Consider the following 57671-nt stretch of genomic DNA (forward strand, 5'->3'; position numbering starts at 1 on the left):
AAGTTTCTTATAAAAGGCTTTTCCTTTCTCGTATGAGCGAAGACAAAGGTGAACAAGTGCTTCGTGACTACAAGTTAGAGTGGGTAAGAAAGCACAATCAGATAGCGAAGAAGTACAACCAGATTAAGAAAAAGCAGTACATGAACTTTTCCCGAGAAGAAGAAGAGACCCTCTACCCTTCTATCCCTAAAGGTGAGTTTGATAAAGCACTGTGGAACAAACTGGTGGTTTCTGCATTTGGTCCAGCAAAGAAATACAAAAACCCGCACTACGTACGCAAAGCGGATTTCTAAGCGCATCCAGTTAATGCAAAAGCAATTGCGCTGCGGCGTTTATTATGTGTAAGCCGCAGCAGCGATGAAAAGGATTAATGACGAGAATCCGCGCTAAACTCTACTTCTTTGTATATATCAGCCAGCGATTTTTTACCTTGTCTGTCTTTGGCTGAACGCGCGTTTTTTGGTTGGTAATGATACTCTTGCTCATGCAAAGCCTGTTCATGCTCTTTGGCCGACTGAACAAACTCAGAATTCGCAAGTGCTTGTTGGCGTAAGCGGTTTACTCTTTCTAGGGTTTCCCACAACATACTTCACCTCCAAACTTAATCTAAACCACAATACTGTACATACATACAGTATTGTTTATAAAATCCTCCTAGTCAAATTTTCATCTCCTTCATTGTTTACCACTATTCGACAGAGCAGTGTTCTGGATATTTATGGATAATTTGTTTTAGATAAACTTGGTTATCCCGCAAGACGTTGACACACTCACCAGACAATAAACCGTCACTTACCCATTTTTCTAACTCAATTAACGCATACGGAATAGACCATGCCTGACGATTTGGGTGGTGCGTGGTCAGTACGTCAAAGGAGTTCGCAACTGCAACAATTTGAGCGGCGATTGGAATATCCTTTTCTTCCAATCCATGCGGGTAGCCTGACCCGTTTAAATTTTCATACTGATAAGTCACCATCTGCATGAATAGCACAACACTCGGATGAACGGGGTTACCAATGCGGGCAACGGTGTCATCTGCCGACTCGATACATTGCTCAATATGCTGGATGATGATGGACTCTTGGTCTTTGCTAAAATGACTACGATGACAAGCAATATCAATCGGCAACTGGATACCACTCACAGCATGGAACTGTGCGAAAATTCCAATCTGTTCAACCATTTCATCCGTCAACTTATGTCGTTCCGCAAGGTGAACACCAAGCAAGTGAGCGTAAAGGCGCATTCTCTTGGTGTGGGCGTAGCACTCTGGACAATAACCAGGCATCGAACATAGCTTACGCTCAGACAGCCTTTCGATCTCATTCACAACATGATCTTCCGACTCCACGGCAAATTCGACCATATCAAAATAAGGTTTGAGCACATCCAGCGTTTCTAACTTAAATGAATTGGGTTTAACGGAATTCAAAAAGACAAAGCCAGTAAATACTTTGTTTTCGTAGCAAGGAATTGCGGCAGAAGATCGATACCCGTAGTTAAGCAGGACTTTAACGCGATCGCTGTGGTTAATGTCGTTGAGATCATCAACGATACGAGGTGTTCCGTTTTGAGCCGCGGCATACAAATTGGGAAGTTTACGAAGTGGCGCTTCATAATGCGCTAAATCCCAGTTATCAAACTCAGTGTCAGCGAAAGATATGAGCATATCTTGTCTGGGGTGATATTTTGCGAACGACACCCTGTCAATGCATGGCATATGTGCCTGCATCCTATTTTTCAACGCTTGCAATTGCTCATTAAGCGGTTTTGCAAACGGATAAAAACTACGGTGTGTCATACTTCCACTCTCCCAGTCAAACTAGGTATTGAGCGAAAAAGCCCTTTTTATCAGTTTATTGCGTAAATTATCAGAGCAATTTTTTTCAACTCAAATTTTTGATATACCACAATATAAGTGTACAAAACAAAACCGAACATCCGCCAACTTTTTTAGCGGATATATCCAACTCACCTGATCCAGATTAAAAAAGCCAATGAGTCATACCCATTGGCTTTAAAAATGTTTAGTTTTAGACAGAATAATCAACCTAAAGCTGGCAACACTCCAAGCGTAATCAATATCTGTGCAGCGACGATTCCCGTACCTGCGATACCTGTGATCACTAACGCCCCCTGCCCGCCAGCTACGCGGTATTCTCCGGCAAAATCGTCAGAGCGACGGACTTTAATAACCATAACCAGCGGTAAAAATATCGCTAGAATAGCCAGAGCGATAGCCGCATAGCCTAATGCCATAATGAAACCTTGCGGATAAAACAGCGCAAAGCCTAATGGTGGAGTGAACGTGATTAACGCAGCAATCAAACGGTTTGGCTTCTCACTGCTTCCTTTGATCGTATCGCCCAAGAACTCGAACAAGCCAAGGCTCACGCCAAGGAAAGAGGTTAATAGAGCCAAATCTGCAAACACGCCAACAATGTTACCCAGATTTGATTGGTGAACCGTCAGTGATAACTGCCCAATAAGAGCACTTAATCCGCCATTTTCAATCAATGTATCCTGACTGACCACGCCTAGCGTCACGACTTGCCAGAAGATGTAAATCACCAGTGGAATAGTAGAGCCTACGATCACGGCTTTACGCAATGAAGCAGTGTCTCCGTCTAAATAGTTCACAATAGCCGGAATACTGCCGTGGAAACCAAAAGACGTAAAAATCACAGGAATTGCCGCCACAATAAGACCTTGTCCTATTGGCATGCTTAGCAGGTAAGATTGCGTCACATTTGGCGCTAAAAATGACAGTACCGCAACCATAGTAAGAAGTTTGAGGGCAAACAAAACACGGTTCACTTTATCTACGGTACCGGTGCCAACAGTCACAACCAACGTCACTATCAATGTGAAAATGATGGTTGAAGTCGAGCCTGAAATATCAAGATCAAACCATTGGGTTAGGCGTTCGCCAAACTGTGCACCGCCACCAGCGATGTATGCCGCACACAAAGAGTAAAACAAAAATAGCATTGCAAAGCTGGCAACCCATTTACCCTTCTGGCCCAGTATTTGTTTCGCCAGAGTATGGAGTGTTGCACTGCTTTCAGCATACTGATGAAGCTCGAGCATCAATAAGGCGGTAAATGCCATTAAAGCCCAAAGACCCAACATAATAACGAGGGAAGTAGAAAAACCGATACCAGCAGAGGCCAGAGGAAGCGCCAGCATACCGGCACCAATTGTAGTCCCTGCAATAATTAGGGTGCTACCAAACACTTTAGAACGACTCATTGTATATTATTCTTTACATTACATTGAATATTAGCAGCACCAGATCGGGTAAGAATGACCCTACATGACACCATATTTTGTTATAAGCCCGATATTGTAGGATATTCACGATAAGATCAAGCAAAGTGTAAGAATAAAAAACCATTAATGTATACTTTTATTTACACATAGAAATCAGCCAAAAAAATTCATGACGATCGGGTGAGACTCATCACGACTATCAGGGCAAAACTTAATTATATGATTTCTGGTAGGTTTGTTATGGATGGTTGGGAGTGAAAACAGAGGATTCAGAACATGGTTGAAAATGTTCTGTTATAGGATGATGGCGAGACGTAAAGATTACGCCTCACCTGATTTTAATAAAAAGGTATTAAATCGTGTCAGTTAGCTTGCGATATCTAACAAATTATCTCTGACGCCATTGATACGGAACCAACCTGCGATACTAAATCGCTCTGCATTAGTCGGTAACACTTCATGTGGAAATTGTTCTGACAAGAAAACAAGAAGACGCCCTCCACGCGGTGGTATCTTGGCGATTACGTTGTCTTTAAGGTCATAAACGACCAGCTCGCCAGCGTCTTCTTCACTCCAGGCTTCATTCATGTAAAACACGGTGGTCAAACGACGATTTTCATTTCCTTTGAAACTATCGAGATGTTTTTTATAAAAATCGCCTTGCTCGTATTTCGCAAAGTGAGATTCATATTCAAACAGACCGAGATATAGATGACGATTAACCGCTTCGCGAATGTCTTCCATCTTATTTAGGTAAGATGCTATCGGCTCGCCCATATCAGGTTTTAGCCATTGAATTTTGTCACTGCGAATGGATTCTATGCGTGTAACATCTTCATTACGACCAATGCGCGCCTTTTTCCAATTGTCAGGGATACACGCTCTTAAGTGAGCAACCTCTTCTTCTGAAAGAAAATCGTCCCAAATATAATATCCATGAGTCGCAATAGCATCGATCAGTTCGTTCATTTAATCTATTCAATCGTGTGGTTGGATGCGTCTTATATGTAATTCAACCAACAACGACAAATGTGATATTTTGTCGATACGACAACTATTTAGTTTTATAGGTCGTCCTTCTCATTTCCGCTCTGTGTTCCCTATTAAACCTTACGAAAACAGAAACCCTCTGCTTTAATAATAAGATTGTCCGCAAACCGCCCACATTTTATCGGTAACAACGCTCAAACTGGACGAGATGGGACGAACAATCCTCATCACAATCGAATTACTATAGTGATAAATACCAGAAAAGTTTATTTTCATAACATGATAAATTACAAAATTACTGTTATTCTCGAATAAAACAAAGACCGAAACTCACTTATGGACTATATCACTCTTTCTAGAATCAGTTTGAAACACCTCACCGTGTTACACATGTTGCTGACAACACACAGTGTCACTCAAGCTGCAGAGCGACTTTGTGTTACACCTTCGAGTGTCAGTAAAACACTAAGCCAGCTTCGTGAAACTCTAAAAGATGAACTTTTCTATCGTGATGGTACCCGTTTAGTTCCAACCCCATTTGCAATAAATATCGGTCCTTCTATTCACGGCATCTTGTCTAGCATGAACGGCTTATTGCACCAGGGCTCATTCAGTCCGGCGTACTATCAGGGCGATTTTTCCATTGCGATGCGTGAAAGCTCAATGGAGCTGTTTGCTCCAGTGTTGGTTCACTTGTCACAACAGCTTGGCAACCATGCTTATTTAAACGTCCATTCTAAAGACGAGATGAGTTTTGATGCGTTGATCAGAGGTCAGATTGATTTCTTGTTGCTGCCCCATGATCTTAGTCAGCCACCGACTCATAACAAAGATCTCGTTTGGCAAACCATATTAAAAGATGAACTGATCTGTTTGATGGGCAAATCGAATCCGCTGGCCAAGCAACCACTGACGATTGAAGGGTATCTGTCCGCTCGGCATATAGGTATTCATGATAAAGACCTTTCTCGGCCATACTTTGAGCAAAATTTGCAACAAAGGCACCAAAAACGAAACCTTGCCATGCGCGTCGCTGATTTCGGCTCTGCAGCGGTAATGTGCCATCATACAGATTACTTATTCACCTGCTCTAAACGTTGGGCAAGAATCGCACTGCAAACAAAAGGTTTGGTTGAGCAGCCTCTGCCGTTTGATTTTGGGCAAGTGTCGTATAGTTTGGTCTGGAACAAAGCGAGCTTAAATGATCCCGCCTTACGCTGGTTACAACAGCAACTACTTGATGCATGTAAAGTGCTTAGCGCTTGTGAATATTGACTATTAACATTTTGAACAAGCTGAAGATGTAAAGATGGGATTTTTGCCTTGAGAGTCGAGGAAGATTCCCCACCGGATGTCGTCACTACGCAGGTAAACGTCTTAACATCATCAAATCGCCCACCGCTTTTATAGAGTAGCCAGCCATTTTTAATTTAGATTGTACTGGTCTATCTCTACTACGGTAAACGCAGTGGGTTCACTCCTTTTTAAGCCAAACAACGTTGTTGTTTTGTTATTCTGTCGAACCACACACAGAGTTTACTCTAGCCAACGATTGGCAACTAATGAAAAAACCCGCACGCACTATTTCCAAAAAGGAAATAAGACATGCCTAAATTAGCACTTAATTATGCAATTCAATTTGCCAATCTTGATTAGTTTCTTCTAAACAACGATCTTTTAATAAACAGCAGTTATTTCATAAAGTTAATTAAGTTGCACCCAGAAAGAGTGATAAGTTGTTAAAGAATAGAAAAACGTGCCCCTTTCACGCCATAAGCGACTAAGAAACTTTGTATGATATCGTCAAGCCGGAAGGCAAATAATTAAAATTTCTGATTATATCTGAGTGTTTTATTCGCTACGGTTTTAGCGTAGGAATAGTATGACATATTTCCATAACAGAAATTAAAAGACTTAAAGATGATAGATTTCTATTTCGAGGCGTGGGAAATAAAACGGCTACGATTTTGAACTCGTAGCCGTAAAAAATGACAGAGATATTCGTTATCTAAGTCTTTCAAAGACAACGCTTTGATCAAGGTGTTCATGGTATTGAGTATAATCCAGCCCCCTATCAAAGATGTATGTGGTCACCAGATTCCTCACACACTCTACCAACTGGCTGGCCTGCCACGGCTTCTCGAAGTAACGGTCAATGCCTGCCGTATTAATCGCATTAATGGTATCTGTGTGCGTTGCCTGCCCGGTTAAAAGGACTTTTCTAGTATGAGTAAAACGACTGTCTTTTGAAATTTCAGCCAAAAGCTCAACGCCAGTTTTTCCTGGCATGACGTGATCAGAGATGATCAAAGCAATCATTTCACCCTCTGCATCAAGTTCATCCATCAGTTCCAGAACTTCATCTGCGGACTCACAATCTTCTATGTTTATCCACTGAGATAATGGTTCTAGATCAAGTAAAACTGCGCTTAACACCTCTCGTTGGTCATCAACGCAAATTAAATTAAGCTTCTCCATGTTCACCCTCTACCGGTAATTTGATTCTAAAAATAGTTTTGTCACTGTTACTCTTTACAACAATCGAACCGCCATAGCCTGCTACGATGCGTTTAACTATCGACAAGCCCAAGCCCAGTCCAAATGACAGTCCACCTTTCTTGGTAGTGAAGTTCGGCCGAAATATCTTTCTACGCGTCGCTTCATCTATCTCAGGGCCATTATTAGTGATAGTGACAAGGATTTTTCCTTTGCTGGCTCGAGTTTGAATCTCGATGACTGGCGAATCTACGCTAATGAGCGCGTCACAAGCATTCTTTAAGATATTCACCCAAATCTGGACGAGTTCGGTCTGTGAGCCAACAAACAAAGGGAGTTCCGCAGGACTAAAACGAACCTGTACTCGCCTTAAATCACTTTGTAACAATGCAACCGCTCGGTTAATCGAATCATTGATATTCAAAGCCTCATCCAGATCGATATCGGTTCGACCCAATTGCTTAACAGAGCGAACAATGCCCACCGTATGCTTGGAAGCCAGACGCAAGTCATGAAGATCTCTCCCCATCTGCCAGTACCTGATGGCTTCCTCAGGACGCTTCAACCAATGCTCTGAGAGGTAACCTTCTGGTACCGCACGAGCCAAATCCCTCGCTAAGTCCCTCGGGAGGCCATAATACTTTTCAAAATGCTTGCCTCGTTTGCGTGCCTCACTAGACGAGACTTTTTGCCCCTGAAGCAAGCCAAAATCAAAAAACTGACTCGCCTCCGGATGCACTTCCTCTAACAGCTCCATAATCACAGTTTGTAAACGTTCGGACTTACTGCTCACTACCCCAATGGCGTTGTTAAGCTCATGCGCAATACCCGCAGCCAATTGCCCCAGTGTTGTCATCTGCTCTGCAGTATGAAGCTTTTGCAGGGCCTTTTCTTTTGCAAGTGCCTCTTCCATTGCACGGTGCTGACGGCGAGATAACTCGTTGACCATTACCGGCATAAATTGCGTTGTCAGAGGACCGAATTGTGATTCTTGCACCGCTGGCGTGCTGCGTTCTATCCAAGCTAGCTCTGCGGCTGTTTGAGCAACCACGGTTGACGACGCCGTCCACGTACCTGAAAAAAAGCTATGCACCCCTATAAATGTCCCCTCGGAGGCGGAAAAAACTTTAATGGGCTTTTTGTCATCTTCTGAGTAGTAGCCCGCCAATTCACCCGAAATCACGAAATATAGACGATCGTTATAGCCAGCTTGTTCAATCAATACCGACCCTGCCGACACATTAATTCGTCGGTCGTTATTATCGAAGTAGCGTTCTACCAACGCATCTAATTTGCTTTCATACATGACTTAACCGATATGCCCTACAGAATGCAGTATCCAAACCATAACAAAGCTTAGCAGTACACCCACAACACCAAGTACCACGCCAATCCGAGCCATTTGGTTACTTTGTACATGCCCGGTAGCATGAGCGAGCGCATTTGGCGGCGTACTGATTGGCAGTGACATACCCAGAGAAGCTGCAAACGTCACTACCAGAATCAACGTTACTTCACCACCTAATGGTGTTAGTGATGCCATCGATGTACCTAGAGCGGCCATAATTGGCATCAACAAGTTAGCGGTTGCCGTATGCGACATAAAGTTGGCCATGGCTAAACAAAGGAAAGCGGCACCAAACAACACCACATAAGGTGAATATTGGTCGAATGGAATGCTGTTCACGACTAATTTAGCCAAGCCGGTTTTATCAAGGGCTAACCCTAGGGCAATACCACCGGAAACCAACCAAAGCACGTCCCAAGAGATTTTCTTTAAATCTTCTTTGTTGATGATGCCAGTTAAGGAAAAGACCGCGACAGGAATCAAAGCGACTGTGTATGAGTTCATGCCGTGTGCTGAACCCATTAACCAAAGAATAATCGTACCCGCAAATGTAATGTACACAATCATCGCTTTCGGCGTCTTCAGGAATTTGCTCTTAATATTCAAGTCGATTGTGGTTTGTTCGGCTTTATACATTGCCCCGATAAGTACCCAAGCTAGAGCCATCATAATCACGACAAACGGCACACCAAATACCATCCATTCACCAAAAGTAATCAGGTTCTCCCCGACTAAATATTTAAGTGCAATCGCGTTAGGTGGCGTCCCGATAGGTGTCCCGATGCCGCCGATGTTTGCCGCAACTGGAATACACAAAGCAAATGCGATTCTGCCCGGGTCTTTCGGCCCGAACACAGCAATGACAGGAGTCAGGATAGATAACATCATCGCGGTAGTTGCCGTGTTAGACATAAACATGGAGAAAATTGCGGTAATCAGCATCAATCCCAACATAACGTACTTGGGATTTTGTCCAAACGGCTTCAAAAGTACACGCGCTAAGTTCACGTCCAAACGGTACTTGGTCGCCGCCATCGCCAAAAAGAAACCGCCCAAGAACAGCATAATAATTGGGCTGGCAAAGGTCGCCATGATCTCATTGTATTGCAACAACTCGCCAAAATGCGCCTGCCCTTCTTGTGCCCTAAACAACACGATTCCCTTATTGGAAATCAGCAGTAGTTCCAGAACAATAATCACCACCGAAGTTGCGTAAATTGGGATAGGCTCGAAAACCCAACACAACGCCGCCAGTAAGAAAATCGCGATGACGCGCTGTTGAATAATGGTGATGCCATCAAATGGAAACGCAGACAAAGGCATCAGCCAGATGATTAACGGAATTATCGTTGGGATGATGTATTTAAGATAAGGACGCATAGTGCTACTTCTCTTCCTGAGATGGTGTAAAGATGTAGGAGTTTCACTAATAAACGGACGTTTTGCTGTTTCGAATACTGGCTTTGTTGATGATGCTTATCCGAAACAAACGCAGCTAATCACGACTCCGATTTGGAATTATGCGCACTGTTAAGGGAAAAAGATTTGGTGTTAGATCAATGAACTTGTATTCACATTCGAAAACATCTTTGAGATGTGTTCGACCTCACTAAATACGTGTCATAAATAATAATTTTCGTTATAAGTCACTACAACCTCATCCCCTTGGTCTCTGAAAATAAACATGCCGACATTCGCCGGCATGTTTTCGCTTTGGTTTGGAAAGGCGATGTGACAACCGCTACAACAAAATCTTTTATTGACGGGCAAAACGCGCCTTTATCGCCACGACTTGTCTAGAAACAGTATAAGTAGCACCAATTACCAGTGCGCTCGCCAGCATTACACCCAAACCAAATTGAGTAAATGATCCCTGAGCCTCAGCGCCTTGAACCAATCCATGAGATAAGCTGAAAAGAAGTATCGCAGCGGCAGCTATCACACTCTTCGCACCACCCTTTTTAAGAGCGATAAGCGCAAGCGGTAAACCGATTAATGAGCTAGAGACCAAAGCTTCTACGGAATTAGCCGCAGCCCACTCAAGACCAATCGCATACCCGCCAATAATTGCTGCCATTATCAATGCTGAAATTTGGCTCGCTCTGCGAAGTGCAAAACTGGAAAGAAACAATCCGATCAATGCCAGTGCAGATAAATGATCCCAGCCAGTCAATGGGTGTAAAAAGCCCTCAGAGAAACTGGCCTGCATTGCGTGGCCCGTATGGGCAAAACTGCTTGCACTGACTAAAGCCAAACTTGCTGCAAATCCTTTTGTTAGTCCTTTCATATCACTGTTCCTTATGCTTCCATAACTTCAACTTTTACGTCACGCTTCTCCAGCATGCCGCGCTCAACAATAAAATTGATCACTTCCTGTAAACCATCACCACGAATCAGGTTGGTAAATACAAATGGCTTTTCGCCACGCATCTTTTTCGCGTCACGGTCCATCACGTCTAACGATGCATTAACCATTGGTGCGAGGTCGGTCTTATTGATGATCAATAAGTCAGACTTAGTGATACCCGGTCCGCCTTTACGAGGGATTTTATCTCCCGCGCACACGTCAATAACATAAAGGGTCAAATCAGATAACTCCGGGCTGAAGGTCGCACTCAGGTTGTCTCCACCACTTTCGACTAACACGAACTCTAAGCCGGGATGACGATCTTGTAGCTCATCGATCGCTGCCAAATTCATAGACGCGTCTTCGCGAATAGCCGTATGTGGACAACCGCCTGTCTCCACGCCCAGAATACGGTCAGATTCTAACGCTTCATTACGCAGTAAAAATTCCGCGTCTTCTTTGGTGTAAATGTCGTTAGTGACAACGGCTAAATCGTAATGTTGGCGCATTGCTAAACATAACTGACGCAGCAGCGCCGTTTTTCCTGAGCCAACCGGGCCTCCCACGCCAACTCGTAAACATTGTGTACTCATCCTTAACTCCTAAATAATCTTGAATATTGGGTTTCATGCCATGCACAGGCCATCGCAAAGTTCGGTAAAGTCAGCCCTATTGCTTCGTCCTCTACCGCAAACCCTGTGGTAATTGCTTCTTCAATTTGTGGCATTAATGCGATGAGAACGCGTTGGGCTGACGTCTGCCCCAACGGCACCGTTTTACATGCCACGGTAATTTGATTCTCCAGCCACGACCAAAGCCACCCCGTCGCAGCTTGCTCCAGTGATACACCAAAGTGCTGACAAGCTTTGGCAAATAACGGCAGATAAGTCATTGTTTTTGCCTGTGGCGGTAATTCCACTTCTAAGCTCGTTAATAAACGATAAAAGGTTTGCCCAAGTTTTTGCTCTTCCATTACCAGCTCCGCCGTTTCCCGGTTTGCCAGTAACACCGCCTGCCAGTGTTCCAGAGCTGCCATGTCGTTTGCTTGCCACGCTTGATAACAGCGAACTAAAAGTGGTACTTCCAAATTGGCCTGAGCATGATTAAGAATCGGTTCAAGCCAGGTTTGTAGCGTCGCCTCATCGCTCACCCACTCCAGGTCTACCGCCGTTTCCAAACCTTGGCTGTAAGCGAATGCACCAATAGGCAGACTCGGACTGCTAAGGTGCAACAGAGAGAGTAATGACTGAACGTTCATTAGTGGCTATGCTCCCCATGGCTGTGATTATGTTCACCATGTGAATGACCGTGACTATGCCCACTGCCGTGATACGCACCTGACTCAGGGTTAAACATCGCTTGATGATGGTTACACTCCAGCCCAAATAGTTCGACCATCTCCTCCAATACGTGGTCAGGTTGAAACCGCAGCCAAAGTTCACCAATTTCCATTGGTACATGGCGATTACCCATGTGGTAGCAGGCTTTTGAAAAGGTTAGCCAGTCTTTTGCTGAAGCCGTGACGATCTCTTCCTCCTGAGCTTCAACCAGAAATACCTTTCCGCATTCAGTGAAAAGACAGTCACCATCTTGAAGAACATCACCTCGAGGTAGAAATACGCCTACATCCATGCCCGTTTTGCTAGATGCTCGAAAACGTCCGCGTTGACGCACTTCATAAGCCAATACAATCGAATCATCAATTTCACCATGGTGATGGTCGGAGCGACTAATTACTCGGTACATAATAAAATTCCTTCTTTAAACTGAGCGATTAGAACAGGGTGTAACGCTGCGCAAGAGGCAACTCTGTCGCTGGGTCGCACGTTAATAGCTCGCCATCTGCTCGAACTTCATAAGTTTGTGGGTCTACCGTAACCGTTGGCATATAGTCGTTTAGAATCATGTCGTTCTTGGTGACAGTTCGGCAATTCTTGCAGGCTATCAACTCTCGCTGTAAGCCCAGTTTGTCTTTCAACCCATTCTCACTGGCGACTTTGCTGGTGAAGGTGACGGACGTTGCAGAAGCTGCGCTACCAAAACCACCAAACATACGGCGATAGTGAACAGGTTGAGGCGTCGGGATTGACGCATTCGCATCGCCCATTGGTGCTGCAGCAATAAAGCCACCTTTAATGATTAACGCTGGCTTAATACCAAAGAACGCTGGTTTCCAAAGAACGATATCCGCTAGCTTACCGACTTCAAGAGAGCCGACCGTATGATCAACACCATGCGCGATTGCAGGGTTAATGGTGTATTTCGCGATGTAACGTTTAGCGCGAAAATTATCTGCCTGAATCTCTTTGTCTGGTTCAAGGTAGCCGCGTTGCACTTTCATCTTGTGCGCGGTTTGCCAGGTACGGGTAATCACTTCACCCACTCGCCCCATCGCCTGTGAATCGGAGGCAATCATGGAGAACGCCCCTAAATCATGGAGAATATCTTCCGCAGCAATGGTTTCTTTGCGAATACGAGAATCGGCAAACGCGACATCTTCCGGAATGTTTGGATCAAGGTGATGGCACACCATCAACATATCCAAATGTTCATCGACGGTATTCACCGTGTAAGGACGTGTTGGGTTGGTTGATGATGGCAGTACGTTTGGCTGACCACAGGCAACAATAATGTCAGGAGCGTGACCACCACCTGCACCTTCGGTGTGGTAAGTATGAATCGTACGTCCTTTAAACGCTGCGAGTGTGTCTTCCACAAAACCGGATTCATTCAGCGTGTCTGTATGAATGGCGACTTGCACATCGTATTTTTCAGCAACGGTCAAACAGTTGTCGATCGATGCAGGTGTTGTCCCCCAGTCTTCGTGCAGTTTTAATCCGCAAGCGCCAGCTTCAATTTGCTCTGCCAACGGCTCCGGCAAACTTGCGTTCCCCTTGCCTAAAAAGCCAAAGTTCATCGGCATTTGGTCCGTACTGCGCAGCATTTGCGCCATGTTCCAGGCTCCGGGTGTACACGTCGTAGCGTTCGTGCCCGTTGCTGGGCCAGTACCGCCACCAATCATGGTCGTGGTACCTGCCATTAACGCTTCTTCGATTTGCTGAGGGCAAATAAAATGGATGTGAGCGTCGATAGCACCTGCCGTGACGATATGACCTTCGCCGGCAATCACCTCCGTACTTGCGCCAATGTTAATCGTGATATCTGGCTGAATATCTTTGTTACCTGCTTTTCCGATCGCGGCAATGTTGCCATCTTTAATGCCAATATCCGCTTTAACAATGCCCCAGTGATCAAGGATTAACGCATTGGTGATCACGCAGTCCATTACTTGATCACGGCATAACTGGCCTTGTCCCATGCCATCACGAATGACTTTACCGCCACCAAATTTCACTTCGTCACCGTATACGGTGTAATCCTGCTCAACTTGAATAAATAGCTCAGTGTCGGCTAGACGGACTTTGTCGCCTACTGTCGGGCCATACATATCGGCGTAGGCGCGACGAGAAATTTCTGCCATTATTTAGTTCTCCTTAACCTTCAATGCTTAGCATCTCACTAAAGCTGGCTAAATCTGTATTAGACCTTTCCCATGACTTCGCCCCGGAAGCCATAGATGGTTTTCGTTCCGTCAATCTCGACCAACTCAATGCTGCGAGTCTGCCCCGGCTCGAATCGCACTGCGGTACCAGCCGCAATGTTGAGTCGCATCCCTCTGGCTTTCTCGCGGTCAAAATCTAATGCCGGATTGGTCTCAAAAAAGTGGTAATGACTGCCAACTTGGATCGGGCGATCACCATGATTAATTACTGCCAGTTGCTCAGTTCGACGTCCTTTGTTCAGCTCAATTGGCACGTCACTTAAAATGTATTCACCAGGCTTCATGGTTGCTCCTATTGAATCGGGTTATGAACAGTGACCAGCTTTGTGCCATCCGGAAACGTCGCTTCTACCTGCACTTCCTCTAACAGCTCTGGAATACCTTCCATCACGTCATCTTTGGTGAGCAGTGTGCGTCCATCACTCATAAGCTGGGCGACCGTTTTGCCGTCACGAGCTCCCTCCATGATTGCTGCGGAAATATAAGCAGACGCTTCTGGATAATTGAGTTTTACGCCGCGAGCGAGTCGACGCTCTGCCACTAACGCCGCGGTAAACAGCAATAACTTGTCCTTGTCTCTTGGAGATAATTCCATTTGTAAACCCTCTAACCTTTGCGTTACGTCCCTAAACGTTACATTGTGACTTTTAATGCCGCTGCACTTAGCGGGCTTCGTTTAGTTACTGGACTTAAATTAACCTACGTATTCCAAATTCTCGGTGGGCATGCCGGGCGCCTAAGCAGCTCTGGACGAATAAGTTGCCAGCACGCTCGCAGTTGCTGCTGAGCCTCTTCACTGCAATCACCAAGATAACGAACTAATAAAACATTGAGTCGATAAGTGATGCTCAACGTGCCATGTGTATCTGCGGAAAAGTGTTCGCGCAGCGTTTCAACCGTAGTTTGAGCGTCAGTCAATCCAACAACCGTTAAAGTGCCAGAGACTAAATTGCTGTTGAAACCACTTATCGCGGTCAAAAGCGGATCATCTGCGGCCAGATATTGGCGTTCAAGTAACAGAGGCGTACCGTCTTGATAGATGGATAAACGCTGCTCTACGCTTCCCTGTATGAACGGAAAGTGGCTTTTCGGGCGACCTAAACAAAAAACATCGATACCGATAAACTTCGCGTCACCGTAGAGATTGACGTTGGTGGTCAACTTACCGTGTGCCCCGTTGAAGACGATGGTTTCCATGGGTAGCCATTCACACGCGGCATTATCCACTTCGATATCGACATGCTGCTTTTGCTCAATATTTTTACTGTCAGCCTTATAAATTTTGCCAGCAGACGGTGTGGTGATCAGCGCATGACTATCGTTTTGGCAATGAATCTGAATACTCAAATCGTCACCAGACACCAACCCACCCGGCGGATGAAGCAGGTAAACGTGGCAGACATCAATTTCCGGGTAAAACGGTCGCTGCACGCGCAAAGGGCCTTGAAACTCCATACGCTTCATCTGCGTTTTGTCATCGGACTTACTAAAGCCGAGGGACAGATAAGCTGGCCAATGGCGCTGCGTTTGGGTCGACATGTTAAATACACTGTTCATCCGCTTACACCGTCAGGTATTTCTTAACTAACGTATCATCGAGCGCTTCCATTTCTCCCATCGCCACCTGACGACCACGATCAATAATGCAGAAGTTGTCAGCGACTTTACGCGCAAACGGCAGTTTCTGTTCGACGAGTAACACCGTCAGGCCAATCTCTTTATTCAGACGGCGGATAATGTCGCCAATTTCAGCGACGACATTGGGTTGAATGCCTTCAGTCGGCTCATCCAAAATCAGAAGCTTGGGGTCAATTACCAAGGCTCGACCAATCGCAAGCTGTTGCTGTTGTCCGCCAGATAAATCGCCACCCCGGCGATGCAACATCTCTTTTAAAACTGGGAACAGCTCGTAGATGAATTCCGGAACCTGTCTGGCGCCATCTTTGCGCATTGGTAGACCGATACGTAAATTCTCTTCTACCGTCAGCAACGGAAATATCTGGCGTCCCTGAGGAACATAACCTATCCCGATTGGCGCACGTTTCTCTGCGGCCATTTTGGTGATGTTTTGTCCCAAGAAGTTAATCTCGCCACTCTTGGTTGGTAGCAACCCCATGATGCATTGCAGCAACGTCGTTTTACCTACGCCATTGCGCCCCATCAGAACGGTACATTTGCCCTCTGGTATCTGCATGTCGAGATCCCACAACGTGTGGCTCTGTCCATAAAACTGGTTTAATCCTTTAATCTCAATCATGCTTCTTCTCCAAGGTAGACTTCCACGACCTTACGGTTGCTTTGAACTTGGTCCATCGTGCCTTCAGCCAATACGCTGCCTTGGTGTAAAACCGTTACATCACGCGCTATCGAGCGGACAAAATCCATATCGTGCTCAACCAGCACAATCGTACGCTCACCCGCTAATGACGTTAGCAGCTCACCCGTTCTGTCCATCTCTTGGTGGGTCATCCCCGCAACAGGCTCATCAACCAGCAACAGTTTCGGGTTTTGCATCAGTAGCATGCCGATTTCCAGCCACTGTTTCTGACCATGAGATAATGCACCAGCCAATAAAGCACGCTGCTCGTACAAACCTATTTGCTTGAGTACGTGATCGATATGATCCACCTGGCTTGGCGTTAGTGTGGCAAACAACGTTGAAAAGACGGTTTTTGCCCCTGCCATCGCCAATTCTAAGTTGTGAAATACCGATTGAGATTCAAACACCGTCGGCTTCTGGAATTTACGGCCGATGCCCGCTTGTGCAATTTCAGGCTCACTCATTTGCAATAAGTTAATGTTTTGACCAAACCACGCGGTACCGGTATCTGGACGGGTTTTACCCGTAATGATGTCCATCATGGTGGTCTTGCCTGCGCCATTAGGTCCAATGATGCAGCGCAATTCCCCTTCTTTAATGTAGAGATTGAGGTCGTTGATTGCTTTAAAACCATCAAACGACACGCTGATACCTTCGAGATACAACAAACAACCATGACCGACTTTAAGCATCGGGTTAACTTGCGGCTTCATAAACTCATAAACGTGTTCGCGGTCCGTCAGCTCTTTCGCAAGGCTTAGAATACTCATGAATGCACCTCTTTACGTTTGATTAAGCCTGTTACTCCCTTAGGCAGGAATAGCGTGACCAGCACGAACATTGCCCCCAGGCTAAACAGCCACACTTCCGGAAGCGCCGCGGTTAAGTAGGTTTTGGCGTAATTGACAGCTAAGGCACCAACCACCGCACCGTACAATGTTGCACGTCCACCCAGTGCCACCCACACGACAAGTTCAATTGAGTTAAGCGGAGAAAATTCTGAAGGGTTGATGATGCCCACCTGAGGGACATACAACGCACCTGCAATGCCAGCGAGTACCGCAGAAAAAGTGAAGATAGCTAACTTGACGTATTCCACTTTGTAGCCGGTGAAACGAGTCCGAGCTTCAGCATCACGAACGGCCATGGCAACTCGACCTAAGCGGCTAACCACAATGAATCGACAAGCCATGTACCCTAATCCAAGAGCGATGCCTGATAACGCAAATAGTGTCAGACGTGTCGAATCCGATTGCAGGTCAAAGCCAAGGATATCTTTAAAGTCAGTTAAGCCATTGTTACCGCCAAAACCCATCTCATTGCGGAAGAACGCCAGCAGTAATGCATACGTCAGAGCCTGAGTGATAATGGATAGGTAAACACCCGTTACACGCGAGCGAAAAGCAAACCAGCCAAACACGAAGGCGAGTATTCCAGGCGCTAACACCACCATCAACATTGCAAACCAGAACTGGTCAAAACCATGCCAGAACCAAGGCAGCTCCTGCCAGTTAAGGAAAACCATAAAGTCCGGTAGTTCTGGGTTACCGTACACGCCGCGATCACCAATCTGACGCATCAGATACATACCCATCGCATAGCCACCCAGTGCAAAAAAGGCGGCGTGACCTAAGCTCAGAATACCCAAATAACCCCAAACCAAATCCACTGCGACTGCCAGTAGCGCATATGTCAGATACTTACCCATTAGCGTGACGGTGTAAGTCGAAATATGAAGTGCAGATCCTTCTGCAAAGAACAGGTTCAGCGCTGGAATTAAGCAAAGCGCCGCACCCAATACAATCAAAAACATCAGTGTAGAACGATCGAACAATTTTGATTGATGATCCATGATTAACCCTCCGCCGAGCGACCCTTCTGAGGGAACAAGCCTCGGGGTTTCTTCTGAATAAATAGAATGATAAATACCAGCACCAGGATTTTAGCCAGAACGGCACCAGCCCATGGCTCCATCACTTTGTTTGCGATACCAAGCGACATACCAGCGACGAGAGTTCCCCACAAGTTACCGACACCACCAAACACCACGACCATAAATGAGTCGATAATGTACGCCTGACCTAAATTTGGTCCCACGTTAGTAAGTTGGCTGAGCGCGACACCAGCAATACCTGCGATGCCGGAACCAAGCCCAAAGGTCATTGCGTCAACCCACTCTGACTTCACGCCCATTGCTCTCGCCATACTACGGTTTTGCGAAACAGCGCGAACTTCAATCCCTAAACGGGTGTAACGTAATACTGCAAACAACAGAGCAAAGACGATCAGACAAAAGATGATGATGTAAAAGCGGTTCAGGGTCAGACTTAGCAGCGGGTTAATTTCAATCACACCTTGCATCCAGTCCGGTGTTGATACCGAACGGTTCAGTGGGGAGAAAATCGTGCGTACGGTCTGTTGCAAAACCAGACTGATACCAAACGTCGCCAACAAAGTTTCTAACGGTCGTCCGTATAAGAAGCGAATCACACCTCGCTCGATCAATATGCCCACTGCACCGGAAACCAAAAATGCCACAGGTATCGAAACTATGATTGACCAACCAACATGATTCGGCATCAACGTTTGAATCACGTATGTGGTGTAAGCGCCAAGCATGATCAGTTCACCATGTGCCATGTTAATCACGCCCATTACACCAAACGTAATCGCCAGACCAATTGCAGCAAGCACCAGAACGGAACCTAAGCTCAGACCAAAAAATAGAGTTTCACCAAAATGTGCCAAACTGACGCGCTGCTCAATCAAACCGAGCGCTTTGTTTGTCGCATTGGTCAGTTCCTCATTTGGTTCTGTCGCTAAAAATTGGGTAAGTGCATTGCGTGCGGTTGGCTGATAGCTATCGCCTAACGTCGCTATCGCTTTTTCTTGTACCGCTTGATCGCTTGAGTGTTCTAACTGATAAATGGCTAATGCTGTATCCAACACTTGTTGAACATCTGTATCCGCTTCACTAACACGCGCTTTCTCTAACAAGGTATAAGTTTGTTCATTCAGGTCACCCATTAACTGTGTGACCGCATTGATACGCGTACCGGGATCGGAATGTCGAATATTCAGCGCTGCCAACTGGGCTTTAATTTCGCCGCGAATCTGGTTGTTAATCCCGATTTTTTTAACGGAACGGCGTTTGACGAGCAGTGGCTCTGCCGACGCTTCGGCAAAAAGAGGGGTGACTAAATACTGACTGCCCTTTTTCTCGACAATTTTGACCAATTGCTTGGACTCTTTATCAAGATAGATATCACCGCTGAATAGGAGTTCGAGAACTTGAATTGAACGCTCGTCGCCACGCTCTCCAATGTTGATAACAGCCTGGCTGATTTGATCATAGTCACGTGTCGCAAGACGTTGTAGCTCGCTCTCTAACCCTGTCGTTGAGGCTAAAGTTTGAGCAGATAAAAAAAGGCTAAAAAGAACAACGATAACGCTCGACGCTGAAGAAAATGTCGAATATAAAAATCGTGTAAGTCGCTGAAAGATGGATGCGTAAAACATCGTAGGCAAACCTCTGGTTAAACGAATATTCTTCTCGAGTGAACGGAAAAATAAACAAAAGACTCGAATAAGTGACAGTGCCACATATGAGTTAAAGGCACTGTCACTAACGTTTAACGATTGAACTCTGCTATGAGAGCGTGATGGTCAACTTAGAAGTTTTGACCAGAACATTTGCCAGTTTTGGTGTTGTAGTTACCGCAAGATAACGGTTGACGCCAATCCGAGATGAGATCTTTTGAACCCGGTAGGAAATCTGACCATGCATCACCAGCCACTAATCCCGACGTTTTCCATACGGTTTCAAACTGGCCATCGTCTTGGATTTCGCCGATAAGAACGGGTTTGGTGATGTGATGGTTAGGCATCATTGCGGAGTAACCACCAGTCAAGTTAGGAACGGTCACGCCGACAAGCGCATCACCAACAACAGCTGGATCGGTTGTGCCTGCTTTCTTAACAGCCTCAACCCACATGTTGAAACCAATGTAATGCGCTTCCATTGGGTCGTTGGTTACGCGCTCATCGTTCTTGATGAACTTGTGCCATTTTTCGATGAACTCGTCATTCACGTCGGATTCAACGCTCATGAAGTAGTTCCATGCCGCCAAATGGCCAACCAAAGCAGAGGTATCCATACCGGACAACTCTTCTTCACCCACAGAGAATGCCACTACAGGAATGTCATCTGCTGAGATACCTTGGTTACCTAGCTCTTTATAGAACGGTACGTTAGCGTCACCGTTGATGGTAGAAACCACTGCTGTTTTCTTACCTGTAGAACCGAATTTCTTGATATCCGAAACGATTGACTGCCAATCAGAATGACCAAACGGCGTGTAATTGATCATAATATCGACTTCAGCCACGCCTTTTTCTTTTAAGTATGCTTCAAGAATTTTGTTGGTAGTGCGCGGGTAAACGTAATCTGTTCCGGCTAAAACCCAACGCTCTACGCCTTGATCAAGTAAATAGTCAACCGCTGGAATGGCTTGCTGGTTTGGCGCGGCACCCGTGTAGAATACGTTTTTCGAGGACTCTTCACCTTCATACTGAACTGGGTAGAACAATAGACTATCGAGCTCTTCAAAAACAGGAAGGACAGACTTACGAGACACCGACGTCCAGCAGCCAAATACTGCGTCGACTTTGTCTTTTGAAATGAGCTCACGTGCTTTTTCAGCGAACAGAGGCCAGTCAGAAGCTGGGTCCACAACCACCGCTTCAAGTTTTTTACCTAGTAAGCCACCTTTTTTATTTTGTTCATCAATCAGCATCAACATCGTATCTTTGAGTGTTGTTTCACTGATTGCCATGGTGCCCGATAGAGAGTGAAGTACACCGACCTTGATGGTGTCTTCTGCCATTGCGTATCCACTCAGTAATGATGCCGCTAATACCGAAGTCGCCAAGAAATTCCGTTTCATTTGTCTTCTTCCTTTCACTAATTTGTTGATAACAAATACTAATTCACGTCGCGATGTTACTTATCCAATGGATAAATCCTGCTGACTAAATGAACGAGTTTGAGTATTGATCAGAATGGAAAGTTTGAATATGCGCGGTTCGTGCATAAAAACTACGTATAATTACGCATAGGTGGAAAAATAAATGCGAGCTATAATTGCGCGCGTACAAGGTGCACAGGATGTGCATTTGATAGTTTGAGCCACCAAATTGAAAAGTACTTGTACTCAAACGACACTGTTAATTCTCAAGGATGAAGAGTTATCTCTATACAAAAAATCACCGTAACCCGACGCAAATACAATAAATTAGTCGGTAACGAGCTGCTCGAAGATTTCGCGTTGCGCTTTACTGCTAAGCGTGCACGAAAATGGTCGGCCAGTTGGATCGCGAACACCGCACTCGGTATCGTTTCGTTTTTGGTGCTCGAAGCACTTGGTGGAACGATCACACTCAATTACGGTGTCACCAATTCACTTTGGGCGATTCTCGCTGTTGCTTTGGTCGTCATTTTTTCTGGTATACCCATCTGTTATTACGCCGCGAAGCACGGTGTCGATATTGATCTACTTAGCCGAGGGGCGGGTTTCGGCTATATCGGCTCTACCATCGCCTCGCTCATTTACGCCTCATTCACGTTCATCTTCTTTGCTTTGGAAGCGGCGATCATGTCGATGGCTATCGAACTGTTGTTTGATATACCTTTGGCTATCGCTTACGTGATCAGCTCCGTCCTCGTTATTCCCCTTGTCGTACTTGGGATTACCAATATCGGGCGCTTTCAAATGTGGTCTCAACCTATTTGGCTGATGCTACAAATCATACCGTTGATCTACGTTTTTACTCATGAAGACGCCAAGATTGATGAATGGCTGAGTTACACAGGCGTAAACGATGTTGGTCCTGACTTCAACTGGCTACTTTTTGGCTCTGCTTCAGCAGTATTGCTTGCGGTTGTGGCTCAAATCGGCGAGCAAGTCGATTTTCTACGTTTCCTTCCTGCCAAAGAGCGTTGCGGAAAACTGAAATGGTGGAGCGCCATGCTGTTAGGTGGCCCCGGTTGGATGATCTTCGGTTCGATGAAGCTTGTGTTAGGCAGCTTTTTAGCCTGGTTAGCCATCAGTCACGGCGTGCTGCCGAATCTTGCCGGCGATCCTGCACACATGTATTTTACTGTGTTCAGTTATACCTCGGACAACACGCAACTGGCTTTACTGGCTGCGGGCCTGTTTGTGATCATTTCCCAGTTAAAAATCAATGTGGCAAATGCCTACGCTGGCTCACTAGCTTGGTCAAACTTCTTTTCACGCCTAACTCACCACCATCCCGGTCGGGTGGTTTGGATGGTATTCAACGTATTAATTGCCCTACTTCTGATGGAGCTTGGCGTGTATCAGCTTATCGAACAGACCTTACAAGTCTACTCCGTGCTGGTACTGGCCTGGATAGGGTCCATTGTCGCAGATTTGGTGATCAATAAACCTTTGGGGTTGAGTCCAAAAACCATCGAATTCAAGCGTTCTAAACTCTACGACATTAATCCAGTCGGTGTGGGGTCCATGCTAATAGCCTCCGTTATCGGCATTACAGCACATCTGGATTTTTACGGAGAAGTAGCCAGAGCCTTTGCCTCATACATCGCTTTTGCGTTGCCGTTTCTGACCGTACCGATCATCGCATTGCTCACCAAAAGCCGTTATTACTTGGTCCGCAATGATGTCATCGTATCCAGTAACGATGAGGAGCACCAATGCTCAGTCTGTGAACACACCTTTGAGCATGAAGATATGGCACTCTGCCCAGCGTATGGGGGTCACATCTGTTCACTATGTTGCTCGTTGGATGTCCGCTGTCATGATAACTGCCGTCCTGATGCAACCTTTAGCGCACAATTAAAACAGATACTGTCGCCCTACTTTTCCTCAACCTGGGTTAATCGGCTTTCATCCACAATTGCGCACTTCGTCATTGTGATGCTGACAGTAAGCTTAGCGATGGGAAGTATTCTGGCACTGGCATATTCTCAAATCCCCCAACTAGAACAAGTGCATATGGATTCCATTTCAAATGGATTAATTAATGCGTTTGCTCTTCTGCTTATCCCAATTGGCATCATCAGTTGGTTGTTCGTTCTAGCTCGCACGAGTAACCGAACGGCAGTCAAAGAGTTAAAATCGCATACCGCGCTGCTGACTAAAGAAGTGAACGCGCACCACAAAACTTCTCAGGCATTACAGCAAGCAAAGCGTTCAGCAGAAACGGCGAATAACGCCAAAAGCCGATACCTCGCGAGCCTGAGTCACGAGCTGCGAACTCCGTTAAACATTCTGCTTGGCTATGCGCAATTATTGAGTTCAGACAACAAGTTGGACAAACAAACGAGACAGTATGCTGAGGTTTTAAAGCGTAATGGCAAACACCTGTCGGACATGATCGAAGGCTTGTTAGAGATTTCAAAAATTGAAGCGGGACGCTTAGAACTTCACCGAGATGAATTTAGCCTCACCGCACTGCTAGAACAGCTCGTCGATATGTTTTCCATGCAAGCAAAACGTAAAGGGCTGGAGTTTGAATTTGAAACCTCCGGTTACTTACCGACGTTTGTTGCAACAGACAAACAACGCTTACGCCAGATACTCATCAATCTTCTGGGCAACGCGATCAAATATACCGAAACAGGTACCATCATTTTTAAAGTGAGCTATCGCAATCAGGTGGTGCATTTTACGGTGCAAGACACAGGCATTGGTTTATCCGAACAAGATTTGGGGCTGATATTTAAACCATTCGAACGGATTAAAAACCAAAAGACCGAAGCGATTCATGGCTCCGGTCTGGGGTTAACCATTTCGAATGCTTTAGCAGAGATCATGGGCGGCGAAATTTCCTGCACCAGTAAAGTCGACTACGGCAGTGCATTCGTATTAAAGCTGATGCTTCCAGAAGTAAAAGATGGACGTCCTGAACCGGAGCTATTAAGCGATGCCGTGATTGGATACAACGGGGACCGAAAAACGATCATGATCGTTGACGATATCGAAGATCAACGTCAATTGATGTCTCGAATTCTGACGCCTCTGGGCTTTAATGTTTTGTTGGCAGAGAATGCGCCACAAGCTCTCAAGCTAGTAAAACAGCATCATGTCGATCTGTTTATGCTGGATATTTTTATGCCACAAGTAAATGGCTGGCAACTGGCGATCCAATTGCGCAAGGAAGACTTCCGCCAACCCATCCTGATGTTATCCGCTAACATTCAAGAACTAGAAACCAATAACCAACTCCAACGCTACCATAATGACTATTTAACCAAGCCCGTTTCTGTGCCTATGTTGCTTGCCAAGCTTAATCGCTTACTCGACATTGATTGGCTTTATGATGAAACCAGTAATCAAGCATCAGACCTCAAAACCGAGACCGTTCACGTTCCGCACCAAACGATCCCGACTTATGAGCAATTGGTTAAGCTACGTGAATACGCAGAAATTGGTTTTTTGTCTGGAGTGAGCGGCGAACTAGAGAAAATCGAACAGGGTTTAGCTGGAAGTGGCGATTGGGTTGAGAAGCTGAAACAACACCTGCAGGAATGTAACTTCAACAATATTATCTTGCAAATAAATGGAATGATTAATGAGCATTATAACAAGCAATAACATCACAGTGTTGGTCGTGGATGACTCACCTGAATCTCTCAGCATGTTAAACGCCACGTTGAATCAGGCTGGGCTTACGGTACTCGTCGCGCTCAATGGCGTTCAGGCTCTCACTATTGTTGAGAAAGTGCAGCCCGACGTGATCTTGCTTGATGCCATCATGCCTGAGATGGACGGGTTTGATACCTGTATTCGGCTGAAAGAGCTTTTGCCTTCAACACCCATTATCTTTATGACTGGCTTAAATGACTCGAAACATGTCATGCGTGGTTTTGAATCCGGCGGCACCGATTACATCACCAAACCCGTCGTTCCTGATGAAGTGCTCGCCCGAATCAAAGTCCATAGCCAATCTGCCCGTCTGGCAAAATCGGCACAAGCGGCTTTAGATTACGCGGGGCAATATATTTTTTGTGTCTCTAGTAACGGTAATCTGGAATGGGCGACGCCTCATGCTCAAGAGTTACTTTCTTCACTGGGTGACGACTTTTCTGAAACATGGCAAAAAATCCAACAAGATATCGCCATTTGGTTGATGCAGTCCCCGGCAGATACCCCACTCACCTTAAAACAGTTTTCTCCTCCGCTAGAAGCCAGTTACGCGGGCGATTACAACCGTATTCACTCGCTAGTGCGTATTTCGACGCCCAAGCAAAACGGTTCAGAGAAAGATCTTCAAACCCATCTGGGTTTAACCAGAAGAGAATCACAAGTGCTCTACTGGCTTTCATTTGGAAAGACAAACTGGGAGATTGCCCAAATTTTAGAAATGAGCCCTCGAACAGTTAACAAGCACCTCGAACAGGTTTATAAGAAGCTCGACGTCGATAACCGTACCTCAGCAGCAAGCGTATCAATCAGAATATTAGAGCGGGCTTAAGTCAGTCTGACTATCCTACCCTTAAGCACTTTTACTAAAGCAGTAAAAGTGCTTATGTTATCTGGGAATTGACGGGTTATTCGCTAAAACACTTCTTAATAAATTCCGCTGCAGCCATCGCCCCCTCTGGGGAAATCGTATGTTGTGTGTGATCTTCATAACGAGCTTCCACGGTAAAACCTAAGTCCGTCAATTGCTCTTTCGCTTTTTCACTTTCTGACCATGGAATAACAGGATCACTTTTTCCGTGCACAAGAAACACGGGTGTCTCGCAATTTTTTTCATAAGGTTGAGGAGAAGATAGACGCCCTGAGAACGCGACAACTCCCACCAGCGGATAGCGACTACGCACTAACGCATCTAAAGACATAATCGAACCCTGCGAAAAGCCAACAAACACAATCTTGTCTCTGTCCGGATCAATGCCTTGCTCTGAAAAAATCTGGTTAATCGTCTCATCAAAACTTTCTCTGGCTTGATAAATTCGTTGCGGGCGATTTTCAGCCGTCACTCCAATCAGGCTAAACCATTGAAACCCTTCACCACCCTGATCAAAATGAAACGGCGCGTCAGGAGACAAAAATACCGTATCCGGCAGTACAGGCTTCCAGAAATCACCCAGCGCACTTAAATCTTTACCATTGCTTCCGACACCATGAAGCAAAATCACCACTTGTTTAGACATAACGATTAATCCTTTATACAGTTTTAGAACCCATACTAACCTGAGCCAATGCAATAATTAAATTGTGTTTAACACCATGGTTAACAACACAATTCGTATTTCTTAAACTTGATATCCGCCAATGACTTCCTGATTTATTACTTTACGCTGGTATCAGGTATCGTTGAGTGACTCTTTCAGGGAATCCTGCATGACAACCGTACTCACAAGTCACACCCATCCTTTACAGATAGCTGAAGTCAAAACCCATTCAAGTTATGGTCGAATTGGTATTACATTCGGCACAGGTAAACACGATCGAATAGCCATCGCAAGTATATGGGAAAGAAACCTCGATGTTGATTTAGATACCATTAAACTCTGGGAAGCCCATACCGTTGTTACCTTGCTGGAGTCTTCCGAAATGTTTGAGCTTAAAGGGCTCAAGTTTGGAGAATAAGTAACGCGTAGAGGAATTAACACCACGTAGCGCAACGTATTATCCAGTGAAATCGTTTATTCTATACCGCAACGTCAAACAAGCTGCGTTCTTCCATGAGCCAAGATCAATCATCGAATTACAAAACTGTACAGGGTTTAACCCGCGGGCTGTATTTACTCAATATACTTAATCGCCTTGATGGTGGTGCGAGTGTGCGTCAGTTATCAGAGTTAAGTGGTATTCACCGGACAACGGTCAAACGTATACTTGAAACCCTCAGAAGTGAGGGTTATGTACGTTACAGTGATTCTGACAATAGCTTTCGCTTGACCATGAAAGTACGAGAGTTAAGTGAAGGGTTTCGAGATGAACAGTGGATCTCTGCAGTAGCCGCTCCTTTACTTGGAGGTTTGTTAGAAAAAGTGGTCTGGCCTACCGACATCACAACTTTAGATGTCGATGCGATGGTAGTCCGCGAAACGACCCACCGTTACAGCCGTTTATCATTTCACCGCGCGATGGTAGGACGCCGCTTACCTATCTTACAAACTGCATGTGGACTGACCTATCTCGCCTTTTGTCCGCAAAACGAACGGAGCAATATCCTGACCATTCTCGCTGAGCGAGATGAACCCGAGTATCAGCTGGCCAGAGAACCACAAGAATTAGACAAGATACTGCAACACATCAGAGAAAAAGGCTATGGCGAGAATAACCAGAGCTGGCAGCAAGAGAATAAAATTGCGGCTATCGCCGTTCCAATCCATGACGAGGACCGCTTACTTGGCTGTCTGAACCTGGTTTACATTGCTAAAGCCATGTCTTTGGATAAAGCCGCAGAAAACTATTTGGCTGATTTACAAGATGTTGCTAACCAAATTGAATCAGGTGTTTCAGAAAATACTATCCGCTTTGGGTATCCTGTACAGTAATAAAAAACCAGTCGCAAGACTGGTTTTTAAGTACTCAAATGACTGAGAGATGGTTTATATCGCTTGTTTCGCCTTTGCGTGAAGCGATACTGTCTCTTGTTTAACGGCAGCGGTTTCTTTGGACAAGTAAACACCAATACCCGTTACTGCACACAACACACAAAACAACATCGCAATGTAGTGTGTATTTGTTCCACCACCGGCCTGCTCAAGTAATGCCTGAGCGATAATTGGCGTAAATCCAGCACCGATCAGTGAAGTTAATTGATAAGTTAACGACAACCCGGTGTAACGAGTACGAGTAGTAAACTTCTCGCTGATAAAAGCGCCCATAGGTCCGTACATGACGGCTTGGATGATCGGGTTACCGATGATAAAGCCCAATAACATCATCCACGGATTTTCGTGACTGATTAATTCGAACATTGGCCAAATCAAAATCATACCCAGTACGACACCAGTCAGCATAACTGGACGACGGCCATATCGATCGGAAATAGCGGCCATCAGAGGAATGGTGAATATATGTAGCGTATTAGCAATTGTCAGCATTAATAATGCATCGCTGCGACTGTGACCAATGGACACCGCGTAAGTAAGAGCGAAGGTCGCTAAAAGGGATTGAATAAAAAGTGGCGCAATACCAGATAAGGTGCCTAAGCCAATCTCTTTAGATGAACTACGAAACAGCTCAACAATTGGCACGCTGGCGGATTCAGATTGTTGTGCTTCTTTGGCTTTCGCCTGTTCAAAGTCAGGCGATTCTGTGACCCTGTGACGTAGATACAAGCCAATCACAACCAGTAACGCAGACAACAGAAACGGTATACGCCAGCCCCAGCTCATAAACTGCTCTTCTGGCATTAACGAAAATCCGCCCAAAACCAGAGTCGCAAGTACAGCGCCAGAAGGCCCGCCTGAAACGGCAATACTTGCGCCCAAGCCTTTGGACTTTTTACCCGAGTGCTCCATTGCCATCAGGGTTGCACCAGCCCATTCCCCACCAACGGCAAGACCCTGCAAAATTCTCAATAAAAGAAGCGCGATTGGCGCTGCGATACCAATGGTTTGGTAAGTCGGTAACAAACCGATCAATATCGACACGATTCCCATTACCATCAGGGTAATAAATAAGATCTGTTTTCGGCCATATTTGTCGCCGAAGTGGCCAAAAAGCAGGCCGCCTATTGGCCTCGCAATATAGCCGGTTGCTAAGGTAAGAAACGACAGAATGATTCCCAGACCTGGGTCTAAGTCACTAAAGAATAATGCAGGAAACACCAGACTTGCTGCACTTCCGTATAACAGAAAGTCATAGTATTCGACGGTTGAACCAAGATAACTTGAAATGACCGCTCGGCGGCTTTCACGCTTTTTCTGTTTCAACTCTGCTTCACGTATTGGATTAGACATATTCCTCACTCCATGTAGGGATGGCCAGTATCGGCTTGGGATACCGGCTCTTAATATTTATTATTTAATGAGTGTTTTTACAGAGAGAACGACTATCGGTTTTTCAGCAAATCAAGCGCGACATCGACGATCATATCCTCTTGACCACCGACCATGCGTCGCTTACCAAGCTCAACCAGAATATCTACGGTATTTAAACCGTAACGTTCTGCTGCACGCTCAGCATGACGTAAGAAACTCGAGTAAACACCGGCATAGCCAAGTGCAAGCGTTTCACGGTCTACACGAACCGGGCGCTCTTGCAGTGGTCGCACAATGTCATCTGCAGCGTCCATCAATGCGTATAAATCGGTGCCATGATTCCAGCCAAGTTTGTCTGCCGCAGCAATAAAGGCTTCTAGTGGCGCATTACCTGCCCCGGCTCCCATACCTGATAAACTCGCATCGATACGGTTACAGCCTTCTTCAACCGCCACCAAACTGTTGGCGACACCCAAGCTCAAATTGTGATGAGCGTGAATACCCGTTTCAGTTTGCGGGTCCAACACTTCTTTCAGAGCGCGGAAACGATCACGAATGTCCTGCATGGTCATCGCACCACCTGAGTCCACCACGTAAATACAGGTAGCACCGTAGCTTTCCATTTTTTTCGCTTCCAGTGCTAAGTTCTGTGGCGTTGTCATGTGGCTCATCATTAAAAAGCCAACGGTATCCATACCTAGCTTACGTGCATGCTCAATGTGCTGACGGGAAACATCGGCTTCGGTACAGTGTGTTGCAACACGTACGATTCGCGCACCTGCGTTATAAGCGTTATCGAGGTCGTGAACACTACCAATTCCCGGCAATAACAAGGTCGCGACTTTAGCGTGGCTCAGTTCTTCCGCTACCGCCTCAATCCACTCGAGATCGGTATGAGCGCCAAAGCCATAGTTGAAACTAGAGCCTTGCAAGCCGTCACCGTGAGCAACTTCGATTGAGTCAACTTTGGCATTATCAAGCGCACGCGCTATCGACTTAACTTGCTCAATGGAGTACTGGTGACGAACCGCATGGCAACCATCACGCAATGTCACATCTGAGATATACAGTTTTTGTTCATTCATGAGGGTCTTCCTTATTGGTTCAGACAAGATTGAGCGATACGTTCTGCGGTCGCCATAGCTGCACAAGTCATAATATCGAGGTTGCCAGCATAAGCAGGGAGGTAATGGGCAGCCCCTTCGACTTCAATAAAGGCAGACACTTTGAGCCCACTGAACTCACCGTAGCCCGGAAGCGTAACTGGTTTGTCTTCGCCAATCGATTCAAACTGCACCGCTTGTTTTAAACGGTAACCCGGCACGTAGCTTTGAACCGCGCTGACCATTTCTTCGATTGATGCGCGGACTTTGTCTTCATCTTTGCTGTCGCATAGTACGTGGACAGTGTCACGCATCATCAGAGGTGGCTCTGCCGGATTCAGAATGATGATCGCCTTACCTTTCTTCGCGCCGCCTACCGTTTCAATGGCTTTAGAAGTGGTTTCGGTAAACTCGTCGATATTCGCGCGAGTACCTGGTCCTGCCGATTTACTGCTGATCGACGCAATAATCTCTGCATAATGCACGGTGGCTACTTGCGCTACAGCCGCAACAACAGGAATCGTTGCCTGACCGCCACAAGTGACCATATTGACGTTATTCTTCGCAAGGTTTTGCTCCAGATTCACGACTGGAACGCAATAAGGACCAATCGCTGCCGGAGTTAAGTCAATCAGCTTAATGCCTGGTTTTGCCTCACGCAGAAGGGCATCATTACTGATGTGCGCGTTAGCCGACGTCGCATCAAAAACGATATCGATGTCATTAAACTCTGGCAATTTAATCAAACCTTCCACACCTTCATGCGTAGTGGTAACCCCCATTCGACGTGCTCTGGCCAGGCCATCCGATTCTGGGTCAATCCCAACCATGACACTCATGGTCAAATGTTGGCTATTGCGCAGCACTTTTATCATTAAGTCAGTGCCGATATTGCCTGAGCCAATAATCGCTACCTTCATGGTTTTCATTTTTCACTCTCCTCTTGTTCTGTAAAGGAGACTGACACACGACCAACTCCTGTTATTTCGGCATCGAATCTGTCGCCTGGCTGCACCGCTGCCATCGGACCTAATGCGCCTGTTAATACAACATCGCCAGCACGCAATGGCTCGCCGAATGCGCTCATGGTACGAGCCAGCCAAACTGCTGCATTTAATGGGTTACCAAGACATTCCGAACCATCACCTTGGGATACGACTTCGTTGTTGCGTGACATCGTCATGGTTGCGCCACGAAAATCTAAGCCGTCTACTGTTCGAGCAGGCCCGCCAAGTACATATAAACCGCTGGAAGCATTGTCTGCTACGGTATCAACAAACTTAATATCCCAGTCGCGAATGCGGCTACCGACGATTTCTAAAGCGGGTACAACCCAGCCAATCGCATCCATTACTTCGCCTATAGTCGGGTCACTTTGCGGTAAGTCTTTCGCCAAAATCAGTGCGATTTCCGCTTCAATTTTCGGCTGCATGACCGCTTCATAGGGCACTACTTCATTGTCGCCGACACACATATCAGCGAAGAGCGTGCCAAAGTCAGGTTGTTCAACGCCTAACTGCGCCTGAACTTTAGGGTTAGTCAGACCAATTTTGCGCCCAACGATACGACGACCTTGCTCGACCGCTACGGACACATTCATACGTTGGATAGCGTAGGCTTGCTGTACACCGGCGCCTTCGAACTCGTCACGCAGTGGTGAGATTGGCAGGTTATGCAGCTCTGCTTCACGCAGTCTCTGTGCCAGTTGTTCTATCTTGTCAGACATGGTTCTCTCCTTAATGCTGAATGAAGTCGACAACCAAACGGTTGAATGTGTCAGCATGTTCCCACTGCACCCAGTGACCACACTGGTTGAAAACGTGCAGTTGAGCCTGTGGAATGCCTGCCATCAAACGTAAGCTGGTATCAAACGGAACAAAGCGGTCCTGGCGACCCCAAATGACCAATGTATCGGCTTTGATCTCGCCTAATCGCGCAGAGAAATCCGGGAATTGTTTTGGATTGGCTTCCAGACTTTTCACAAAATTGTCGAGGTGATCCTGACGAGCAAGAATGTTATTCAAACGAGTCTGGAACAACTCTTCGGTAAGATCGCTGGTATCGAAGACGAAGATATCCATCATCGCTTTTAGGTTTTCGATAGTTGGCTCGCGGTAAAGTTGATTTAGACGCTTAATACCTTCTGCCGGCATTGGTGTGAACAAGCTCGCACCGCCAGTGCCGCCACCCATCAGAATCAATTTACCTACGCGTTCTGGGTAGGAAAGAGTGAATGCGACAGCCGAGTGCCCACCCATGGAGTTACCGATTAAATGCGCGCGCTCAATATCCAACGCGTCTAACACACCTTTTAATGCGGTTGCGTTTAGGTCGGAACGAGATTGAGTAGAGACTATTGAGTCACTCTTTCCCCAACCCGGACAATCAAGAAGGATGACGCGATAACCAGCATTGACTAAAGGCTCAATATTACGGTTAAAGTTAGCCCAGCCCGTAGCACCCGGTCCTGAACCGTGTAGCATCACTACGACTTCACTCCCTTCACCGCAATCGTTGTAATGCAGTTTGAGGTTGAGGTCTCCTTCCTCAATTTGAACAAATTTGCTTGTCTCTTGTTCAGTAAAAATTAGTTTAGACATTCCTATACTCCTCGTTTACAGCTTTAGTTTTTGTGTTCTTTGTCGTGGTTGCACTCATAGAGCCAAATCCAGCGATCCACTCTGGTATCTCGCGGTAATAGCAACCTTCGGGTTTGTAAGGTCCGTAAGCAGATAGCGCCGCGCATGCCGCCACCCAGGTTTTCACTTCATGAGTGGACTTTCCGGCAATATCTGACAGGTCCTGATTGTTCATTGCATCCAGCTTGCTTATTTGCCCGTTGGCCAGATCATGCATAAAGGCGCGATCCCATTCCGGATTTAGTGGGTGTAACGTGTTTTGGTCATAGGTAAATTCAACCGCTGCGTTGATCACTCTTTGGGTGCGGGCGATACGTTCATCTTCAGGAAGACATCGACCGCTGCCTTTTAATCGGTCTGCGATATGCTCGTTGGCAGTGGCTAGCTCAGGTACTGGCGGCTGGTGTGATAAACCGCCGGAAGCCAGAAATAACACGCGTTTGTTTAAGCTCTTGGCGTATTCACCGATTGCTTCACCCAGTAAGCGGGCTCGCTGAAAACCGGGCATTGGGGGCGCAACACCGTTGATAAACACCGGGATAACCGGAACGCGATCCAGACTGCCTAACAGAAACTCGAGAGGTTGAGCAAAACCGTGGTCTACTTGCATGTTGTAAGAAACCGCTGCGTCCACCCCTTTAGCCAGCACGTATTGTGCGCACTCTTCAGCAAGCTCTTGGGGGACGTTTAACGGGCCAGCTAAAGTGCCAAAATCACCAATCGCATGAGCGGCCATTCCGATACAAAACGACGGCATAACATCGTAGAAAAATCCGTTGTAATGATCAGGTGAAAACAGGATCACCAACTCTGGGTCAAATTCATCAATGCGCTTTTTGGCGTCAGCGATAACGCTGTTAACTTCATTGATAACCTCCTGAGGGGGATCAAAATGACCGACTAATGGTGTATGCGACAAGCAGTGCAAATAGGCTTTACTCATATCAAGCTACCTTTTTGTCATTGGTATCAAGTTTAGGAGCCGCGTCGCTGTGCTTAGTTGTGGCGCTCAGTGCCTTACGTACTTGTTGGCAAATGGTGTTGATCGACTGTGGAATAGCGATACTTGCAACGAATCGGTCAGGTCGGATAATGGCTACTGATGCTGGGTAACGACCAAACCAATCTTTTAGTGCGTGGGTTTCATCACCAACACACAGCACATCAGGATGCGTCTGAATCTGTGACTTGAGCTGTACTGACGGAACCACTTGAATAAACTTGGTACCGAGTTGCTGCCAATGCTGAATTTCAGCTTCACTCAACCCCTGCATGGGATCGGTGCCCCATGCGATTACTGCGAAGTTTTGACCGATAACATCATCAAGTTTGCTGATCTCATTACCCACTCGCACCATAGGCTGAATAAACAGTTTGCCCACCGGAGAGTCTTTGAGCGCAGGTTTAGGTTCAACAAGAACGCCTTGATGATATTTAGGCATTGGTTTAAAGCGCATTTCAACAAAGTAACGCTTAACAGGCGGTACATAGTTCAACAACCAAGATACGCCGTCACGCAACGTTGCCTGCCATTTTTTAGGTGGTGCCAGTACCTTACCAGCTAAAACTGACAGATCGATCATCGCTTTCGCATGGTCACGACGTTCTTGTTGATACGTGTCTAACAGGCTTGGATCCGCCATCCCTTTAACCACTAAAGAGAGTTTCCACGCCAGATTATTCGCATCGCGCATACCGGAGTTGTAACCCTGTCCTTGCCAAACTGGCATAATGTGCGCCGCATCGCCTGCAAGCAGGATTCGACCTTCGCGGAACTTACCAGCAAGACGGGCATTGTGGGTATAAACACGTTGGCGGATAAATTTGATATTTTCCGTTGAAGGCAGCACTTTGCTCAACAGACGATCCATATTTTCTGGCTTGCTGAGTTCCTCTTCGGTTTCACCCGGCATGACCATAAACTCAAATCGACGAATACCTTGTGGTAGAGCCGCTGATACATATGGGCGTTCAGCGTCGCAACATAAGTAAATGTTAGGGGTACCAATTGGATCGTTTTCCAGATCCATTACGATCCATTGGTTTGGTGCGGTTTCACCATCAAACGAGATATTCAAATTACGACGGACAAAGCTATTACCGCCATCACACGCAATCATATATTTTGCTGAAATTCGCTCTTCTTCACACTTCTCGTTTGTGAAGTTAGCCCAGGTTTGTTCGTTATCTTGGCCAAAGTTAACCAGTTCACGTGAGAACAGCACTTTGACATTCGAGAAGCGGTCTAATCCATCATATAGCGCGCGATCGGCCTTTGGCTGAATAAAAGCGTTTCTTCTCGACCAACCAAACTCGTTGGTATTCGGTTGAATATCTGCGAAACAACGGCCTTTAGGGGTTAGGAAGCGCATGGCATGATATGGCGTGGTGTAAGGCACAACTTCTGAAGCTAACCCTACAGCCTGAAACGTTCTTAAACTCTCGTCATCAATACCAATAGCGCGAGGGTAATCGATTAGTGTCGGCAGTTGTTCAATCACAGTGACGTTAATGCCTTGGGCGCCGAGATAGTTTGCAATCATTAAACCGACTGGACCAGCCCCAATAATCATGACTTCTGAATCATAATGGGCAGTCGAGACCGTTTTCGGGGAAGTGGATACTGTCACTTTGAATTCTCCAGGTACGTTCAAGTTATGGGAACCCTATTTGATCACATAGATCGCTAGGGAAAGGCCTACTCATTCGCGTTCTGAAGGAGTCAGGCTGTATAAATGTTTTTATTTTGTTACTGAAACGTACATCCAGAGCGGTTATATCCACAACCGCAACTCAACTTTAGGTGCACATAGTGCACAATGTTGTTTTAACTTGTTTTTATATAATTACACCTCGATAAATTGGGCTGTGAGCACAGCTAAATTGAGCAGATTTCGCCAATATTTAGTGATGCAAATCTCGATTTTTTAAACGGCAAAGTTACACGTCTGTAACAGTAAGGCGACAGATAGTTGTGAAAAGTTGTAAAGCAAAGGGAGGTATCGATTTTGTTAGAAAGGAGTAGGAGTGGTGAAAAAGCTGGTCTGATTGCTGATGAAGTGAGTTTGAAGGTAAGAATTAAGGATGCGTTAAAAATAATAACAACGCGAGAAGCTCCAGGGCTGAAGCTTAAAAACGAGGCCGATACATTTTGTATCGGCCCAGTTAAAGGCTTACACCGTCTGTTTAAAGACGTGGAAACTACAGCAAGAATGCGCCGTAGGCTAAACTTGCGCAAATTACATAAGTTGGGTGCACTTTGAATTTTTCCAGACACAGACCTGCGACGACAAATAGGAAGGCAAAATGTCCCCAACCCGCTTCGCCACCAGACATGATCAGTTTGTAGCTCAGCAATAACATCAACGTGAAAATGATAGGTAAAACCCACGCGCCTAACGCTTTTACTTTTGGCGAGTTACGGTATTTGTACAGCACACTCATCGCAAGCACCATGATGATAATGGTAGGCGCTACCGTCGCGAACACGGCGATAAACGCGCCAAGCGTTCCACCGACTTCATAGCCGATGTAACCCGCCATTTTCGTCGCAATCGGACTTGGTAGCGCGTTGCCTAATGCCAGTACTTCGGCGAACTGGCTGGCATTCATCCAACCATACTGGCCAACAACTTGGGCTTCAATCAAAGGAATGATTGCAGGACCACCGCCATAACCGACGATGTTAGGAATAAAAAATGCTAAGAAGATATCGATATAAAGTTGCATGCTTATCCCTTTTTATTTTCTGGTTTTAGACTTTGCTCAGCCGTACTAGGCTTTGGGTCAGGTTTCACCAATACGGCAAGAAGTACTGCTGCGACAACCAGACCCGGGTGTACACCCAATACCACAATAAACAAAATAGAAAGCGCAATACCAATACCCGTCGCAATTGCGCCAAGTGATTTGTACCCCTTTAGTAAGAAGTCATAGGTAAGCTTGGCCATCATCCAGGAAACTACCGGCAATACCCCTTGAGCCATACCTGCAACCCAAGGCTTATCACGGTATTCATTCAATAAACCTAATCCCGCAATCATGACGATAATCAGTGGAATAATCGTCATGATCACTGCATTGATACATCCGATCTTCCCACCTACTTTATAGCCAATATAACCCGCCATTTTAGTCGCAATTGGGCCAGGTAGCGTGTTGCCGATGGCGAGTACGTTGGCAAACTCGTCGTCACTCATCCACTTATAATTGTCGACCACTTCTTTATGAACCAAAGGGATCATCGTGGGGCCGCCACCAAATCCAAACAAGCCTATGCGGAAGAATGCACTGGCCAGATCTCGTTGTGTTTTCATTGTTCTTTGTTACCTTGCTAATTATTTTATTTTATAAACCGTTTGCTCTAACCACATCATACTCGAAGCGGTTACCCACTGATCTTGTGGACAGTCTATCATGGCCTCAATATCACTTAACTGGTGCTCTCTGTCATCGTATACACAAACAAATACCCGGTCACCATCAAGCAACTGATGGTCTTCTCCATAAGATGTGTAACACGGTGCGCCAATCGCAATAGTAATTTCACTTGGTTGATTCGCCTCAATGAACAAGCTGTGCGTATTATGCATAGCACCGTCATCGGCTTGGTGGTTAATTGTCTCTACTAACCAGTCGGTTAACGATTGATAGAAGACATTGTATTCTGTTACCGACACGTCTTGGCTGCACAAGTGCCATTGCCCATTCCGGCTATGAAAGCCGCACAATCTGAGATGATCAAGCGGTGTCTGCTCAGAAAATGAGTCAACAGGAAGATCTAGTTCGGCAATACCCTTACTAAATGCGCCCCAGTTTTTCTTCTCAGCTAGCTTAGATACCGTTTTATTGCGGTAGGTTGCATCATTGATTAACGTCAGCGCAAAAGGAGTAAGAGCGACAATCTGGCCTTGCTCTGTATAGGTAACGCTGCATTTAATCGCAACCTCAGGCTCCATCTGAACCTTGGCATCTTGCTCTTCAGGCAGCACCAATTTAGATGAGCTGAAAGGCATCTGCCCGAGATAAGAGTCGCTAAGCTCACGAACAAACATAGGAAACAGCGCTCGTGGGCGCTGTGCTTCCTGATGTTCCTTTTTTTGTTGCTCGCTGAACGCAGAGATCTCTCCGGTCTGTGCCAGATAACCCGGCGAGTTTCCTGCGATTCCCAGCACAACGGAATGCGTCAGTGGTTGTTTAGTTTCCATCCGTTTTGCGCTCCTGCTGGGCTAGAATCATTTGTGTTAAACACTGCAAAGCAACTGCCACGTCATCCTCTTGAACACTTTCCAACGGATTGTGGCTAATGCCCTTATCACAGCGAACAAATAGCATTGCAACTTCAGTTAGATGGATCATCGCAAGCGCATCGTGCCCTGCGCCACTTGGTAAAAATACAGGTTCAGATTCGGTTACTCGAGAAACAATCTCGCCCCACTGACTTTGTAAAGCGTCATTACAAGGTACCGCGCTCGCCTGATAGAGCAATCGATTGGAGAAACTGACTTCACGACGCTTTGCAATCGCGTTAAGTGCCGTTAGCAAGTCGTCACACGAGCGCTCCAGTTGCTCCTGATTCAAGCTGCGGATATCCACAGTAAAGTTAACCTCACCTGGAATAACGTTGACTGAACCTGGCGAAACCTCACATTTACCGACTGTCGCTACAACTTTGTTTTCAGTTTTGCTCTGTTCGGTCGCATAGTTTTCTATCGTCGAAATCATCTCAGCTACAGCGCACAACGCATCCATGCGCATGCCCATCGGAACTGTACCTGCGTGTCCTGCTAAGCCTTTCACCTGAAACTGAAAACGTTTTGCGCCGGCAATACCCGTCACAACACCAACTGGCTGATTTTGAGCTTCAAGCACGGGGCCTTGTTCAATGTGCACTTCCAGATAAGCCATCACGTCATCTGACGAACGGCTATCCTTGCCCACCTCTTCCGGAGACAGACCAAACTCAACCATAGCCTGTGACATTGTCACGTCATCGCTATCTTTCAGGGATAGCCACTTTTGGTCAAATACACCCGCAACTGCGCTCGAACCAATCAATGTACTGTTAAAGCGGGTGCCCTCTTCATCGGCAAACGCGACAACGTCGACATGGAATGGTAAATCAACATTCTTGAGCTGCTCCAACGAGGAAATACCAACCAGTATCCCCAGGTTTCCGTCATATTTACCCGCATCCGCAACAGTATCACTGTGAGAGCCGATAATTAGCGTTGGCATGGTAGGGTTGGAAGATACCTTCCTTCCCCATTGGTTCCCAACACTGTCCTGCCATGTTTCAAGCCCGGCTTGTTGCATCCATTCGCCGAGTTGATGGTGCGCCTGCTTATGTTCCGGCGATAAGTAGGTACGTTTTAATCCATCTTGCATCGAGGTAAACGTAGCCAAGTGGTCAGCACGTTCCATAATGCGTTGGGCATCCAATTTACTCATCCTTGATTCACCCTCTTAATGGCATTAAACATATTTTTCCATCGCAGCAATGACTGCTTGTCCCGGAATGATTTTGGCTTTATTACGGATAAGGATGGCTTCCAGCGCAGCAAGCGTGGTTAATACCGCTTCTTGACGTGCGTTGTAGCCCATTGTGCCGATGCGCCAGATTTTTCCATCCAATGGACCAAATGACGTGCCAATCTCAATACCAAAGCTGTTAAGCAGTTCCTGACGTACTTTGTTGCCGTCCACTTCTTTAGGAATGTAGACACCCACAACGTTGTTCATTTTGTACTTCTGGTTACCAAACAGCTCTAAGCCCATTGCTCTTAGGCCGCATGCCATCGCATCACCCGCTTGTTTGTGGCGAGCAATCACGTTATCCGCGCCTTCTTCAAGGTAGATACGCGCACATTCACGCGCCGCGTAAAGCATACTGGTTGCTTCTGTGTGGTGGTTAAGACGCTCTGGTCCCCAGTAATCCATGATCATCGACAAATCGAAGTAGTTCGAACGAATGATCTCTTCTTCACCCGCCGTGTGGTGATCAGCGCGAATGCCTGCTTCTACGTGTTTACGACGATTGATCAGTTCGGCACATTGATCGCTCAGCGTAATTGGAGAACTACCAGAAGGACCGCCAAGACATTTTTGTAAACCGGCTGAAACGGCATCAAGATTCCATTCATCGACTTTAAGTTCATTACCAGCAATCGATGCTGTTGCATCACAGTAGAACAACACACCATGACGTTTACAGATTTCACCGAACTCTGCCAGTGGCTGGTTCATGGTTGTCGAAGTATCACCTTGTACCGTCGCCAGTAGTTTTGGCTGGAATTCTTTGATCGCTTTTTCTACCAGTTCCGGTGGACACACTTCGCCCCATTCAACGTCAATGGTTTTGACTTTTGCGCCAACGCGATTCGCGATTTCACTCAACAGGTGGCCAAAACGGCCAATAATTGGGATAAGTACTTTATCGCCCGGCTTAATCACTGAGACAAGTACTGCTTCGATACCTGAACGAGCCGTACCGTCAACCAGCATGGTTTGTTGGTTTTGTGTTTCGAATACACCGCGATACAGCGACTGAACTTGCGTCATGTAGCCCGTCATAACCGGATCATATTGACCGATTAAAGCCTGTGAAATGGCTTGGTGCACACGTGGATAGGCATTAATTGGGCCAGGACCCATCAACAAACGTTGTGGTGGGTTCAAAGTTTCAAATAGCGTTTGAGTTGTCATTATCTCTCTCCTAAAAATATATCGCCATCGCTGCGAGGGTCACTCGTTGCGTCTGCCTGTCCTTGCTGATCTAGGGTTATTGCTCCCGCGTGTCCCATCAGCTCACTCAAGTTTTCAACCTGAGTCACTTGGTGGCCCATCTGCGTTAATGTTTGCCCGTATTCGCTGTACAAGTCTTCTTCAAGTCGTAAATTGTTTGTCGCATCACCCCATGTTCTGCCCAACAGCCATCGAGGCATCGACACGGCTTGTTGCAGAGACATGTTTTGATAAATGTGTCGGCTGAATAAACAAGCCTGAGTTTGCGGTTGCCCTTCTCCGCCCATCGTTCCGTACACGATGCGTCGGCCATCTTTAAGCTCAGCATAAGCTGGGTTCAGTGTGTGGAACGGCTTTTTGCCAGGTACTAAAGCATTGTGATGTTCGCTATCTAGCGAGAAGCTTTTTCCTCTGACGTTCCACATAATTCCGGTCGATGGAAGTACAACGCCTGAGCCAAACTCCCAGTAAACACTCTGAATAAAACTCACCATTGTGCCGTATTGGTCGGTTGCGCCCATCCAGATGGTGTCGCCCGGTTTTGCCTGATAAGGCCATGGCTGAGCTTGGGTTAATGAGATACGCTCAGCGCACTCTGCCACCACACTTTCATCTAAGTATTCCTGCAGTGGCTTGCTTAAATAGCGCTCATCGGTAACGACTTTGTCGCGGATAATAAATGCTTGCTTCGTCGCTTCGACGAGTAAATGAATATGATCTAGCTCTGAGTTTGCTTGCGATGCTAAGCGATCGTATATCGCTAAAATTAATAACGATGCGAGCCCCTGAGTCGGTGCACCTAGGTTATAAAGCTGACCTTTTGAGGTCTCAACGTTTAGTGGAGTCGTAACCAATGCCTGATGCTGATGAAAATCTTCAATCGTTAGCGGACTTCCCACCTCTTGAAGCTCTTTTGCTGCCAGTTCTGCGATCTCACCTCGGTAAAAGTCATCCAACCCTACCTCGGCCAATCTTTCCAGCGTTTTTGCCAGCGCCGGGTTGACCACTGTTGCACCAAGTCTTAACGTTTCACCGTTATCAAGGAACAAACGGCTGAATTCGGCTTCATCTTTTAAGCGCTCAAAGGTTTTTACACTCGCATCGACAAGGCTTTGAGTGACTTCAATGCCGTTTCGTGCAGCGTCAATAGAAGGTTGTAACAGAGTGCTTAAAGGCAGTTTGCCACCGTCAATTTCCAGCGCTTTTTGCCAACCTGCTACTGTGCCAGCCATGGTAATAGACGCTTCGCCACCTTTTTCAGGCAGCTCGTCGCCCAATGCGCGGTAGTAATCTGGGTCGATGGATAATGCCGCTGCTCCGCATGCATCTATGGCAACTGGTGCTTCTCCCGGCTTACTGATTAACCAAAATCCGTCACCGCCAATGCTGTTCATATGAGGGTATTGCACCGCAATCATTGACGCAGCCGCGACCATCGCTTCAGCAGCCGTTCCGCCTTGTTCTAAGATTTGTTTTCCCACTTCCGTTGCTTTGTGATGCGGGGCGGTAAATGCGGTTTGAAACACCATTAAGACTCTCCTTTGATTAAAGACGACGCTGTCGCAATCAGATCGTATTCGCTGTTAGCAGACCCAAGTAACGACACACCACAAGGTCCATTTGTTACGTTATTCATTGGGATATGAAGTTGAGGGAATCCACTTAAACCCGCGAGACTGGTTAGCCCCATAAGATCAGAGCGATATTCCGCTAAGTCTGCATCTGGAGTCGTGAGCTTAGGTGATTTTCCTGGGGTGGTTGGCAATACCCACAACGTATCCTTATCCGCAAGTTGCTCAGCTAGCCAGCTGGTAAACTTCGCTTGTTGTTCTTTCCCTTTACGATAATCTTGAGCCGAAATGGTACGCGCCCAAACAACTCGTTCTTGTATTGCTGGTGCCAGCGTATGTTGCCACTCATCAAGCCACTCGCTGTGGCGGTCAATAATTTCGTAACCTTGGATGGTTCGGAATAATGCGCTTAATTCGCCAAGGTCATAGCCTGCGTCTTGCAGAGCATTGCTGTATTCAAGCTGAATATTTGCACTGTCAGCCCACTGTTTTAGTTCCTCTAGGCGCTCACTTCCCAGAGTTTTTGACAAGCTTTGATCCAAAATCAGGGTTTTCGCGACAGTTTGAGCCTGAGTTTCGGGGCCAAGACATGCATACACGTTTTCCAGCGTTGATAAGTCTCGGCTGAATACACCTGCGGTATCGAAGCTTTCAGCCAGTGTGAAACTGCTTTCTAGTGACAACTGACCCAATGTTGGGCGTAAGCCGAAAAGGCCGCAGTAACTCGCTGGAACACGAACCGAACCACCAGTATCTGTTCCGATTGAAAAATCAACGTCACCTTTTGCTACCGCGACAGCGCTACCGCTTGAAGAACCACCAGGTAAACAGTCAGGCGCTAAAGGATTAACTGGCGTGCCATAGTGAACATTAATACCATTCAGGCTGTAAGCTAGCTCATCCGTTTGAACTCGGCCTTTGCACTCTGCTCCTGCATTTAAAAGCGAGAGGATGAGTGGCGAAGTACTTTCAGCTTTGCTGTGAGTCTCTAGCCACTTAGGGTTTCCTACTCCGGTGACATATCCCTCTACGTCAAAGAGATCTTTAAAGACAAAACTCAATCCATTCAGTGAGCCTTGCTTTAAAGCCGGTAGGTAATCAGGCCCTTGGGTACAATAAATACGTTGATCGATTTCCATTCTTTCTTCTCATTCCTTTGAAGTAAACAAGCAACCACTTGTTGAGTTACTTGTTTACTTTATCTTTAAGTTGGCGATTTAATTCAATTTAAAGCCACGCATAAAGTTGTTTATTGTTGCTTTGCTAGAGCTGCCTTTGATACCCAAAACAATTTCTTTTGCATCAACTGTTTGTACACGATTGCTGAAACGAAACCACCGATAAACAACGCGTAGTTCGCTAATTCCGTGACAAAGAAGGTTGCAATAATGGCAGCGACACTTGCGATTACTAGCGCATAAACACTGTTCATGTTAACGCCGTTTTTGTACCAGTACTGACCTTGTGGCGATTCAGTGTAAAGTGATGGGACATCGATTTGTCCTTTCTTCACAATGAAGTAGTCAACAATGATGATGCCGTATAGTGGACCAATCATCGCGGCTAAAACGTCAACCGTGTAGTGAATCACTTCTGGGTTATTAAACAGGTTCCAAGGAGTCAGTAGGATTGAACCAAACGCTGCGATGAAACCACCCATTTTAAAGCTGATTTTCTGTGGTGACACATTCGAGAAGTCAAACGCTGGTGCAACAAAGTTAGCCACGATGTTGATGCCGACTGTCGCGAAAATAAAGGTCAATGCACCAAGAACAGTGATTAAGCCAGAATCAAGGCGTTTAACTGTTTCAACCGGGTCAACAATCATCTCTCCGAAAACTGGAATCGATGCTGACACAATAACCACACTGAACAAAGAAAACACAATAAAGTTCAGTGGCAGACCTAACAAGTTACCAAGTTTCAAGTCTTTGTAGCTTGTACAGTAACGAGAGAAGTCACTAAAGTTAAGTGTTGGACCAGCAAAATAACCTGCAACCAATGCTGTTGCGATGATCATCTGAATGATTGCTTCAGAACCAACCAGTGTTTCTTTACCTAGGTTAAAGCTGATGTTCTCCCAACCTGCCAGATTGATCATGTATGCACAAAGTGCAAACATAGCAATGTAAATCGCAGGGCCAGACCAATCAATTACTTTACGAATCATGTCCATACCGAACATAAATACGATTGCTTGCAGTACCCACATTGAGCTAAAGCCAACCCAACCTAAGTAAGATAAACCCAGGAACGAGTCATTGGCTAAACTCTCCATCGATGGGAAGAAGTACAGCAGCAAGATAATGAACGAACTTGATGCTAAGTAAGTTTGAATACCGTACCAAACGACAGCAATAATGCCTCGAATCACAGCTGGAATATTCGCACCAAACACACCAAACGACATACGAGCGACGACAGGGAACGGAACGCCCGCTTTTTGTCCTGGTTTACCCATCAAGTTGGCAAATACTAATACAATTGATATACCCGCCAGCAAACTGATGAAAACTTGGATACCGTTTAATCCAAGCGCAAACAAACTCGCTGCAAATACATATCCCCCTACACTGTGCACGTCTGACATCCAAAAAGCAAAGATGCTATACCAGCCCCACTTCTGTTCCTTCTCTGGTGCTAGATCCTCGTTGCTTAGCCTTGGGCTAACAGGTAATTCCTTTTTCATGTGCTTATCTCCATTACTAATTGTATACAATCACAAATACAATTAGCGTGCCAATTCTGAAAACCCCCGCCATACAACGAATTGGTGAAACTTGCCCTATGAAATCGCCCTTATAGCGCACCAGATTTGACCATAGTGCACATCTTTGGTGCCATAAGCAGTGCATATATACTCAACTCACCTGTCCTTTTGGTCAAGTAATTTGAATAGGCAATCACTATAGACACTAGAATTGGCAAAGATTTAGATTTAGATTTAGATTGTATACAATGATGCATGCGAGATTGTTTAGTGGTATACATATTGCTTTATTGGGTTGGATAAAAAATTTGGATCGATTACCTATGTCAAACGATGAAAAGATCTATCAACAAATATTGAAGGCGATTGTTGAACACAAACTTGAACCTGGAGAGCGTCTTCCAGAAGACAAACTCTCAGAAGCTTTTGGCGTGAGCCGAACTGGCATTCGTAAAGTGTTGCAACGATTAGCGCTTGAACGATTTGTGGTTATTCAACCGAATAAAGGCGCACACGTGAACAGCCCTAGTAAGCAGGAAGCAGAAGAAGTGCTGAACAGCCGAATTTTACTTGAGCCACTGCTGATCACCGACATTCTTCGTAACTGGGACGAAAAGCAGTCTAATTATTTGCGCTCCATTGTTACTCAGGAAGACAAAGCGACCCAACATGGTGATTTAGCCGAATCTATTCAGCTGACAGCTAAGTTTCACTATGAACTAGCCAAACAGTCGGGAAATTCTGTATTGGCCGAATTTGTTGAACAGCTTTGTTACCGCTCTTCACTGGTCATCGCCGCGTACGGCTCAAAACATAGCGTCAGCTGCGATTGTGGCTCTCACTCAGAACTTATCGATCTGCTCGACAACTTTCAGGATGAAAAAGCTCAGCAATGGATGAAGCATCACTTGGTCGTGATCAAATCGTCATTGGAGTTGGAATCGAAATCTAAAGAGCCGGTTAATTTTCATAAACTTTTTTGCGAAACGGACTAATACAAAATGAAAATCAATTTGATCAACCCTAATACGTGTCAGGGAATGACAGACAAAATTGCGATCAGCGCACAAACCGTTGCCTTACCTGGCACAGAAATCATTGCGTCTTCACCAGTTAACGGTCCGGAAAGCATTGAATGTGCATTTGACGAAACGCTCGCTGCTGCAGCGCTCCTTGATGTGATTCGCACTGGCGAAGAGCAAGGTGTCGATGCACACATTATCGCCTGCTTCGGTGATCCTGCTCTGGACGCAGCCCGTGAGATTGCAACCAAGCCAGTGATTGGTATCGCAGGTGCAGCGTTCCAACTCGCAAGCTTGGTGTCTTACCGCTTTGGCGTCGTCACTACAATGACCAGAACACTACCAGCAAGTGAACACCTTCTTCAAAGATACGGTTACCACCACTTGTGCAGCGGTGTTCGAGCGACAGATATTCCGGTATTGGAACTTGAATCTCTAAGTATGGACACTTATCAGCTACTTGCTGAAGAATGCCGTAAAGCAATCAAAGAAGACGGTGCCGAAGCCATCGTACTCGGTTGTGCTGGCATGTCTGACTTAGCCAACGAGCTTTCAGAAGAACTGAATGTACCTGTGATCGATGGTGTTGCTGCGGCAGTGAAACTTGCTGAGTCACTGCACCAACTCAACTTAGTGACATCAAAAAGTGGCCAATACGGGGCACCGTTGGTGAAGCCAATCCACGGAATTTTCAAGCACTGGTCGCAGTAAAAGTCACCACATACCCCTCCTGCTATTTAGAAGAATATTTATATCAAGGTTTACTTTATGGAAGAAAATAACCCTCGCGATTATATCGGTTACGGAAGAGATAACGTCCCTCACGCTAACTGGCCTAATAACGCTAAGATTGCGGTGCAATTTGTCCTGAACTACGAAGAAGGTGGGGAAAACTGCGTACTTCATGGTGATGAGCATTCAGAAACATTCCTTTCTGAGATCGCAGGAGCAGAAGCGTATAATGACCGACACATGAGTATGGAGTCACTTTATGAATACGGTTCCCGTGTTGGTGTTTGGCGAATCTTAAACGAGTTTAAACGTCGCGAGCTTCCGCTTACTGTATTTGGTGTTGCTACTGCACTGCAGCGTAACCCAGAAGTGACCAAAGCGATCGTTGAAGAAGGTCATGAAATTGCCTGTCACGGCCTGAAATGGTTGCACTACCAAAACACGCCAATTGACGTTGAACGTGAACATATGATTCAAGCGCTGGATATCATTGAAGAGCTGACAGGCACTCGCCCAATTGGTTGGTATACCGGACGTGATTCACCGAATACACGTGAACTTGTCGCAGAGCAAGACGGCCTACTTTACGATTCGGACTATTACGGCGATGACCTGCCTTTCTGGACACAAGTACCAGACAAAAATAATGTCGGCAGCACCCGATCACACCTTGTGGTTCCGTATACATTAGACACCAACGACATGCGTTTCTCCTCCCCTTACGGCTTTAGCCACGGTGACGAGTTTTTCGAATATCTGAAAGATCACTTTGATTGCTTGTACGAAGAAGGGGCTGAAACCCCTAAAATGATGTCGGTCGGTCTGCACTGTCGCGTGGTTGGTAAGCCAGGTCGCTTCAAAGCGTTAAAACGTTTCTTAGACTACATTCAATCTCATGATGGAGTTTGGGTAGCAACCCGTGAAGACATAGCAAGACACTGGATTGAGAACCATCCACCAGCGTAATTGGCTTTTGACTAAATAAGTATCAAAAAGAGCGAGTATTATTTCGCTAGCCACTCAGTTCATCGAGAGCTTTACATCACTCTCGATGACTCTTTCTGTTGCACTGCCTTCACTTATTTTTGAGCATTCCCTTTATTACGTTGCTAATGAACGAAACGCAGACAAAAGCTCGGAGCAGACATACTTGAGCAAGAGGTCAGTTTCATTCTCGCAGGATAGATTCAAGTGCAGTTTGGTTGTGTTGCCCTTACCTGTCACCTCAACCAGCAACTTTCTCTCGTCACCACTTAATGGGATATTGAACAATCTCAATAGCGATTCTGCTTGGCCAGAGGCGTTCTCAAACTCTAGATCGTGCTGATACTCGAGAAATACCTCTTCACCTTGCACGACACAAGAATACTGCCCCGGTTGAAGATAAGTGCCAAGCTGATATTCAAGGTCTGCCATGTGCTCTGCCACGGTAGAAAGACGATTGTTTAGTTTACTTAACATATTGCCACCTTTTGTTTCGCTCACCTCAGTACATTAAAGCTCATAAGAAGCTTCTCAAGGTGGATTTTGCTCAAAACTTTAATGATCCCTTAAGCTTTAGTGCAAACGAACCAATTTGTGCAGTGAAAACTGCTAGTAATAAAAATCACACCAAATTATTCATCCAGCTAATTACACCAATACCTGTTAAACCCGTTGATATGTGACCTAAGCGTCGGATTTTCGTCTTGCAAACCACTAAACTATATGCACCCCCAACAATAAGAAACGTAATTACAATGAAAAATCTTATTTATGACACACTAGTTAGCCTTGCAAACCAGGAACCAGAACAACACGCCAAAATCCGTCAAGACTTATACGAGCAGCTCGATCTGCCATTCGATAAGCAGCTGATTTTGTATACGTGTGCACTCGGTCCGGCAAGCTCTGGTAAACTCGACAACAGCGAGGCGCTTAACAACACCGTAGAGAGCGTCATCAAATTACTGGAAACTCCTGAACGGTAATTTTCGTTGTCTTGTTTAAGGTCCGCATCTCAACCGGGCCTTTTTTGAATCCTGCTTTTTCAATGTAAAACCGCTCAACAGCCACCCCGTCGTCACTCCTTTTGTTTAACCCAATACATTTAAGCCCCACAAAGAATTTGTTTAACTTGCACAGCAATCCAATTAAATCTAGCTACACTAAGTTTTAACCGAGAGTGAAATTAGAATTACCATTGTATTTCACGTTATGTTGTAAATACATTAATAAAGAAACTCATCAAGTTGGTCATCTTCATCACACACTAGTTACTTTTTCTAGAAACTTGATTTACGCTAGAAATAACTAACCTCACCATTATCTAATTCAAATAATTAAAACTAGAACTGTTAGTGCCAGTTGTTTAATTCTGGATGTTCAGATACCATCTTGTTTAAGATACCCCAGAGCTTTAATATACATTCAAGTCATACAACTCCCGGTATTGAATTGAAAATTAAGAAGTCCAGTAATAAAACTATGAATCAATCCAATGACTACAAAACCGTGCGCGGTCTGACTCGAGGGCTTACTCTGCTCAATGTGCTAAATCGATTCGATGGTGGGGCCAGTGTCCGTCAACTAGCTGAATTGACAGGTCTACATCGCACAACAGTAAAGCGCTTTTTAGAAACGCTAAAAGAAGTGGGCTATGTGCGCTACAGCCTTTCAGATGATAGCTTTCGACTTACGATAAAAGTACGTGAGTTGAGTGAAGGCTTTCAAGATGATCATTGGATTTCTGCAATCGGAGCTCCATTGCTCGGTGGGTTAATAGAAAAGTCATCTGGCCAACGGACATTCTCACTTTGGAGGTGGACTCCATGGTAGTTCGCGAGAGTACACACCGTTACAGTCGATTATCCTTCCATAGGTCCATGGTAGGTCGTCGATTACCCGTGTTGCAAACTGCATGCGGTCTCACCTACCTTGCCTTTTGCCCCGAAAACGAGCGAGCACATATTTTGTCGCTCCTAGCATCTCGCGAAGAAGAGGAATTTCAGTTAGCGCGGGATCCTGATCGACTGAGTTTAATGCTACAAAATATCAGGAAAAAAGGATTTGGAATTAACAACCAAAATTGGCAGAAAGAAAGCCGAATTGCCGCTATCGCCGTACCAATTTTTGATGAAAGTCGTATTTTAGGATGCCTTAATCTTATTTATATCGCTACAGCAATGAATATAGAACAGGCCATTGAGAAGTACTTACCCGAATTGCAGCGAGTGTCCCAACAGATTGAGTCTGGTGTAGCAGAAAATAATCTTCGATTTGGCTATCTGTTATTAAATTAAAACAAGAGATATTTGTTTCAATAAAAGGAATTAATTAATTCTCGGCTCATTAAATTTTGACTTCACAATTGAAACCAGTTCCTGCAAAGCTGGATTTTGATTATCTTTATTCCACGCCATAATAAGATCAAAACGTGGTGCTTCTCCTTGTAATGGGCGAAAAACCACATTACCTGGATTAAATTTTTCCATATAACCCGGGCATATAGTAAGCCCTAATCCCATCCCAACCAAATTCATCGTAACCAAGATATTAGTCGACGTCTGTACAATATTTGGTTGGCATTCTGTGGAATTAAGATAATCCTTAACCATTGGCGACAAGGCCCCTGAATAAAGCGGATCTGTGGCAATAAAATCCTGCCCATTGAGCATCGACGGACTAATCTCAGAGTGCGAAACCAAAGGGTGCGATACGGGCAACATCACGATTAGCGGCTCACTAAACACAACCATACGTTCTACAAATGGGCTAATAACAGGATTACGCATGAAGCCTACATCAAGCTGACCGTCGAGTATTTGGGACTCCTGCTCCGTGGTGATGACACTACTCAACTCTATTTGCATATCCGGGTTTTCAAGTCGTAGTAACGGGAGCACTTCAGGTAATACGTTAACTTCTGCTGAAGGCACAAAACCAATCGTTATTGATTTATCGTTTAACATTGCCTGTCTTGCTTTAATCTTGGCGTTTTCAGCCATCTCCAATATCGAAATAGCTTCCTTAAGAAATAACTCCCCCGCTGCAGTGATCGTCACTTTTCTTCGATTACGCGTTAGCAATGGCACGCCCACGCATTCTTCCAAATCCTTTATCTGACTACTCAACGATGGCTGTGATGTATGTAACTTCGCCGCAGCCCGAGTAAAATTTAACTCTTTCGCAACAGCAACAAAATAACGTAAGTGCCTTAATTCCATGGTTTTATCCTATTTATAGGTGAAAACGATTACTTAATACAAATTAACTATTTCACACTTTCCCTACCAATCTGCAACATGATTAGGGACTCTACAAATAAGGTCAATAACTCTGTAACCCGAGGATATCAATAATATGACCACACACTCAAAACTGGACATCTACAGTCTGATCGATAGCACAAATGGCCGTGTCACCCCAAGTATTTATACAGATCCTGATATATATCAACTTGAATTAGAAAGAATTTTTGGTCGATGCTGGCTATTTTTAGCCCACGAAAGCCAAATTCCTAAACCCGGTGATTTTTTTAACACTTACATGGGGGAAGACGCTGTAGTTGTTGTACGCCAAAAAGATGGCAGCATCAAAGCTTTCCTTAATCAGTGTCGTCACCGCGCTATGCGCGTCAGCAATGGTGACTGCGGAAATACTCGCGCTTTCACCTGCCCTTATCATGGCTGGTCATATGGTATCGACGGTAACCTGATCGATGTACCGCTCGAACCACGTGCTTATCCCCAAGGTCTGTGCAAATCACAGTGGGGCCTGAATGAAGTACCTTGTGTCGAAAGTTACAAGGGATTGATTTTCGCTAACTGGGATACCAGTGCTCCGGATCTAAAAGAATATTTAGGGGATATCGCCTGGTATTTGGATGGTGTATTAGATCGCCGCGAGGGTGGAACCGAAATCGTAGGTGGTGTCCAGAAATGGGTGATCAACTGTAATTGGAAATTCCCAGCTGAGCAATTTGCCAGTGATCAATATCATGCACTCTTCTCGCACGCCTCTGCGGTGCAGGTGTTAGGTGCCAATGATGACTCCGACAGAAAACTTGGTGCAGATCAGACTGCCCGACCAGTCTGGGAAACAGCCAAAGATGCTGTTCAGTTTGGACAAGATGGGCATGGCAGCGGCTTCTTCTTTACAGAAAATCCGGATGCAAACGTATGGGTAGATGGCGAAGTAGCCCGTTATTACCGAGATACCTACGAAGAAGCTAAACAACGTCTTGGAGAAGTCCGTGCATTACGCTTAGCTGGTCACAACAACATCTTCCCGACTTTATCATGGCTAAATGGTACAGCTACGCTGCGTGTCTGGCATCCAAAAGGCCCTGATCAGGTAGAAGTATGGGCATTTTGTATCACTGACAAAACGGCCTCTGATGAAGTAAAAGCCGCATTCGAAAACAGTGCCACTCGCGCATTTGGTCCTGCTGGTTTCCTTGAACAGGATGATTCAGAAAACTGGTGCGAAATTCAGAAATTACTTAAAGGTCACCGAGCTCGAAATAGCACTTTGTGTCTTGAAATGGGACTAGGTCAGGAAAAACAGCGTGAAGATGGTGTTCCAGGTATCACCAACTATATCTTCTCAGAAACAGCGGCACGCGGCATGTATCAGCGCTGGGCAGACCTGCTAACGAGTGAAAGCTGGGATGAAATTCAAACCAAGACTGATGCTTTTCAACAGGAGGTTTTGAAATGAAACCAGTATCTCTTCAAATTCATCACGAAATCAGTCAGTTCTTATTTCATGAAGCCACATTACTCGATGACTGGAAGTTCCGCGATTGGCTAGAACTGCTGGACGACGAGCTGGCTTATACGATGCGCACTACTGTGAATGCTCAAACCCGTGATCGTCGCAAAGGCAAGCAGCCACCGACGACATGGATTTTTAATGATACCAAGTCACAGCTTGAACGACGCATTGCCCGCCTGGAAACCGGTATGGCATGGGCGGAAGAACCACCTTCAAGAACTCGCCACTTAATTACCAACTGTCAGGTGGAAGAGACTGAACTACCGGGTGTTTTTGCCGCGAGAGTCAATTACATACTGTATCGCGCACAAAAAGAACGCGATGAAACCTTCTATGTCGGCACTCGTTTTGACTTGGTGAAACAAACCAATACCGACAACAACTGGAGCTTGTTAAAACGAGAGATTGTTCTCGACCAAGCGACTATCAATTCTCATAACCTTAGTGTGCTTTTCTGATGAACCGAATTAAAGCTTGCCTCGTTGAAGAGTTACCGGAAGGTGAGGCTCTCCGGATTGATGCCGACCCAGTTATCGCACTGTTTCATGTTGGCGACGAATTTTATGCGATGAATGATCGTTGCAGTCATGGTAACGCCTCTATGTCTGAAGGCTACTTGGAAGATGATGCGACAGTGGAATGCCCGCTACATGCCGCCAGTTTTTGTCTAAAAACGGGGAAAGCACTTTGCCTTCCCGCCACCGATGCCATTGCCACCTACCCGGTCAGTGTTGAGGACGGCACCGTCTACATTGATTTACCGGAGGCGTCATGAGTGATTTACAAGACAATGTCGTCTTAATTACCGGGGGTGGTTCCGGACTCGGGCTGGCACTAATAGAGCGCTTTATTGAAGAAGGTGCAAACATTGCCACGCTCGACATCTCTGCAGACAAAATAGCCTCTCTTAAGCACCAGTTTGGTGACCGAATTGTCGCCGTTCAGGGTGATGTAACATCAGTGGAAGATAACCAGCGTGTTGTAGACGCAGCCCTAACTGAGTTTGGTAAATTGGACTGCTTTATTGGCAATGCTGGTATCTGGGATCACAATGCATCGCTGGTTAAAACTCCGGCTGAGAATTTAAAACAAGGGTTTAGCGAATTGCTTGGTGTTAACGTGCTTGGCTACATTCTGGGAGCCAAGGCCGCTGCACCAGCTTTGATTGAAAGTCACGGCAGCATGATTTTTACCCTGTCCAACGCCGCCTGGTATCCGGGTGGTGGAGGTCCACTTTACACGGCCAGTAAACATGCTGCGGTCGGTCTAATCCGTCAACTGGCTTACGAGCTAGCACCAAAAGTGCGTGTTAACGGCGTTGGACCTTGTGGTATGGCGACGGATCTTCGTGGTCCTAAATCACTCAATCAGCAAGACTGCGCGATTATGGATTCACTAACCCCCGAAAAAGTAGCAGCAATTCTACCACTGCAGTCTATGCCAGAAACCCAAGATTTTACCGGACCATACGTGATGCTAGCGTCGCGACGCAATAACCGAACGCTGACAGGTGTGATGATCAATGCCGATGCTGGTCTTGGTATTCGTGGTATCCGTCACGTTGCAGCAGGTCTCGATCTGTAAGGAGAATCCATGGAAAAACACTTTGTAATCATAGGTGGCGGCCAGGCGGGAGCGATGGCTGCCGCCTATTTACGCCAAAAAGGCTTTGATGGACGTCTCACACTAATTTGTGATGAAACCGTTATGCCCTATGAGCGTCCACCTTTGTCAAAAGCGGCACTATTAGATGACGACCCCCAGTTGCAGTTTATCCTGCCAAGCGACTGGTGGCAGCAAAATAAAGTCAACATAATGCAGCAATGCACGGTAAAAGCCATTGAACCGCAACAGCAACGACTGTGCCTAGAGAATGATACGTTTATAGACTTTGATAAGTTGCTAATCACTACCGGAGCTTGTGCTCGCCGTTTTCCGTTATTAGATGAACTCGGAGAGAGAGCGTTGACTTTACGTCATCATCGAAATGCTCAAACTTTGAGGTCTCATCTGCAAAATCAGGAGCGTATCATCGTTGTCGGTGCCGGAACTATTGGTCTGGAAGTTGCCGCCAGCGCACGCCAAAGCGGATGTGAAGTGACCGTAATTGAAGCCGCTCCGGTATTGATGGGACGCAACACACCTAAGCCGGTACAAGAATATCTGCTAGATTATCACCAAAATCGTGGCGTGAAGTTTTACTTCAATGCCCAAATTGAGTTAGCCGAATCCGCTAGTGACGTCACCCTTACGCTGCAGGACGGTCAGCAAATCAAAGGCGATCGAGTAGTATACGGCATAGGTATTGAACCAAACGATCAGCTCGCTCAACAGGCTGGTCTGGAAACACACAATGGCATTATCGTGAATAACCAATGTCAGACATCCAACCCAAATATCTTTGCCGCTGGAGACGTCACCCTGTGTAAAAATGCGCAAGGTCAACTGGTACGCAAAGAAACTTGGGAAAATGCCAACCAACAAGCCGATATCGCAACATCGGCAATGCTGGAGCAACCTTTTAGTCAACCTGGTGCGGGCTGGTTCTGGACCGATCAATACGATCTTAATCTGCAGTTCGTAGGTGATATTCACGGTGAGCACTGGAAAATCCGTGGTGATGTATCAACTCACAAAGCAATCTGGTTTAACGTAGTAGACAATCAGGTAAAAGGCGCCATCACTTTAAATCAAGGTCGCGAAATCCGTGTACTAAGAAAGTTGATCGATTCAGGTAAAGTTGTCGAGATACCGTCCATAACTGATGAGACTGTGGCACTAAAAAGCCTGTTAAAATGACCTCTCCTCTGCCAAGACAAAGTAGCCGAGCCACACTCGGCTACTTTTTGTGTTCCTAACCAAACGAGTCAGACCACTGACAACACCTCATTAAGAATCCTATTAACAATTCCATCATTATAATTGCCATTAATGACTAACTGTTTCTAAACTTCAAAGTACATTTCTCATCTAAACAAGATGGAGGTTTCAACATGGCCAGGCAAAAATCTTTTCCTACTCAACAAGATGGACGACTTTATCTAACCGAGGGAGGGACGGAAACGGAACTGATGTATAAGTACGGTTTTGATTTACCCCAGTTTGCCATGTACCCCCTACTCGATAACCCCGCTGCGGTTGAAAAGATGAGAGAGATGTTCCGAAGTTATCTGGACGTCGCGGCGAAACATAAGGTCTGTGCACTTATGGGTGGGCTCGACTACCGCGCCAGTCCTGACTGGGGAGCGCTATTGGGCTACTCTGCAAAAAGTCTCGCTGACGCCAATATTCAATGCATCGAGTTTCTTCGTGAGGTCGCAAAAGAGTACGCCACAGATATTCCGGAAGTTCTGTTCCAAGGTTTAATCGGACCACGAGGCGACGCCTATTCCACCAATCACAAGATCACAGAGAATGAAGCCGAATACTATCACTCTGTTCAGTTAGAGACCTTGAAAAAAGCGGATGTCGATTTAGCGTTGGCCATCACCTTCAATAACATCCCTGAATCAATCGGTGTTGTCCGAGCAGCTCAGAAGATCGGTGTGCCTCTCGCCATTTCACTGACATTAGATAGCAGTTCGAAACTTAATTCAGGCCCCAGCTTAGCCGAGGCAATAAAAACGATTGATAGAGAAACAGACAACGCAGTCGAATTTTATTTGATCAACTGCTCTCACCCAGTGGAATATGAACCTGCGATTGAGAATAGTGACTGGATACATTGAATTAGAGGCGTTCGACCAAACGCATCCAAGATGGAAAAACTCGCGCTGTGTAAGCTTGGACATCTCGAGGATGGCGATCCCGTAGAACTGGGCGAGCAATGTGGCGACCTGGCTAAACGATACCCGCACATGGACATTTGGGGTGGCTGTTGCGGAACCTGGGATAACCACTTGGACGAGATCGCCAAACAGGTCATCGCAGCTAAAACCAAAGAAGATTAGCTTACTTTTCGGTTTGAACTTACAACAAAGCTCTCTAACAAATGGGCTTTGTTTTTGTTTACTAAGAGAAAAGCGATAATGCTAACCAAAGACAACCACGTGACTCCAGAAGTGATCAATCAAGCCTATAGATAGCGCCCTCGTAACATTGCCGCTAGTTCACAAAATTTTTCATTTCCCAAGCATCACAACGGTGGCGATCTCATCACCCGACGTGGTACAGTCGGTGCCCCTATTATTCTCGATCAATTATCTATGGGCTGTATTTATCCGTAAACGTATAAAGAGAGCTCAATCAGGAGGCACTAAACAACCTGATCGACCCAAGCGATTTTAACAATCGTAAATAACTATAAAAAATAAAAATACAATACTTTTGAAGACAATAACGTATCCCTCGCTTTCGACTACTTGTTATTTTAGAGAGAGATTACACCCCAATGAACAACGCAACTGGTATAAATGAATTAAACCAGCTCAGTTCTGACAGAGAAAAAATGGTTGATATTGTCTTAATCGGAGGAGGTATCATGAGCGGGACGCTCGGTACATTCATCCAACAACTAGAGCCCAACTGGACAATAGAAATGTTTGAGCGCCTTGATGATGTCGCTCAAGAAAGTTCCAACGCATGGAATAACGCCGGAACGGGGCATGCCTCTCTTGCGGAATCTAATTATACGCCAGAGATGCCGAATGGCCAGGTCACGATAGGTAAAGCTGTTGATATTTATGAACAATTTCAATTGTCTCGTCAGTTTTGGTCCTATCTGGTAAAGGAAGGCACAATTAGTAACCCAGGTAGCTTTATCAAAAGTGCTCCTCATATGAGTTTCGTCACTGGCGAAAACAATGTCGAGTTTCTGCGTAAACGCTTCAAATTGCTTCGAACTATTCCTCTTTTTGATGGCATGGTTTATTCAGAAGATGAACAACAGATCCGCTCTTGGGCTCCATTACTGATGGAAAATCGCGATCCAAGCCAGCCTGTTGCGGCCACCCGTTCTCGTTTTGGTACTGATGTGAACTTTGGCGCTTTGACACATCACATGGTTGACGCCCTTAGAACAAATCACAACTTCAAACTCAACTTGCAACACGAAGTCCGTTCACT

The 57671-nt window shown here is 45.8% G+C and carries 57 protein-coding genes and 1 pseudogene (1 of these 58 running past the window's edge); 20 read left to right on the top strand and 38 right to left on the bottom strand.

The window, feature by feature from the left end; translation table 11 throughout:
* Positions 1 to 293, top strand: a pseudogene (locus L9Q40_RS11710) (MSHA operon transcriptional regulator); the annotation flags it as partial.
* A 74-nt stretch (positions 294 to 367) separates the two neighbouring features.
* On the opposite strand, the gene L9Q40_RS11715 reads toward L9Q40_RS11710, so the two are convergent.
* From L9Q40_RS11715 to L9Q40_RS11730, 4 genes are all read right to left on the bottom strand, one after another.
* Complete coding sequence (locus tag L9Q40_RS11715; RefSeq protein ID WP_014231756.1) at positions 368 to 586, bottom strand: hypothetical protein; 219 nt, start codon at positions 584 to 586, stop codon at positions 368 to 370.
* 102 nt (positions 587 to 688) lie between these two features.
* Positions 689 to 1804: an HD-GYP domain-containing protein gene (locus L9Q40_RS11720; RefSeq protein ID WP_498793382.1), complete on the bottom strand. Its 1116-nt coding sequence runs from the start codon at positions 1802 to 1804 to the stop codon at positions 689 to 691.
* Positions 1805 to 2049: 245 nt separating this feature from the next.
* Positions 2050 to 3255, bottom strand: coding sequence for an aromatic amino acid transport family protein (locus tag L9Q40_RS11725; RefSeq protein ID WP_118118479.1), 1206 nt, complete (start codon positions 3253 to 3255; stop codon positions 2050 to 2052).
* Between the two features lie 387 nt (positions 3256 to 3642).
* Positions 3643 to 4245 (bottom strand): 2OG-Fe(II) oxygenase, encoded by a 603-nt coding sequence (locus L9Q40_RS11730; protein WP_014231753.1) that lies wholly within the window; start codon positions 4243 to 4245, stop codon positions 3643 to 3645.
* A 357-nt stretch (positions 4246 to 4602) separates the two neighbouring features.
* Here L9Q40_RS11730 and L9Q40_RS11735 point away from each other — a divergent pair, with 357 nt between their 5' ends.
* Positions 4603 to 5541, top strand: coding sequence for a LysR family transcriptional regulator (locus L9Q40_RS11735; protein ID WP_041170221.1), 939 nt, complete (start codon positions 4603 to 4605; stop codon positions 5539 to 5541).
* 729 nt (positions 5542 to 6270) lie between these two features.
* On the opposite strand, the gene L9Q40_RS11740 is transcribed toward L9Q40_RS11735, so the two are convergent.
* The 16 genes from L9Q40_RS11740 to urtA all read right to left on the bottom strand — a co-directional run bounded on the left by L9Q40_RS11740 (position 6271) and on the right by urtA (position 21285).
* Positions 6271 to 6744: a response regulator gene (locus L9Q40_RS11740; RefSeq protein WP_065296803.1), complete on the bottom strand. Its 474-nt coding sequence runs from the start codon at positions 6742 to 6744 to the stop codon at positions 6271 to 6273.
* Positions 6731 to 8068, bottom strand: coding sequence for an ATP-binding protein (locus L9Q40_RS11745; protein WP_014231750.1), 1338 nt, complete (start codon positions 8066 to 8068; stop codon positions 6731 to 6733). The genes L9Q40_RS11740 and L9Q40_RS11745 overlap by 14 nt, the downstream gene beginning before the upstream one ends.
* Before the next feature lie 3 nt (positions 8069 to 8071).
* Positions 8072 to 9490 (bottom strand): SLC13 family permease, encoded by a 1419-nt coding sequence (locus tag L9Q40_RS11750; RefSeq protein ID WP_014231749.1) that lies wholly within the window; start codon positions 9488 to 9490, stop codon positions 8072 to 8074.
* A 376-nt stretch (positions 9491 to 9866) separates the two neighbouring features.
* A complete protein-coding gene (locus tag L9Q40_RS11755) occupies positions 9867 to 10397 on the bottom strand; it encodes a HupE/UreJ family protein (RefSeq protein WP_498793383.1) in 531 nt (176 codons plus the stop codon).
* Between the two features lie 11 nt (positions 10398 to 10408).
* On the bottom strand, positions 10409 to 11050 hold the full coding sequence (gene ureG / locus L9Q40_RS11760) for an urease accessory protein UreG (protein ID WP_498793384.1): 642 nt from the start codon (positions 11048 to 11050) through the stop codon (positions 10409 to 10411).
* Positions 11051 to 11052: 2 nt separating this feature from the next.
* Complete coding sequence (locus tag L9Q40_RS11765; RefSeq protein WP_020333228.1) at positions 11053 to 11715, bottom strand: urease accessory protein UreF; 663 nt, start codon at positions 11713 to 11715, stop codon at positions 11053 to 11055.
* Positions 11715 to 12203 (bottom strand): urease accessory protein UreE, encoded by a 489-nt coding sequence (gene ureE, locus L9Q40_RS11770; protein ID WP_065302535.1) that lies wholly within the window; start codon positions 12201 to 12203, stop codon positions 11715 to 11717. Before ureE ends, L9Q40_RS11765 begins: the two co-directional genes overlap by 1 nt.
* A 28-nt stretch (positions 12204 to 12231) precedes the next feature.
* On the bottom strand, positions 12232 to 13938 hold the full coding sequence (ureC, locus tag L9Q40_RS11775) for an urease subunit alpha (RefSeq protein WP_329351784.1): 1707 nt from the start codon (positions 13936 to 13938) through the stop codon (positions 12232 to 12234).
* 59 nt (positions 13939 to 13997) lie between these two features.
* Positions 13998 to 14303 (bottom strand): urease subunit beta, encoded by a 306-nt coding sequence (locus L9Q40_RS11780; protein WP_498793385.1) that lies wholly within the window; start codon positions 14301 to 14303, stop codon positions 13998 to 14000.
* Positions 14304 to 14311: 8 nt separating this feature from the next.
* Positions 14312 to 14614: an urease subunit gamma gene (gene ureA, locus L9Q40_RS11785; protein ID WP_014231742.1), complete on the bottom strand. Its 303-nt coding sequence runs from the start codon at positions 14612 to 14614 to the stop codon at positions 14312 to 14314.
* 104 nt (positions 14615 to 14718) lie between these two features.
* The gene (locus L9Q40_RS11790) at positions 14719 to 15576 is read right to left on the bottom strand and encodes an urease accessory protein UreD (RefSeq protein WP_498793386.1); all 858 of its coding nucleotides are present in this window, start codon (positions 15574 to 15576) and stop codon (positions 14719 to 14721) included.
* 4 nt (positions 15577 to 15580) lie between these two features.
* Entirely contained in the window at positions 15581 to 16276 is a 696-nt protein-coding gene (gene urtE / locus L9Q40_RS11795) for an urea ABC transporter ATP-binding subunit UrtE (protein WP_014231740.1), read from the bottom strand.
* Complete coding sequence (urtD, locus tag L9Q40_RS11800) at positions 16273 to 17052, bottom strand: urea ABC transporter ATP-binding protein UrtD (RefSeq protein ID WP_372378671.1); 780 nt, start codon at positions 17050 to 17052, stop codon at positions 16273 to 16275. Before urtD ends, urtE begins: the two co-directional genes overlap by 4 nt.
* 53 nt (positions 17053 to 17105) lie before the next feature.
* The gene (gene urtC, locus L9Q40_RS11805) at positions 17106 to 18191 is read right to left on the bottom strand and encodes an urea ABC transporter permease subunit UrtC (RefSeq protein WP_014231738.1); all 1086 of its coding nucleotides are present in this window, start codon (positions 18189 to 18191) and stop codon (positions 17106 to 17108) included.
* Positions 18192 to 18193: 2 nt separating this feature from the next.
* Positions 18194 to 19858 carry an urea ABC transporter permease subunit UrtB gene (urtB, locus tag L9Q40_RS11810; RefSeq protein ID WP_498793387.1) on the bottom strand — a complete coding sequence of 555 codons (1665 nt, stop codon included), beginning with the start codon at positions 19856 to 19858 and terminating at the stop codon, positions 18194 to 18196.
* Positions 19859 to 20010: 152 nt separating this feature from the next.
* Positions 20011 to 21285, bottom strand: a complete 1275-nt coding sequence (gene urtA, locus L9Q40_RS11815; RefSeq protein WP_498793388.1) for an urea ABC transporter substrate-binding protein — start codon at positions 21283 to 21285, stop codon at positions 20011 to 20013.
* 381 nt (positions 21286 to 21666) lie between these two features.
* Here urtA and L9Q40_RS11820 point away from each other — a divergent pair, with 381 nt between their 5' ends.
* Together L9Q40_RS11820 and L9Q40_RS11825 are read left to right on the top strand one after the other, a co-directional pair.
* The gene (locus L9Q40_RS11820) at positions 21667 to 24978 is read left to right on the top strand and encodes a hybrid sensor histidine kinase/response regulator (RefSeq protein ID WP_498793389.1); all 3312 of its coding nucleotides are present in this window, start codon (positions 21667 to 21669) and stop codon (positions 24976 to 24978) included.
* On the top strand, positions 24956 to 25858 hold the full coding sequence (locus L9Q40_RS11825; RefSeq protein WP_014231734.1) for a response regulator transcription factor: 903 nt from the start codon (positions 24956 to 24958) through the stop codon (positions 25856 to 25858). Before L9Q40_RS11820 ends, L9Q40_RS11825 begins: the two co-directional genes overlap by 23 nt.
* A 76-nt stretch (positions 25859 to 25934) precedes the next feature.
* Here L9Q40_RS11825 and L9Q40_RS11830 read toward each other — a convergent pair whose 3' ends face one another.
* Positions 25935 to 26543 (bottom strand): alpha/beta hydrolase, encoded by a 609-nt coding sequence (locus L9Q40_RS11830; protein WP_498793390.1) that lies wholly within the window; start codon positions 26541 to 26543, stop codon positions 25935 to 25937.
* Between the two features lie 190 nt (positions 26544 to 26733).
* On the opposite strand from L9Q40_RS11830, the gene L9Q40_RS11835 reads away from it, so the two are divergent.
* Both L9Q40_RS11835 and L9Q40_RS11840 read left to right on the top strand, forming a co-directional pair.
* On the top strand, positions 26734 to 26982 hold the full coding sequence (locus tag L9Q40_RS11835; protein WP_498793391.1) for a protein phosphatase: 249 nt from the start codon (positions 26734 to 26736) through the stop codon (positions 26980 to 26982).
* A 95-nt stretch (positions 26983 to 27077) separates the two neighbouring features.
* Complete coding sequence (locus tag L9Q40_RS11840) at positions 27078 to 27896, top strand: DNA-binding transcriptional regulator (RefSeq protein WP_498793392.1); 819 nt, start codon at positions 27078 to 27080, stop codon at positions 27894 to 27896.
* A 54-nt stretch (positions 27897 to 27950) separates the two neighbouring features.
* On the opposite strand, the gene L9Q40_RS11845 is transcribed toward L9Q40_RS11840, so the two are convergent.
* The 15 genes from L9Q40_RS11845 to L9Q40_RS11915 form a co-directional block, all read right to left on the bottom strand.
* Positions 27951 to 29309, bottom strand: coding sequence for an MFS transporter (locus L9Q40_RS11845; protein WP_065299621.1), 1359 nt, complete (start codon positions 29307 to 29309; stop codon positions 27951 to 27953).
* A 92-nt stretch (positions 29310 to 29401) separates the two neighbouring features.
* On the bottom strand, positions 29402 to 30415 hold the full coding sequence (gene dmpG, locus L9Q40_RS11850; RefSeq protein WP_065299620.1) for a 4-hydroxy-2-oxovalerate aldolase: 1014 nt from the start codon (positions 30413 to 30415) through the stop codon (positions 29402 to 29404).
* Positions 30416 to 30426: 11 nt separating this feature from the next.
* On the bottom strand, positions 30427 to 31362 hold the full coding sequence (locus tag L9Q40_RS11855; RefSeq protein WP_020333215.1) for an acetaldehyde dehydrogenase (acetylating): 936 nt from the start codon (positions 31360 to 31362) through the stop codon (positions 30427 to 30429).
* Positions 31359 to 32159 carry a 2-keto-4-pentenoate hydratase gene (mhpD, locus tag L9Q40_RS11860; protein WP_498793393.1) on the bottom strand — a complete coding sequence of 267 codons (801 nt, stop codon included), beginning with the start codon at positions 32157 to 32159 and terminating at the stop codon, positions 31359 to 31361. Before mhpD ends, L9Q40_RS11855 begins: the two co-directional genes overlap by 4 nt.
* 10 nt (positions 32160 to 32169) lie before the next feature.
* Positions 32170 to 33033, bottom strand: a complete 864-nt coding sequence (locus tag L9Q40_RS11865) for an alpha/beta fold hydrolase (RefSeq protein WP_065296787.1) — start codon at positions 33031 to 33033, stop codon at positions 32170 to 32172.
* Positions 33026 to 34015, bottom strand: coding sequence for a 3-carboxyethylcatechol 2,3-dioxygenase (locus L9Q40_RS11870; protein WP_498793394.1), 990 nt, complete (start codon positions 34013 to 34015; stop codon positions 33026 to 33028). The genes L9Q40_RS11865 and L9Q40_RS11870 overlap by 8 nt, the downstream gene beginning before the upstream one ends.
* 1 nt (position 34016) lies before the next feature.
* Positions 34017 to 35702, bottom strand: coding sequence for a bifunctional 3-(3-hydroxy-phenyl)propionate/3-hydroxycinnamic acid hydroxylase (locus L9Q40_RS11875; protein ID WP_498793395.1), 1686 nt, complete (start codon positions 35700 to 35702; stop codon positions 34017 to 34019).
* A 571-nt stretch (positions 35703 to 36273) separates the two neighbouring features.
* Positions 36274 to 36801, bottom strand: a complete 528-nt coding sequence (locus L9Q40_RS11880) for a chromate transporter (RefSeq protein WP_014231723.1) — start codon at positions 36799 to 36801, stop codon at positions 36274 to 36276.
* 2 nt (positions 36802 to 36803) lie between these two features.
* Complete coding sequence (locus L9Q40_RS11885; protein ID WP_118118442.1) at positions 36804 to 37388, bottom strand: chromate transporter; 585 nt, start codon at positions 37386 to 37388, stop codon at positions 36804 to 36806.
* 21 nt (positions 37389 to 37409) lie between these two features.
* Positions 37410 to 38279: a DUF5718 family protein gene (locus L9Q40_RS11890; protein ID WP_498793396.1), complete on the bottom strand. Its 870-nt coding sequence runs from the start codon at positions 38277 to 38279 to the stop codon at positions 37410 to 37412.
* Entirely contained in the window at positions 38269 to 39522 is a 1254-nt protein-coding gene (locus tag L9Q40_RS11895) for an allantoate amidohydrolase (protein WP_498793397.1), read from the bottom strand. Before L9Q40_RS11895 ends, L9Q40_RS11890 begins: the two co-directional genes overlap by 11 nt.
* 24 nt (positions 39523 to 39546) lie before the next feature.
* The gene (locus tag L9Q40_RS11900) at positions 39547 to 40776 is read right to left on the bottom strand and encodes a pyridoxal-phosphate-dependent aminotransferase family protein (protein WP_065296781.1); all 1230 of its coding nucleotides are present in this window, start codon (positions 40774 to 40776) and stop codon (positions 39547 to 39549) included.
* Positions 40776 to 42341, bottom strand: coding sequence for a gamma-glutamyltransferase family protein (locus tag L9Q40_RS11905; RefSeq protein ID WP_498793545.1), 1566 nt, complete (start codon positions 42339 to 42341; stop codon positions 40776 to 40778). The genes L9Q40_RS11900 and L9Q40_RS11905 overlap by 1 nt, the downstream gene beginning before the upstream one ends.
* A gap of 2 nt (positions 42342 to 42343) precedes the next feature.
* Positions 42344 to 43525, bottom strand: coding sequence for an amidase (locus L9Q40_RS11910; RefSeq protein ID WP_498793398.1), 1182 nt, complete (start codon positions 43523 to 43525; stop codon positions 42344 to 42346).
* A 110-nt stretch (positions 43526 to 43635) separates the two neighbouring features.
* Positions 43636 to 45075 carry an NCS1 family nucleobase:cation symporter-1 gene (locus tag L9Q40_RS11915; RefSeq protein WP_020333204.1) on the bottom strand — a complete coding sequence of 480 codons (1440 nt, stop codon included), beginning with the start codon at positions 45073 to 45075 and terminating at the stop codon, positions 43636 to 43638.
* Between the two features lie 344 nt (positions 45076 to 45419).
* On the opposite strand from L9Q40_RS11915, the gene L9Q40_RS11920 reads away from it, so the two are divergent.
* From L9Q40_RS11920 to puuE, 3 genes are read left to right on the top strand one after another with little or no spacing between them, the layout of a single operon-like run.
* Positions 45420 to 46091, top strand: a complete 672-nt coding sequence (locus L9Q40_RS11920; RefSeq protein ID WP_014231715.1) for a GntR family transcriptional regulator — start codon at positions 45420 to 45422, stop codon at positions 46089 to 46091.
* 6 nt (positions 46092 to 46097) lie between these two features.
* The gene (locus tag L9Q40_RS11925; RefSeq protein ID WP_014231714.1) at positions 46098 to 46829 is read left to right on the top strand and encodes an aspartate/glutamate racemase family protein; all 732 of its coding nucleotides are present in this window, start codon (positions 46098 to 46100) and stop codon (positions 46827 to 46829) included.
* Between the two features lie 57 nt (positions 46830 to 46886).
* Positions 46887 to 47816, top strand: coding sequence for an allantoinase PuuE (gene puuE / locus L9Q40_RS11930; protein WP_498793399.1), 930 nt, complete (start codon positions 46887 to 46889; stop codon positions 47814 to 47816).
* Positions 47817 to 47951: 135 nt separating this feature from the next.
* Here puuE and L9Q40_RS11935 read toward each other — a convergent pair whose 3' ends face one another.
* Positions 47952 to 48311, bottom strand: a complete 360-nt coding sequence (locus tag L9Q40_RS11935) for a hypothetical protein (RefSeq protein WP_329351825.1) — start codon at positions 48309 to 48311, stop codon at positions 47952 to 47954.
* Between the two features lie 278 nt (positions 48312 to 48589).
* Between L9Q40_RS11935 and L9Q40_RS11940 the strand changes: the two genes are divergently transcribed.
* The 3 genes from L9Q40_RS11940 (at position 48590) to L9Q40_RS11950 (ending at position 50131) form a co-directional block, all read left to right on the top strand.
* Positions 48590 to 48820 carry a PAS factor family protein gene (locus L9Q40_RS11940; RefSeq protein WP_020333201.1) on the top strand — a complete coding sequence of 77 codons (231 nt, stop codon included), beginning with the start codon at positions 48590 to 48592 and terminating at the stop codon, positions 48818 to 48820.
* 496 nt (positions 48821 to 49316) lie between these two features.
* Complete coding sequence (locus L9Q40_RS11945) at positions 49317 to 49667, top strand: helix-turn-helix domain-containing protein (RefSeq protein WP_498793400.1); 351 nt, start codon at positions 49317 to 49319, stop codon at positions 49665 to 49667.
* Positions 49661 to 50131, top strand: coding sequence for an IclR family transcriptional regulator domain-containing protein (locus L9Q40_RS11950; protein WP_498793401.1), 471 nt, complete (start codon positions 49661 to 49663; stop codon positions 50129 to 50131). Before L9Q40_RS11945 ends, L9Q40_RS11950 begins: the two co-directional genes overlap by 7 nt.
* A 30-nt stretch (positions 50132 to 50161) precedes the next feature.
* Here the strand turns inward: L9Q40_RS11950 and hcaR are convergent, their stop codons facing one another.
* Positions 50162 to 51055 (bottom strand): DNA-binding transcriptional regulator HcaR, encoded by an 894-nt coding sequence (hcaR, locus tag L9Q40_RS11955; protein WP_498793402.1) that lies wholly within the window; start codon positions 51053 to 51055, stop codon positions 50162 to 50164.
* Between the two features lie 136 nt (positions 51056 to 51191).
* On the opposite strand from hcaR, the gene hcaE reads away from it, so the two are divergent.
* The 8 genes from hcaE to mqo all read left to right on the top strand — a co-directional run.
* Positions 51192 to 52550 (top strand): 3-phenylpropionate/cinnamic acid dioxygenase subunit alpha, encoded by a 1359-nt coding sequence (hcaE, locus tag L9Q40_RS11960; protein WP_020333184.1) that lies wholly within the window; start codon positions 51192 to 51194, stop codon positions 52548 to 52550.
* A complete protein-coding gene (hcaF, locus tag L9Q40_RS11965) occupies positions 52547 to 53065 on the top strand; it encodes a 3-phenylpropionate/cinnamic acid dioxygenase subunit beta (RefSeq protein ID WP_020333183.1) in 519 nt (172 codons plus the stop codon). Before hcaE ends, hcaF begins: the two co-directional genes overlap by 4 nt.
* Complete coding sequence (hcaC, locus tag L9Q40_RS11970) at positions 53065 to 53382, top strand: 3-phenylpropionate/cinnamic acid dioxygenase ferredoxin subunit (protein WP_020333182.1); 318 nt, start codon at positions 53065 to 53067, stop codon at positions 53380 to 53382. The genes hcaF and hcaC overlap by 1 nt, the downstream gene beginning before the upstream one ends.
* Complete coding sequence (gene hcaB, locus L9Q40_RS11975; protein WP_020333181.1) at positions 53379 to 54191, top strand: 3-phenylpropionate-dihydrodiol/cinnamic acid-dihydrodiol dehydrogenase; 813 nt, start codon at positions 53379 to 53381, stop codon at positions 54189 to 54191. Before hcaC ends, hcaB begins: the two co-directional genes overlap by 4 nt.
* A gap of 9 nt (positions 54192 to 54200) precedes the next feature.
* Positions 54201 to 55406, top strand: a complete 1206-nt coding sequence (gene hcaD / locus L9Q40_RS11980) for a 3-phenylpropionate/cinnamic acid dioxygenase ferredoxin--NAD(+) reductase subunit (RefSeq protein WP_498793403.1) — start codon at positions 54201 to 54203, stop codon at positions 55404 to 55406.
* A gap of 194 nt (positions 55407 to 55600) precedes the next feature.
* Positions 55601 to 56335 carry a homocysteine S-methyltransferase family protein gene (locus tag L9Q40_RS11985; RefSeq protein ID WP_498793404.1) on the top strand — a complete coding sequence of 245 codons (735 nt, stop codon included), beginning with the start codon at positions 55601 to 55603 and terminating at the stop codon, positions 56333 to 56335.
* Between the two features lie 30 nt (positions 56336 to 56365).
* Positions 56366 to 56557, top strand: a complete 192-nt coding sequence (locus L9Q40_RS11990) for a hypothetical protein (RefSeq protein ID WP_498793405.1) — start codon at positions 56366 to 56368, stop codon at positions 56555 to 56557.
* A gap of 440 nt (positions 56558 to 56997) precedes the next feature.
* Positions 56998 to 57671, top strand: the start of a protein-coding gene (gene mqo, locus L9Q40_RS11995; protein ID WP_498793406.1) for a malate dehydrogenase (quinone). It continues 928 nt past the right edge of the window; the window shows 674 of its 1602 coding nt (coding positions 1-674); it begins with the start codon at positions 56998 to 57000; the stop codon falls past the right edge of the window.

It is taken from the genome of Allocatenococcus thiocycli (assembly GCF_921292965.1).
Lineage (GTDB): Bacteria > Pseudomonadota > Gammaproteobacteria > Enterobacterales > Vibrionaceae > Vibrio > Vibrio natriegens.

Excerpts from the sequence above, each read along its gene's own strand:
- hcaF (WP_020333183.1), top strand. The coding sequence starts at position 52,547 with ATGAAACCAGTATCTCTTCAAATTCATCACGAAATCAGTCAGTTCTTA.
- L9Q40_RS11720 (WP_498793382.1), bottom strand. The coding sequence starts at position 1,804 with ATGACACACCGTAGTTTTTATCCGTTTGCAAAACCGCTTAATGAGCAA.
- L9Q40_RS11950 (WP_498793401.1), top strand. The coding sequence starts at position 49,661 with ATGGTAGTTCGCGAGAGTACACACCGTTACAGTCGATTATCCTTCCAT.
- L9Q40_RS11830 (WP_498793390.1), bottom strand. The coding sequence starts at position 26,543 with ATGTCTAAACAAGTGGTGATTTTGCTTCATGGTGTCGGAAGCAATGGT.
- L9Q40_RS11925 (WP_014231714.1), top strand. The coding sequence starts at position 46,098 with ATGAAAATCAATTTGATCAACCCTAATACGTGTCAGGGAATGACAGAC.
- L9Q40_RS11725 (WP_118118479.1), bottom strand. The coding sequence starts at position 3,255 with ATGAGTCGTTCTAAAGTGTTTGGTAGCACCCTAATTATTGCAGGGACT.
- L9Q40_RS11780 (WP_498793385.1), bottom strand. The coding sequence starts at position 14,303 with ATGAAGCCTGGTGAATACATTTTAAGTGACGTGCCAATTGAGCTGAAC.
- L9Q40_RS11740 (WP_065296803.1), bottom strand. The coding sequence starts at position 6,744 with ATGGAGAAGCTTAATTTAATTTGCGTTGATGACCAACGAGAGGTGTTA.
- L9Q40_RS11765 (WP_020333228.1), bottom strand. The coding sequence starts at position 11,715 with ATGAACGTTCAGTCATTACTCTCTCTGTTGCACCTTAGCAGTCCGAGT.
- L9Q40_RS11945 (WP_498793400.1), top strand. The coding sequence starts at position 49,317 with ATGAATCAATCCAATGACTACAAAACCGTGCGCGGTCTGACTCGAGGG.
- L9Q40_RS11840 (WP_498793392.1), top strand. The coding sequence starts at position 27,078 with ATGAGCCAAGATCAATCATCGAATTACAAAACTGTACAGGGTTTAACC.
- L9Q40_RS11745 (WP_014231750.1), bottom strand. The coding sequence starts at position 8,068 with ATGTATGAAAGCAAATTAGATGCGTTGGTAGAACGCTACTTCGATAAT.
- hcaD (WP_498793403.1), top strand. The coding sequence starts at position 54,201 with ATGGAAAAACACTTTGTAATCATAGGTGGCGGCCAGGCGGGAGCGATG.
- L9Q40_RS11730 (WP_014231753.1), bottom strand. The coding sequence starts at position 4,245 with ATGAACGAACTGATCGATGCTATTGCGACTCATGGATATTATATTTGG.
- urtD (WP_372378671.1), bottom strand. The coding sequence starts at position 17,052 with ATGAAGCCGCAAGTTAACCCGATGCTTAAAGTCGGTCATGGTTGTTTG.
- L9Q40_RS11835 (WP_498793391.1), top strand. The coding sequence starts at position 26,734 with ATGACAACCGTACTCACAAGTCACACCCATCCTTTACAGATAGCTGAA.
- hcaE (WP_020333184.1), top strand. The coding sequence starts at position 51,192 with ATGACCACACACTCAAAACTGGACATCTACAGTCTGATCGATAGCACA.
- L9Q40_RS11845 (WP_065299621.1), bottom strand. The coding sequence starts at position 29,309 with ATGTCTAATCCAATACGTGAAGCAGAGTTGAAACAGAAAAAGCGTGAA.
- L9Q40_RS11880 (WP_014231723.1), bottom strand. The coding sequence starts at position 36,801 with ATGCAACTTTATATCGATATCTTCTTAGCATTTTTTATTCCTAACATC.
- L9Q40_RS11715 (WP_014231756.1), bottom strand. The coding sequence starts at position 586 with ATGTTGTGGGAAACCCTAGAAAGAGTAAACCGCTTACGCCAACAAGCA.
- L9Q40_RS11870 (WP_498793394.1), bottom strand. The coding sequence starts at position 34,015 with ATGAGTAAAGCCTATTTGCACTGCTTGTCGCATACACCATTAGTCGGT.
- hcaB (WP_020333181.1), top strand. The coding sequence starts at position 53,379 with ATGAGTGATTTACAAGACAATGTCGTCTTAATTACCGGGGGTGGTTCC.
- ureG (WP_498793384.1), bottom strand. The coding sequence starts at position 11,050 with ATGAGTACACAATGTTTACGAGTTGGCGTGGGAGGCCCGGTTGGCTCA.
- urtC (WP_014231738.1), bottom strand. The coding sequence starts at position 18,191 with ATGGATCATCAATCAAAATTGTTCGATCGTTCTACACTGATGTTTTTG.
- L9Q40_RS11985 (WP_498793404.1), top strand. The coding sequence starts at position 55,601 with ATGGCCAGGCAAAAATCTTTTCCTACTCAACAAGATGGACGACTTTAT.
- L9Q40_RS11895 (WP_498793397.1), bottom strand. The coding sequence starts at position 39,522 with ATGAGTAAATTGGATGCCCAACGCATTATGGAACGTGCTGACCACTTG.
- L9Q40_RS11865 (WP_065296787.1), bottom strand. The coding sequence starts at position 33,033 with ATGTCTAAACTAATTTTTACTGAACAAGAGACAAGCAAATTTGTTCAA.
- urtB (WP_498793387.1), bottom strand. The coding sequence starts at position 19,858 with ATGTTTTACGCATCCATCTTTCAGCGACTTACACGATTTTTATATTCG.
- L9Q40_RS11855 (WP_020333215.1), bottom strand. The coding sequence starts at position 31,362 with ATGAAAACCATGAAGGTAGCGATTATTGGCTCAGGCAATATCGGCACT.
- mhpD (WP_498793393.1), bottom strand. The coding sequence starts at position 32,159 with ATGTCTGACAAGATAGAACAACTGGCACAGAGACTGCGTGAAGCAGAG.
- hcaR (WP_498793402.1), bottom strand. The coding sequence starts at position 51,055 with ATGGAATTAAGGCACTTACGTTATTTTGTTGCTGTTGCGAAAGAGTTA.
- L9Q40_RS11990 (WP_498793405.1), top strand. The coding sequence starts at position 56,366 with ATGGAAAAACTCGCGCTGTGTAAGCTTGGACATCTCGAGGATGGCGAT.
- L9Q40_RS11900 (WP_065296781.1), bottom strand. The coding sequence starts at position 40,776 with ATGACAACTCAAACGCTATTTGAAACTTTGAACCCACCACAACGTTTG.
- ureC (WP_329351784.1), bottom strand. The coding sequence starts at position 13,938 with ATGGCAGAAATTTCTCGTCGCGCCTACGCCGATATGTATGGCCCGACA.
- puuE (WP_498793399.1), top strand. The coding sequence starts at position 46,887 with ATGGAAGAAAATAACCCTCGCGATTATATCGGTTACGGAAGAGATAAC.
- L9Q40_RS11735 (WP_041170221.1), top strand. The coding sequence starts at position 4,603 with ATGGACTATATCACTCTTTCTAGAATCAGTTTGAAACACCTCACCGTG.
- L9Q40_RS11935 (WP_329351825.1), bottom strand. The coding sequence starts at position 48,311 with ATGTTAAGTAAACTAAACAATCGTCTTTCTACCGTGGCAGAGCACATG.
- L9Q40_RS11825 (WP_014231734.1), top strand. The coding sequence starts at position 24,956 with ATGAGCATTATAACAAGCAATAACATCACAGTGTTGGTCGTGGATGAC.
- L9Q40_RS11890 (WP_498793396.1), bottom strand. The coding sequence starts at position 38,279 with ATGGAAACTAAACAACCACTGACGCATTCCGTTGTGCTGGGAATCGCA.
- L9Q40_RS11885 (WP_118118442.1), bottom strand. The coding sequence starts at position 37,388 with ATGAAAACACAACGAGATCTGGCCAGTGCATTCTTCCGCATAGGCTTG.
- dmpG (WP_065299620.1), bottom strand. The coding sequence starts at position 30,415 with ATGAATGAACAAAAACTGTATATCTCAGATGTGACATTGCGTGATGGT.
- ureA (WP_014231742.1), bottom strand. The coding sequence starts at position 14,614 with ATGGAATTATCTCCAAGAGACAAGGACAAGTTATTGCTGTTTACCGCG.
- L9Q40_RS11790 (WP_498793386.1), bottom strand. The coding sequence starts at position 15,576 with ATGAACAGTGTATTTAACATGTCGACCCAAACGCAGCGCCATTGGCCA.
- L9Q40_RS11920 (WP_014231715.1), top strand. The coding sequence starts at position 45,420 with ATGTCAAACGATGAAAAGATCTATCAACAAATATTGAAGGCGATTGTT.
- L9Q40_RS11915 (WP_020333204.1), bottom strand. The coding sequence starts at position 45,075 with ATGAAAAAGGAATTACCTGTTAGCCCAAGGCTAAGCAACGAGGATCTA.
- urtA (WP_498793388.1), bottom strand. The coding sequence starts at position 21,285 with ATGAAACGGAATTTCTTGGCGACTTCGGTATTAGCGGCATCATTACTG.
- L9Q40_RS11750 (WP_014231749.1), bottom strand. The coding sequence starts at position 9,490 with ATGCGTCCTTATCTTAAATACATCATCCCAACGATAATTCCGTTAATC.
- urtE (WP_014231740.1), bottom strand. The coding sequence starts at position 16,276 with ATGATTGAGATTAAAGGATTAAACCAGTTTTATGGACAGAGCCACACG.
- L9Q40_RS11755 (WP_498793383.1), bottom strand. The coding sequence starts at position 10,397 with ATGAAAGGACTAACAAAAGGATTTGCAGCAAGTTTGGCTTTAGTCAGT.
- L9Q40_RS11940 (WP_020333201.1), top strand. The coding sequence starts at position 48,590 with ATGAAAAATCTTATTTATGACACACTAGTTAGCCTTGCAAACCAGGAA.
- L9Q40_RS11910 (WP_498793398.1), bottom strand. The coding sequence starts at position 43,525 with ATGGAAATCGATCAACGTATTTATTGTACCCAAGGGCCTGATTACCTA.
- ureE (WP_065302535.1), bottom strand. The coding sequence starts at position 12,203 with ATGTACCGAGTAATTAGTCGCTCCGACCATCACCATGGTGAAATTGAT.
- hcaC (WP_020333182.1), top strand. The coding sequence starts at position 53,065 with ATGAACCGAATTAAAGCTTGCCTCGTTGAAGAGTTACCGGAAGGTGAG.